Origin of the sequence: Rhizobium sp. SL86 (assembly GCF_026672545.1) — a bacterium.
Taxonomy (GTDB): domain Bacteria; phylum Pseudomonadota; class Alphaproteobacteria; order Rhizobiales; family Rhizobiaceae; genus Neorhizobium.
This window is the reverse complement of the sequence record NZ_JAPPRJ010000001.1, coordinates 1,541,659-1,598,096: the sequence shown is the minus strand read 5'-3', so window position 1 is coordinate 1,598,096 and position 56,438 is coordinate 1,541,659. Positions and strand designations below refer to the sequence as shown.

Here is a 56,438-nt window from a genome sequence, read left to right as displayed (position 1 = left end):
CCGGCTTCATGCTTTTATTCAAGGCACCAGAAGCGCGGACCCGATAAGCTGCCCTGCCTCGAGATCCGCATGGGCGACAGCGGCCTGATCCAGCGCATACCGCCGTGACGGCCCGTCGAGAATGCCGCGCTGCATCATCGAAAAAACCGTCTCCACAGCCGGCCGATAGGCCTCGCGATCCGTCGAAAAGGCCATCACGCTCGGGCGTGCAAAAGCATTGGAGCGAAGCGACGACAGCGGAACGGGAGGCGCAATACCGCCCACCTGCCCAACGCAGGCCGTCATGCCGAACGGCCGGACACATGCGATCGATTTTTCCAGCATCGGCCCACCAATGCCGTCGATGGCCAGATGCACGCCTTTGCCATCGGTCAGTTCCTCGATGCGGCGCACCAGATCGACGTTACGGCCGACGATGACATGATCGGCACCGTGGCTGCGGGAAATTTCGGCCTTTTCCTCCGAACTGACGGTGGCAATCACCTCTGCGCCGAGCAGCTTTGCCCACCGTGTCACCACCGACCCCAGCCCTCCGGCACCGGCGTGGACGAGCACGCTCATGCCGGCCGACACCGGATAGAGTTTCTGGAGAAGCATGTAGGCCGTCATTCCCCGCAGCAGGCAGGATCCGGCCGTCTCGATCGCCAGCGCATCGGGAAGCGGAACCGCGCGCCAGGCGGGCAAGATCCGCTGGTCGGCATAGGCGCCCACAACACCGGCATAAGCGACCCTCTGGCCAAGCCTGAGATCAATCACATCCGGACCGACCGCCTCGATCACGCCGGCCCCCTCCACGCCGGGGACTGCGGGCAGTGCGAGGGGATAAACACCGGTGCGGTGATAGACATCGACGAAGTTGAGGCCGACCGCCTCCTGCCGGATCCGCACCTCACCGGGGCCGGGCTCTGGCCGCTGAACCTCTCGTTTCTGCAGCACATCGGGCGCGCCGGTGGTCGAAAATTGCATCTGGTAAGGCATGGAAATCTCCTTTCGGCGGCGACTGTACGCGTCGGGCCCGATGTGCGAAAATTCGGAAAACTCTCCCAACTGATGGGAATAAATGAACAATGAACTGGGATGACCTTCGCCACCTGTCGGCCTTTGCCGAAGAGGGGAGCCTGCTGCGTGCAGCCCGCAGATTGGGTGTGGAACATGCCACCGTTGCCCGCCGTATCGAATCGCTCGAGCAGGCCCTGTCGCTGAAGCTGGTGGATCGTCGCGGCCGGCGCCTGAGCCTGACGGCGGAGGGGGAGCGGATCGCCACGATCGCCCGGCGCATGAGTGGCGAGGCGGAGGCGATCGCGCGGATCGTCGACATCTCGCTCAGCAGCATCCGCGGCGAGGTCACGATCTCCGTTCCACCGGCCTTCGGCGCGGCCGTGGTGGCACCCCATATCGCAGTCCTCACCCGGCATTATCCGCAACTCACGGTCCGGCTGACCGGGGAAGCACGGCAGGCCTCTCTGGACAGGCGCGAGGCCGATATCGCGATCCGCCTCAGCCGCCCGGTAGAGGGCGACCTGACGCTCCTGAAGCTGACGGAGATCGCCTTCCGGGCCTATGCCAGCCCCGACCATCTGTCGGCCCGCCAGCGCAACGATTGGCAGTTCATCGGGTCCGACGGCGAGACCGGCCATTCACCGCAACAGGAGGAGCTGCATCGTCTTGCGGGGGCCAACCGCTTCAGTGCCAGAACCGGCGAAGTCCTCATGCAACTGGCGCTGGCTCGAAGCGGCGCAGGCATCGCCATGCTGCCGGACTTTCTGAAGCCGGAGGAAAACGGGCTGGTGGCCGTTTTTCCGGACCAAGCACCGCTGATCCGAGAGGTCTGGCTTGTCGTTCACAACGATCTGCGCCGGTCGCCTCCGGTGCGCGCGGTCATCGATCATCTGAAGCGAAGCTTTCGGCAGGCAGCACAGGGCGCTCTGCCGGATCCGGTATCGTGACTGGCCTCAGCCCCTTGTGCCGGCGAGATGGGCAAATTCCGCCACCACCTGTTCATAGGCCGCCCGCTTGAACGGCACGATAAGTGAGGGGAGGTCCTGCATCGGCTTCCAGGCCCAGGCATCAAACTCCTGGTGCTGCCCACTCGGCGGGTTTTCGATGTTGATCTCGCTCTCCTCGCCCTCGAAGCGGAAGGCGAACCAGCGCTGCGTCTGGCCGCGATATTTGCCCTTGAGGCCGATGCCAATCAGATGGTCCGGCAGATCATAATTGATCCAATCCTTCGCCTCGGCGATCAGCGAGACGGACTTGATGCCGGTCTCCTCGAACAGCTCGCGGTAAGCGGCGTCGCGCGGGTCCTCGCCCTTGTCGATGCCGCCCTGCGGCATCTGCCAGAGCTGCGGCGAACCATCCGATTCGGAGTTGCCTTCGGAAAGCCGCCGGCCGACCCAGACCAGGCCTTGTGCGTTCAGCACCATCACGCCGACGCAGGCACGGTAGGGAAGATCGGCAGCGTTCGGTTTCGGCTTCTTGCTCACGAAAAACTCCTCATTGTTCGGCAGGTTGCGATACGAGACTGGCCACGCCGACGATTTCAATCCCGCGGCGCTCCGCCTCCTCGATCCAGTCGGCCACCGCTTCCACCGTTTCATCGAAGGCGGAACCCATGCCGATCGCCACGCCCTTGCGCTGGGCAATACGTTCCAGGTCATCGAGTTTCTTCAGGATCTGCGTACGATCCAGCTGGCTGTCCACCGTCAGGTCACCAAAACCGATCGGCGCGCCAATCGCCTTGCCGATCTTGCCCGTCAGCGATTGCGCGGAGGAGCCATCGTCGAGAAACAGCAATCCCCGGTCGGCAACATCGCGCATCACCGGTTCCAGAGCATCGGCATCCGCCATGTAGCGGCCGCCGAGATAACTGACGATGCCGGTGTAATTGGTGATGCGCCCCAGTGCCTCATGCAGTTTCTTGAGATTTTCCGCCGCGGATGCATCCACCTTCAAGGTCAGCGGACCCGGGTTGTTAGCTGGATAATCGAACGGCTCCATGGGAACCTGCACGAGAATTTCATGCCCGTTCCGCCGCGCTTCCTGCATCCAGCGCTGCAGGCTGTTGCCGCTTGCGGCAAAGGCAAGCGTCACGCTCTCCGGCAGCCTCTGGATCGCCTTCTGCGTGCCGGTCTGGCTGAGGCCCAGCCCGCCGATGACGATGGCAATGCGGGTTCCCCGCGCACCGGACCAGGGACGCGCATATTGATCCATCGGCCGCAGACCATCCGGGCCACGCACAGGCAGCCGGCCATAGGGGGAATCCTCGAGAAGGTCCTCATTCGGTGTTGCGGCCATACGAGGATCCTGGCCGACCCTCTGCGCATCAATGATCAGAGGTCCGTCGCCGTCTCGCTGTTTTGGCGAAAACTTGGTGACGACCGACCCGTCTCCCATCTGCACACGCTCGACATTGGCGCCGTCCTGGCCACTGGACCGGGACACAGAGGGCGGGGGAGCGGTCGGGCTGTTGGCGGTCGCAGGCGGTGTCTCCTGTGCCGGCACTGGTGGCACGGCAAGCGTCACCTCGGCGGTGGAGGCCTGTTCCACCTGGCCGGCGCGGATAATGTAGAATGACAGTCCAAGGATGGCGCCGCCACCCAGAAGCGCGAACAGAAGACCGGCGGAAGGGCGCCGCGGAGGATGCCCCTTTTTCCTTTTCACCGGTACGAGAGGCGCGCGAAGATCAGTCCCCAATGGATCGTCCGCTCTTCCACATCAACGAGAAAGCCCATCCTGCCGTCGGACAGAATGGGCGCAACATGCCTTAAGGCTTGGTGTTGGCCGCAGCCTTTTCCGGCTGTGGCGGGAAGGACGGATCGCTCTTGCGGCCATTCAGAAGGTCGAGTGCATAATTCAGCTGCACGTCATCCTTGGCTTCCGGCGGCACATAGGCGCTGGAGCCGGAGCCTTCTTCCGTCTCGCTCTGGCCCTGGATGTGACCCGGAAGGCTCGATTCACCTTCAGACCGGACCTTGCCCTGCAGTTCTGCCGGCAGCGGCTGTTCGACCTTGATGTCCGGCGCGATACCGGTGCCCTGGATCGACTTGCCCGACGGCGTGTAATAGAGCGCGGTCGTGAGGCGCAGAGCGCCGGCTTCGCCGAGCGGAATGATGGTCTGCACGGAGCCCTTGCCGAAGGAACGGGTTCCGACAACAGTTGCCCGCTTCAGATCCTGCAATGCGCCAGCAACGATTTCAGAGGCCGAAGCCGAACCACCGTTGACGAGCACGATCACCGGTTTGCCATCCGTCAGGTCGCCCGGTCCGGCATTAAAGCGGCGTGTCTCTTCAGGATTGCGGCCGCGGGTGGAAACCACCTCGCCACGCTCCAGGAAGGCATCGGAGACATTGATTGCCTGGTCGAGCAGACCGCCCGGGTTAAGGCGCAGGTCGAGCACATAACCCTTCAGCTTGTCGGCCGGCACTTCGGCCTTGATCTTCTTGATCGCCTTTTCCAGGTCGTCATAGGTCTTTTCCGTGAAGGAAATGACGCGCAGATAACCGACATCACCCTGTTCGACACGCGACTTGACGGCGCGAACCGCGATGATGTCACGCACAACGGTGATATCGATCGGCTTGTCGGCACCCTTGCGCAGAATGGTCAGCTTGATCGGCGTGTTGACGGCACCGCGCATCTTTTCGACCGCGTCTTCCAGCTTCAGGCCGCGCACCGGCTTGCCGTCGATTTCCGAGATGAAGTCGCCAGCGAGAACACCGGCCCGGGCGGCAGGCGTATCATCGATCGGCGTGATGACCTTCACCAACTCGTTTTCCATCGTGACTTCGATGCCGAGTCCGCCGAACTCACCCTTTGTCTGGGTGCGCATATCGGCCGCATCCTTGGCATTCATGTAGCTGGAATGCGGATCAAGCGAGGAGAGCATGCCGTTGATGGCGTTTTCGACCAGCTTCTGTTCGTCCGGCGGCGTCACATATTGCGCGCGCACACGTTCGAAGACATCGCCGAAGATCGACAGTTCGCGATAGGTCGATGAACCGGCCGCCTGGGCGGGCACGCCCGCGGAGTAGACGACGCTCATGGCGGTTGCCCCGAGCAGCGCCCCAACGATGACAAGAGAAGCCCTACGAATCATTTCGTGCCCTTCCAGTTTCTTTTGACGTCCACCACGGTTTCGAATCGACCGGGGTCCCGTCCTTTCTGAATTCAATGTAAAGCGTCGGGCGATCGGTTTCCAGCGCCAAGGCCGCAGCACTCGCCACTCTTTTCTCACCCATGGCAGCGATCGGTTCACCCGAGAAGACGAACTTACCCTGCCGAACATTCACCTTATCCATCCCCGTCAGGACGACATGGTAGCCGTCACCGACATTGAGGATCACCATCTGGCCGTAGCTGCGGAATGCTCCGGCAAAAACCACCAGTCCATCGGCCGGCGCCGTCACCACCGCGTCGGGGCCTGTCGCAAGCGTCACACCGCGCGCCGGATGCCCCGTCCCGTCGGGATCGCCCCAGGCCCGCAGGATATCTCCCGCGGCCGGCAAGCCGAGTTTGCCCTTCAGACTGGAAAACGCATATGCGGGGGCAATGCGGTTTTTGTCGGGCACTCCACTTTCGGCAAGCTCGCGCGCCTTTTCCCGTTCCTCCGCGGTAAGCTGTTGCCGGCGTTCCTCTTCTTCCTTCGCACGTTGCATCGCATCGCGCACGGAAGCAATCTCACTTTCCAGTGAGCGGATCAGGTTTTCGAGAGTGGTGGAGCGGCTGGCGAGTTGCTCGGAGCGCTTGCGCTCGGCCTGAAGCTCTGCCGCACTGCTGGCGTTCTGCCTGTTGTTTTCGGCCAGAAGAAGATCCATGCGCCGGTCTTCCTCAAGGCTTGCGGTCATGGCGGCAGAGGCTTTTTCCCGCTCTGCCAGAACATCCCGCTGGGTCTCGCCAAGCGATTTCAGATCCGTCACCAGCCGGTCGGCTTCGGCGCGCATGCCGGGAACGACGGCGCCGAGAAGAATGGCGCTGCGCACCGAAGCCAGCGCATCCTCCGGCGAAACAAGCAAAGCCGGGGGGCGGGTTGCGCCCCATGCGCTGCAGCGCGGCCAGCACCTCGGCGAGAACGCCACGCCGGTCATGAAGGGACTTGCGGATCCCCTCTTCCTTAAGCTTCAGCCCTGCAAGCGTCTTCTCGCTCGTCTGGATCTGCTCTTCCAGTGCCTTTCTACGGGCAGCCGATTCGATCAGCGCCTGGCGAAGACTGGCACTGCTCTTGTCGAGGGCGGCAATCGATTGCTCGATCGATGTCGCCTTTTCGCTCGACACGCTCAACGTCTTAGACAGTTGCTCAAGCTCGTTGCGTGTTTCGTCGCGTTTTCTCTGCAGCGCTTCGACGGGATCGGCCGCCGGTGTTTGCACGGTCTCCGATGCCGGGGGTAGGGTACCGGTCACCTGCGCTTTCGGCACACCGAAGGGAACCGCGCTCATCAGCACAGCCGCCAGCAATGGCCGCCAGTCAACCCTTTGCCTGCTTGTCTTCAGCATTCCGCCCTTGAGATCCGTTCCAGCCGCTGACCCTAAGCTGATTTGCCGGCGAAGGCCAGAAACAACGCGCGGGAGGGCGAGCCGGCCCTCTTCCTCAAACACGATGATAGGGATGACCGGACAGGATGGTCACGGCACGGTACAGCTGTTCGGCAATCAGGATACGCACCAGCTGGTGCGGCCAGGTCATCGAGCCGAGATTGATCACCGCGTCGGCACGGTCGTAAAGGGCGGGATCGAGGCCATCGGCGCCGCCGATTGCGATCATCATCTCGCGTTTGCCCTGGTCACGGAACTTGCCGATGAGATTGGCAAAGGCCGGGCTGTCGAGCGCCTTGCCACGCTCGTCGAGCAGGATCAGCACGGAACCTTCCGGCAGGCTCTTGTCGAGGAGGCCTGCTTCCTCGCGTTTGCGCGTGTCCGCGGCCGAAGCGCGGCTTTCGTTGACTTCCGTCACACGCGAAAACTCGAGGCTCACCGCCGGGCCGGCCTTGGCAAAGCGGTCGAGATACCGTGACGCAAGTTCTTTCTCAGGTCCGGCTTTGAGCCGTCCCACGGCAAAAAGGCCAATCCGCATTTCTGCCACCGCATGTTCGTTACCGCGAAAGGGATATCCGGCTGAGCGCGACGCCCAGCCGTCCGATGCGGCTCTTGGCACTGCGGCGTCAGGACTGCCTGATCGGGCCGCTAGTGCAGCGTTCCTTCCTCGTCGGGAGCCGCCCACATCTTTTCGATGTTGTAGAACTCCCGCACTTCCGGGCGGAACACATGGATGATGATGTCACCGGTGTCAATCAGCACCCAGTCACCCGTGTCCAGACCCTCGACACGGGCGCTTCCGAACCCTTCGTCCTTCAGATCGGTCAACAGGTGTTCCGAGATCGCCGACACATGCCGGTTCGATCGCCCGGAGACCACAACCATGTAGTCGCCCAGCGCGGATTTCCCAGCAATGTTGATGGTGACGATGTCTTCGGCTTTGGAGTCCTCAAGGCTTGCGAGGACCACTTCGAGAGCGCGGGCGGCAGCATCGGCGCCACGTTCCAGGCTCTTCGGGATTACGCTGAGCGTTCTCCCCTTGGCGTGTACTGTTGTCAGAGTTGTTCCTTTCGTCACGAACAGAACAGGCACGACGCGAATCCGATCGTCTGGATCCGCCCCATGAAGGTGGCATTGAATGGTTAATGTTTCAAGTGCTCGTCTTAGCGCGTACACCAAGCCGGATCGCCGTCGAACTCAGTGTCGAACGCGGACCATGGATGAAGGTCCAGGCAGGCGGCGGCCTGAGCCCCAGCGAGCGGGCGGCATTTTCATCCACCCTTGCAAAGGATAGCGCCCGCGCGGCCGGCGAGGAGAGGAAGGAAAGGGTGGCGCCCGGGCGATCCACCACGGCGATCGGCACCAGATCGGCGATTTCACGCCACTTCTGCCAACGATGGAAGGTCTTCAAGCTGTCGGCGCCCATGATCCAGACAAACCGGACACCTGGATTGCGCGCCACGACATGGGCAAGCGTATGGGCCGTGTAACTGGTCTTCAGCCGCTCCTCAAACGCGGTGATCTTGATGCGGGGATCGCGCGCCAGATCGTGGCTGAGTGTTATGCGCTCGGACAGCGGCAGCAGCACGGAGCGGCTTTTCAACGGGTTTCCCGGCGTCACCATCCACCACAGCTGGTCGAGCCCCAGCCGCTTCAACGCAATTTCGGCGACCAGCAGATGCCCCGGATGCGGCGGGTTGAAGGACCCGCCGAAGAGACCGACCACCATGCCACGTTCCACATGCGGCATGGCGAGATAAGGTGTCAGGCGCTCCCCCTCCGCCACGTGTCAGGGCCGCGTCTGGCCGGTGCCATGCACCCGGTACTTGAAGGAGGTCAACTGCTCGACGCCAACAGGCCCGCGTGCATGCATCTTGCCGGTCGAGATGCCGATCTCGCCGCCCATGCCGAATTCGCCGCCATCGGCAAACTGGGTGGAGGCATTGTGCAGGAGGATTGCCGAATCGATCTCGTTGAAGAAACGCGACACCACGACCGGATCTTCCGCCAGAACCGCTTCGGTATGGCTGGAGGAATAGGTGTTGATGTGGGCGATCGCGCCGTCGATGCCGTCCACGAGCCTGACCGAGATGATGGCTTCCAGATATTCGGTGCGCCAATCCTCTTCCGTCGCAGGGGTGAAGCCGGGGACCAGTGCCAGCACCTCGCCCGAAGCGCGGATTTCGCAGCCCTTCGCCGCAAGCGCTTCCAGGATCGGCTTCAGGTGAGTGGCCGCAGCCGCCTTGTCGATGAGCAACGTTTCCGCCGCGCCGCAAATGCCGGTGCGGCGCATCTTGGCGTTGACGACAACCTGGACGGCCATGTCGAGATCAGCGGACTTGTCGACGTAGATGTGGCAGAGACCTTCCAGATGGGCAAAGACCGGCACACGCGCTTCCGACTGGACACGCGCGACAAGGCTTTTGCCGCCACGCGGCACAATCACGTCGATCGCGCCATTGAGGCCGGAGAGCAGGGCGCCGACAGCGGCACGATCGGCCACCGGCACGATCTGGATCGCCTCCTCCGGCAGACCGGCCGCCGCAAGACCCTTGCACAGGCAGCGATGGATCGCCTGCGATGAGAACAGTGAATCCGAGCCGCCGCGCAGGATGACGGCATTGCCGGCCTTGAGGCACAGCGCACCGGCATCGGCGGTGACATTCGGGCGGCTTTCATAAATGACGCCGATGACGCCGAGCGGCGTGCGCACCCGCTCGATCTTCAGTCCGTTCGGCCGCTCCCAGGCGGCGATCACATCACCGACCGGATCGGGCAGGGCGGCAATGGCGCGAAGCCCGTCTGCCATTTCGGCGATGCGCTTTTCCGTCAGGGTCAGGCGATCGATGAAGGAGGGCTGCAGGCCCTTGTCCGCCACCGCCGCCAGATCCTTCGCGTTGGCGCTCAGAATATCGGCCGTTGCGGCGTCGATGGCATCTGCCGCGGCATTCAGCGCCGCGTTCTTGGCATCCGTCGTTGCAGTTGCAAGGAGACGCGCGGCAGCCTTGGCCTTGTCGCCGAGGGCCTGCATCATCTGAACGATATCGGGGGTTGCGACCTTATCCAGCATGCGCGGCATCCTCCTCTTGCACCTCGTCCCTGTCGGCCACAAGCAAGCCGGTGATCACCAGGTCATCCCGGTGCACCATGGCGGCGCGCCCGGCATAACCCAGAATGGTTTCGATCTCGCCGGACTTGCGCCCGGCAATCGCCCGCGCCTCGTCTGCATCATAGCCCACCAAGCCGCGGGCAATCTCGCGTCCCTGCGTGCCGATGATGGCGACCGTATCGCCGCGGCTGAACGGGCCAATGACGGCGCGCACACCGGCCGGCAGAAGGCTCTTGCCGGAGGCGAGCGCCCGTTCCGCGCCGGCATCCACCGTCAGCGTGCCCGCCGGCTGCAACTGGCCGGCAATCCAGGTCTTGCGCGCCGTGACCGGTGTGCCGGAGGGCGCAAACCAGGAGGAGCGCGCCCCCTGTTCGATCGCCTGCAGGGGATGATGGGGCTTGCCCGACGCGATGATCATGCCGCAGCCGGCACTCGTCGCAATCTTGCCGGCATCGATCTTCGTGCGCATGCCGCCGCGCGACAGCTCCGAGGCCGCGCCGCCGGCCATGGCTTCGATCTCCGGCGTGATCGACGGGATCGTCTCCAGAAACTTGGCGCCCGGATCGAGATGCGGCGGGGCCGTATAAAGTCCATCGATATCCGACAGCAACACCAGCAGGTCGGCACCGGTCATGGTGGCCACCCGCGCCGCCAGCCGGTCATTGTCGCCATAGCGGATTTCCGTTGTCGCCACCGTGTCGTTTTCGTTGATGATCGGCACGGCGCCGAGCTTCAGCAGCTGGTTGATCGTCGCACGGCCGTTCAGATACCGGCGACGTTCTTCCGTATCCCCCAGAGTCAGAAGAATCTGGCCGGCGACAATGCCGTCCCGCGACAGGCTTTCCGACCAGGCACGCGCGAGCGCGATCTGCCCGACGGCTGCCGCCGCCTGGCTTTCTTCCAGCTTCAGCGCGCCCGGTGCCAGCCCGAGAACGGTGCGTCCGAGCGCGATCGCCCCGGAAGAAACGACCAGCACTTCGACATTCTGGGCCCGGAGTGCCGCGATATCGGCACAAACCGAATGCAGCCACGCCGATTTCAACCCCGTGCTGCGGTCCACCAGAAGCGCCGAGCCGATCTTGATGACGATCCGGCGATGCGCGTTCAAAGCCTTGCGGGACATGGATCAGCCCTCATCCTCGGCGTCGGTATCAGTGTCTTCGGTGGGCGCAAAACGGCTGCGGTCGGGCAGGGCCGTCTCCTCGCTCGATTCGACGATGACATCACGCAGCGCACGCAACGCCTCCGTCACGCCCATATGGGCGGCCGCCGATAGAAGAAGCGGCGGCTTGCCGCAGGCCTTCTGCAACTCCTTGGCCTTCTTTTTCACCTCGGCCGGCTCAAGCACGTCGATCTGCGAGAGCGCAACGATTTCCGGTTTGTCTTCCAGACCGCCGCCATAGGCTTCCAGCTCGTGTTTGACCGTCTTATAGGCCTTGCCGACATGTTCTTCCTGGGCGGAGACCAGATGCAGCAGCACCCGCGTGCGTTCCACATGGCCAAGGAACCGGTCGCCGATGCCGACACCTTCATGCGCGCCTTCGATCAGCCCCGGAATATCGGCGAGCACGAATTCGCGCCCGTCGATGGTGGCAACGCCCAGATTGGGATGCAGCGTCGTGAAGGGATAATTGGCGATCTTCGGCCGCGCACGGGTGACCGTGGCAAGGAACGTGGATTTGCCGGCATTCGGGAGACCGACGAGGCCAGCATCGGCAATCAGCTTCAGCCGCAGCCAGATCGTTTTTTCGACACCCGGCAGGCCGGGATTGGCCCAATCGGGCGCCTGATTGGTGGAGGTCTTGAAATAGGCATTGCCGAAACCGCCATTGCCGCCGGCGGCCAGACGAAACCGCTGGCCTTCCTTCGTCAGGTCGCAGATCAGCGTCTCATTGTCTTCTTCGAAGATCTGGGTGCCGACAGGCACCTTCATGGTGATGCTGGCGCCATTGGCACCCGTGCGGTTGCGGCCCATGCCGTGAATGCCGGTGCCCGCCTTGTAATGCTGCTGGAAGCGGTAGTCGATCAGCGTGTTGAGGCCATTCACCGCCTCGACCCACACATCGCCGCCGCGTCCGCCATCGCCGCCATCCGGGCCACCGAACTCGATGAACTTCTCGCGGCGGAAGGAGACGGCGCCTGCGCCACCATCTCCGGAGCGAATGAATACTTTTGCCTCGTCGAGGAATTTCATGGGTTCTGCCCGTTCGTCATGCGGTTGATCGAGACGATAACCAGATTGCTTTTCAGGGTTTTCGTTATCGTCGCTTTGCTGTCACGTCAAAGCCTATCGTCGGCGCCGGTGCCTTCGACGCAAGATCATACGGTCCGGATGGCAGGATCTGCCATCCGGAGAGGTCAGGACAACCTCATGGTCGGCGAAGATATTCCGCCGTCAATCGCGTTTCCAGATGCGGCACCATGGCATTGCGGGCCATGCTGAAGACGTCCGAGCACTTCAGGATCTGGAAACCGAGCTTTTCCTGGATCCGCAGCGAACCGGCATTATCGGCAAAGGCGCCGGAAAACAGCGTCTCTTGCGGCATGCGGCGGAAGAAGCGGTCCATGACCGCGCCCACCGCCTCGGTCATCACCCCCTGGCCCCAGTAGAACCGGTTCAGCCAGTAACCGAGATGCCATTCGCCCCGCTGCAGCTCCACCGAGATGCAGCCGATATGCACTCCGTCCCCCTCGGTGATGGCGAAATACCAGTCACCGGTGGCATGGATGCAGTTGAGCCAGTCCACCGCATCGCTGTGGCTGTAGGGCACCGGCACGCGTGCCAGCATGCGCGTGACCTGCCAGTCGCTGAGCGACGTGGTGATGGCATCCGCATCGCTCATCTGGTGCGATCTCAGCACCAGACGCCTTGTCTCGATGATCGGGCAGGGGCCGAGCGTGCCGCTTGTCGCGCGGGGGCGGTTCATCTGCGAAGCAGTCATCGCATGTCCCCCCAGCTCTTCAAGGACATCCATGTCTTGCGGTCGAGCCGGAACCATTCGACCGGCACCATGCCGCCAAGCGCCAGAGACCCGACCATGCCGGACCCCTGGAACTGGAAACCGCACTTCTGGATGACCCGCCGCGAGGCGATGTTGGTGACCCGGCAGCGTGCATCGATCTGATCGATGTCGCGGGTGCGGAACGCCATGTCGATCAGCGCATGCGCCGCTTCCGTGGCATAACCCTTGTTCCAGTGAGGTTCGCCCAGCCAGTAGCCGATCTCGAGCGTGAGGTCGTCATTGGCATGCGGCTCCAGCGCGCAGCAACCGAGAAAGGCGCCGTTATCGGCTCGGGTAATGGCATAGACGCACTTGCCAATCTCGCCGGCTTTCGTACGTCGTACGAAATCGGCGGCGTCTTTTGCCGTGTAGGGATGCGGCATACGCGACACCATGGTCGCGATATTGGCGTTGTTGGCGAGATGGGAAAGGGCGTCGATGTCTTCTTCGTGGGGGGCGCGCAGAACCAGTCTCTGCGACAATAAGACGGGGCAATCGCTCCTTAACCGTTGCGGTCTCAACCGCTCTTCGGGCGACCGGCTCTGGCCGCTCCGTAACATTTCGCCTTGCATGGTTCAGTCCTCCTTTTGGACAAAGAAAAAGGGAAGGTGGGTGGCGCCCCATCTCCCCTGTTTTCTTGACTGAACCTTTTGCGGGTATTCAGCCGGGTCGATGAGACGCCGGCTGTTTTAACGCGCTACCGGCTTTTATTCCGCGGCTTCCGCTTTCGGCATCACAGACACGTACACGCGGCCATTGGCCTTGGTACGGTAGTCGACGTTACCGGCGGTGAGCGCAAAAATGGTGTAGTCCTTGCCGAGGCCAACATTGGCGCCCGGATGCCACTGCGTGCCGCGCTGGCGCACGATGATGTTGCCGGCAACGACCGATTCGCCGCCGAACTTCTTCACGCCAAGGCGCTTGGAATTGGAATCGCGACCGTTGCGCGAGGAACCGCCAGCTTTTTTATGTGCCATGGGAGTTCTCCTTTAAATCTCTCGAAAATCCTAAAAGACCGATCAGGCGCTGATCGCGGTGATGCGAACGACCGTGTGATGCTGGCGATGGCCGCGAATCCGCTTGGAATTCTGGCGACGACGCTTCTTGAAGGAGAGAACCTTCTTGCCACGGTTATGCTCGACCACTTCAGCCTTGACGACGGCGCCAACCACGAAGGGCGCGCCGATCTTGGCATCGGCGCCTTCGCCGATGATCAGGACTTCGTTGAATTCGACGACTTCGCCTGCAGCAACGTCGAGCTTCTCGATCGTCACAACATCGTCAGCCGCTACGCGGTACTGCTTACCGCCGGTCTTGATGACTGCGAACATTTTTTATCCTTTCATGTTCGATCCGGCTCTTTCCGCACGGGCGGAAGGCCGTCTTTTTATCAGTCCACGTTTGAGCAGGATTACAAAAGAAGAACTCTTTTGAACCGGTCTGCCGGTGAAACCGAAGCCTCGCCGGCTCCGGACAATCTGCGCCGGACGGATTACCCCATACCGGAACGTGCGGGGGATAATTCAGCCCCTCCTTGCTGTCAAGGAAAAAGACTGGAAAGACTGCGATTTCTCCCTTGCCACCCGCCCCGTTCATCGCTATGTAGCGCTCCGCACCGCCTGGTGCCGACCAGATTACCCGGAGAGGTGGCTGAGTGGTCGAAAGCACCGCACTCGAAATGCGGCATACGGGCAACCGTATCGTGGGTTCGAATCCCACCCTCTCCGCCATCATGGACCCTTGGGGTGCAAGGGTTTTTCAGCTATGAGTGTGTTCCTTCTGCTTTGACTGTAGGTGCCGAAATTGTCTCAGGCCACGCTTGAGGCACTTCAGAGTTTGAGTCGTTGCGAAGGCCGTGAGCTTCTTTTGTATAAAGACGATTCGACTCGAAGATTCTTGACAGCGGACCGATGATTCGCTAAATGTCAAGGGCTGCGAAAGCAGTTCCTCCGAGCCTTAATGGCTTTGGATATGGCTTCTGGCCCCGTGAGCCCGTTAATCACGGGGCAAACTTTCTCAAGGTATCGATTTAAATCCGTGAGTGGTTCTCTTGAACTCGCTTACTGGTAGTGGATATGCTGAAGAGAACTTCCACCCTGAAGGTCGTCCTTCGACTAACTTTAGTGGTTCCAGCCAGACAACGTAGCAATGCTTGTAGCAGTAGTATGCTCTCTTCCATCTAGGCGGTGGTGTCTTTTCTTTGCAAACGAACTGTGCATCGCTTTTGAGTAACAGCTCTTTTATCCAGTAAATTCGCTCGATGCGTTCGATCGCAACTTTGCTTTTGTCATAAGCAAGTCGTGCCCTGTCGGGCGAAGTTCTGAAGGCGTGCTCATATCTGTCAGCATAGAATACAACATCTAAGCCATCATGCGTTTTTAAGGACCCGCGCTCCTTTCCGCCCAAATATTCATTGGCATAGATCGTTTTGCCAAATTCGTAGCACGCTTCACTGTCCATACTTGCCAGATCAAGAAGTGCAGGGAGGGTCATCCGTCAAGCCTATGGCCGCCCAGGGCGATTCGGAAGATGTTGAATTTTGAAAAGGCAGGAGAACGAGAGGGTGCTGAAAGCGGAGCCACGTTCCTAGATTGAACCAGGTGTCGGATCATATCGGCTTTTGGGGTTCCGACCTCTGTTCCATTGGCGTCTGCCGCAACTGCACCGGTGAGGATGTCACACAGCTGAGCGATACTGGATTGCGATGAATCTATACTCGTCAAATTGCTAATCGAGATCGCTCGGGGCTGACCGAAATTTCTAAGGACGCTATGTAGTTTCGGAAGTCTCTTCATGTCTGAGTTGTTTTTGAAGTCGAGTAAAATATTATAATCGTTGTCAGGATGTAGCCACTTCTCAATCATTTCGTAATAAAATTTATAAAATCCCAGCTCCCTGTCGCCGTCGTGAAACTTACTGTAGTCTACAGATCTTTGATCAACAATAATTGCGCGGTAGTTAATATGTGGGTTATTCCAGAAGTAGTCTGAAATTTGTTTATAAGCTTCGAGTTTCTTAAGGCTGACGCGCGACCACTTGAGCTCCGCGCCCACGCCTGCTTTTTTTTTGAGAGCACTCAGGTCCTTGCTGATAGCATCACGGAACTCTCTCTGGATCCAGAGGCCGCCTATCACTGCAAACTGGCAGCCAATACCTCCGGAGTGCCGACTTTCATCGCAATATACTGTATAATTCACTTCCAGCGCTTCCAAGTTTGCAGGCGAGTCGATCTATGTCTATTGCTCTCATATAGCACCACGAGTATTGAATGCACCTTAAATTCTAGTTCAGCAACCTCCGATAGTCAGCTCGCTTGCTTCCGTGAGTTTAGTCGTATTCTGCTTCAACTGCTGTCCAGGGACGAAACAGTCCGCAAAGGGCCAGCCGCGGCAGGCATTTTCGGAATGTGAGCTCTATAGTCCATCAGCGTCAGTGCCGGGATAACCCTTGGCTCCCCTCCAGGGGCGTCCTACGCGTGACCCTCAACATCGTTTGGAGGTCACCATGGCGACGATCCGGAAGCTCAGAGGACGCTGGCAAGCTCAGGTGCGTCGGCGTGGTATGAAGCCCCGCTGCAAGTCCTTTGACAGCAAGCAGGAAGCCGAGAAGTGGGCGCGTGATCTGGAAGCTCAGGTCGATCGCTTCGGTGCTGCTCCAGATACCAAGATTCTCGAAAGCACGACACTCGGGCAGCTCCTGGAGCGCTACCAGCGCGAGATCTCGCCCACCAAGCGCGGGTCCGTTCAGGAGATCCAGCGGATCGACGTGCTGCGTCGTCATCATCTCGCTTACCGGACGCTGATCGGACTGAGCCAACAGGATATCGCGTCTTTCCGCGATGAGCGGCTCCAGTCGGTGGCTCCATCTACGACCGTCCGCGAGCTTGCGATCCTGAGCCACGTCCTTGAGGTGGCGATCCGCGATTGGGGTCTGCCGCTCGCAAAGAATGTGGTGAAGCTGGTTCGTCGTCCGGTGATCCGCAATGAGCGCAGCCGCAGACTGTCCGGCGACGAAGAGCAACGGCTTCTCGATGGATGCGACGGCGGACAGATACCATACCTCAAGACGCTGCTGATCCTCGCCATTGAGACAGGGATGCGTCGAGGGGAGATCCTTGGTCTGCGCTGGTCCGACATCTCGCACAATCGACGGGTGATCACGCTTACCTTGACCAAAAACGGCTCGGGTCGCGAGGTGCCATTGTCTCAGCGGGCATTCGACGCGCTGATGGATTGGAAGGAACGAGCGCCGGCAGACCAATCGACGGTCTTTCCCATGACACCGGGAGCTTTGGAGCAGGCGTGGCGTCGATTACTCATCAGGGTGGGCATAAAGCAGTTGCGCTTTCATGACTTGCGCCACGAGGGGGTTAGCCGCATCTCCATCTCGGCCGGAGAGGAAGACGCTGACGCTGAGCTTGTTGCCCAAGATGCGTGAACCCGAAGTCATTAACGCTGTGGCACCTGTCGACAGTCAGAGTGCGATCATCGAGGATGCCCGGCGGCGGGTCGCCGAGGGCGATACGATTTTGCTCCGCTTTACCGACGGCGGCACTGGTCGCTTCATCCGCTACACCATTCGAGGGCTCGAAAACGATCCTTCTAAGGGCGTCATCGCAACGACCGACCCACGCGCCGCCTGCCTCATCGGCAAGGGCGTCGGTGACGCCGTTGACCTTGAGCTGCCGACTGCCCGTCGCCAGGCAGTCATTGAGAAGATCTGGCAAGACGAGGAGCGACAACCCCTCGCGCCCGCGAAGCCCAAGACGGCGCAAGCCAGACAAATCATCGACGTGGCGAGCCGACAGGTCGAGCCAGGCGATCTTTTGCTGCTCTACTCGAAGGATGGTGGGAAGAGGTTGTCTTTCTATCATCGCGTGCCTCCCGACTTGGAGAGGGCACAGGGGCCATCACCAGCGACAGCAGACAAGCGGGTGGAAAACTTGCTCGGCAAGCGCGTGGGGGACGAGTTTGTTATGCGCCTGGGTTCCGCCGACAAGCTTGTAAAGATACACCGGATCATGAAGCCATAGCTGCGGCCCTGCCGCGCTGGCACCATTATGCAGAAGACGGAAAGACCGATGTCGAAGAAGACCAAGCTGGAACTGACCTGGATCGGCAAGGACGAGCGGCCGAAGCTCGAGCCGCGCATCCTCATCGAGGACCCGGCTAAAAGCTATCACGCTGCCGCGCGCCGAAACTGTTCAAAACCGAAGCTAAGTCGGGGATGTCGTCGCCGACCATATGGGACGACGTTGGCCTAAACCAGCATGCCGCTCGAGAGCTGGAAGTGATCTTCGGCTCGAAAGCAAGTTTTGAGACGCCGAAGCCCGAGTTTCTTATGCGTCGAATTATTCAGATTGCATCGAACCCAGGAGACATAGTGCTCGACTCCTTCGCCGGTTCGGGCACGACAGGCGCCGTGGCCCATAAAATGGGTCGTCGCTGGATCATGGTGGAGCTTGGCGAGCATTGCGAAACGCACATCCTGCCGCGAATGAAGAAGGTGATTAATGGTGAAGATAAGGGTGGCGTGACCGAGGCCGCCGGCTGGAAGGGAGGCGGTGGCTTCCGCTACTTCAATCTCGCACCGTCTCTCCTGGAGCAGGACAAATACGGCAACTGGGTGATCAGCAAGGACTACAATCCCGCCATGCTGGCCGAGGCCATGTGCAAGCACATGGGATACACCTATGCGCCGAGCCTGCTCGCCGAGGAATATTGGAACCACGGCTACGCCACTGAAAAATCCTTCATCTACGTCACCACGCAACAGCTAACCCATGATGCCTGCCGCAAGATTTCCGAGGATGTTGGACCTGAGCGGTCGCTCGTCGTCTGCTGCAAGGCCTTTAGTGCAAATCCAGACAGCTTCGAGAACCTGATCCTGGTCAAGATACCCTCGGCCATCCTCACGCAATGCGAATGGGGGCGTGACGATTATTCTCTGAACATCGCCAAGCTTCCGTTGGCGGACGATGACGGCGACGAGGAGCTCGATCCCGCATCGAAGGAGGAGTTAGCGGCGCCGAAACGCAAGAAGAAGATTGCTGCCAAGGACCGGTTCGGTGATCTGAGCGGCCTCGATCTCTTCGATGACCTCGGCACTGATGCTGACAAGAGCGAGGGCTGAGCCATGATCCATCCGGAACGCATCCGCCGGCAGATCGCCCAGCGTCTCTCGCTCAGAAAACCGCAGGAACAGGCCCTGAACATTCTGGCCGAGGTCCTCGAGGTCGTCCCGCTCGGCAAGGAGCAGGATCTGGTCGAAACTCTCCAGGCCGTGCAGAAACAATGGCCGAGCGTCGAGGAATTCGAACGCGATTTTCCCTCCCTCTGCTTTGCGCTCGCTACAGGCGTCGGCAAGACACGGCTGATGGGTGCGTTCATCAGCTACCTCTATCTGACCGGCCGCTCGAAGAACTTCTTCGTGCTCGCACCGAACACGACCATCTACGACAAGCTGGTGGCCGATTTCTCGCGACAGTCGTCGCCGAAATACGTATTTCGCGGCATTGCCGAGTTTGCCCAGCGTCCGCCGATCATCGTCACAGGCGACACCTGGGAGGAAGGGCGGGGCATTCGCGGCTCCGACCTCTTCGGCAATGAGGTCGTCATCAACATTTTCAATGTCGACAAGATCAACAAGGACAAGGGTCGTATCCGCACCATGCGGGAATACCTTGGACAGACTTATTTTGACTATCTGGCCGAGCTGCCGGACCTCGTGATGCTGATGGATGAGGCGCACCGATACCGCGCCAATGCCGGCATGAAGGCCATCAGCGAGCTGAAGCCGGTGCTGGGCCTGGAGCTGACGGCAACACCAAAATCCGTCGGCACGAAGTCCAAGGCTTTCAGCAATGTGATCTACCAATACGGTCTGGGCGACGCCATGGCCGACGGCTATGTCAAAGAGCCGGCCGTTGCTACCCGCGTCGATTTCCGCCCGCAGGATTACGCCCAGGATGACCTCGAGATGATCATGCTCGAGGACGGCATTCACTACCACGAGGAAGTGAAGACGCAGCTGGATCTCTATGCCCGTCAGACAGGTCGCAAGCGCGTCCATCCCTTCATCCTTGTCGTGGCACAGGACACGAGACACGCCAGCGAGATCCGGATGCGGATCGAGGACGATAAGTTCCTTAAAGGTGCCTATAAGGGCCGCGTGATCGAGATCCACTCCAACCTCAAGGGAGAGGAGAGTGACGAAGCGGTATCGCGCCTGGTGAGCCTCGAGAGTGACGACAAGACTGAGATCGTCATCCACGTCAACAAGCTCAAAGAAGGCTGGGACGTAACCAACCTCTATACGATCGTGCCGCTCCGAGCCTCGGCGTCAGACATATTGACGGAACAGACGCTTGGTCGCGGTCTGCGTCTTCCCTACGGCGAGCGGACCGGCAACGAGTTCGTCGACACCTTGACCGTTATTGCCCATGACCGCTTCGACGAGGTTATCCGCAAGGCAAAGGAGTCGGACTCGCTTGTCCAGATGCGTGCCATCACCATCGGGCCCTCCGGCGATGTGAAGCCGGAGACCTCATACGTCGTCGAGATCCCGACCGCGATGGAAGCCATGCTGACCGGCCAACGCAAAGGTATGGACGACGACGGACAGGCTTTCGTCTTCGACCATCCGGATGATCGTGAGGTTGCCGCATCGGCAATCGATTTCATCACCAAGAAATATGAGCGCACGCTCACGGGCGGCGTGCAGGATCTTACCAAACCGGAAGTTCAGGCAGAACTCGTTGCCGACATCCGGCGAGCGCACCGGGACCAGGTGCAGGGCCAGTTGGAAGGTGTGCTCGTCGAACCCGACTTCCAGAAGATCGTCGGCATCGTGACCGCCAGCATTGCGGAGAATACGATCGAAATACCGGAGATCGTGGTGATCCCGAGCCGAGAAGTGAACTTCTGGTTTGAGGACTTCGACCTCAGCAATCTTTCGAGCGTGCGGCACCAGCCCATTTCCGATCGGATCCGGATCCGCAATCTGCGGGACCAATCTCAACGTGAGTTGGCGCGATCCGTCAGCGCGCCTAAAGAGGCGCGAGTCGAAAACTACATCGTCAAGCACCTCATCGACATAGATCAGGTGGACTATGACAGCCAGGCGGACCTGCTCTACAAGCTTGCCGGCCAGATGGTCACGCACTTGCGGAGCTATCTGGAAACCGAGGACGACGTGGAGAACGTGGCCCTTGCACATGGTCGCACGTTGGCGCAGGTGATCTTCGATCAGATGAAGGCGCACTACCGTGAGACCCCGACAGACTATCGTGCAAAGATGGTCCGCTCGTTCCGAATGCTGCGGCCGCAATCCTATGCCGTCTATTCGACTGCGAAGCGACTGCCGATCGACCAGGCGGCCAAGCCCTTATCCGATACGGGAAGCCACGTTTTCTATGGGACCAAGAAGAGTCCCTATTTGCAGCACAAGTTCGACTCAGATGCTGAACGCCGTTTCGCCGCGCTGATTGATCACGAAGCAGAGAAGGACGTGAAGCGCTGGCTGAAACCCGCAGCTGGCCAGTTCCAGATCGAATATCGTTCCGGTAAGGCCTACGAGCCGGATTTCGTCGTGGAAACGCCGACGGAGAAACTGATCGTCGAGGTGAAGTCTGACCGCGACATGCAGGATCCCATTGTGGAAGAGAAGGCACGCGCTGCGGTTAAATGGGTGCAGTATGCGACTGACCTCGCCAAGGAGACTGGCGGGAAGCCGTGGGGATATGCTCTGGTGGCGGATAGTGACATTCGGGAGAATGCGAGCTTTGCGGGATTGATGGCACGGTCGCGGCGGGGGTGAAGAGCCACGACCCAGCCACACTTGGTAATGCCACCCGCCCCGTTCATCGCTATGTAGCGCTCCGCACCGCCTGGTGCCGACCAGATTACCCGGAGAGGTGGCTGAGTGGTCGAAAGCACCGCACTCGAAATGCGGCATACGGGCAACCGTATCGTGGGTTCGAATCCCACCCTCTCCGCCATCATGAACCCTTCGGGTGCAAGGGTTTTCCCATTAATCATCGCGCGAAATCAAGCAGTCGTCTGTCGCAGGCGATGGATCGCATTCGCATTGCCTCTCACCGCATAAGCGCTACAATCATTGTGCGTGACGACGGAGAGCTTTGGGAGGAGCGATACGTGAGACGGATGTGGCCAGACGACTATGCCGTTCTGCTGGACGGCGCGGAAGAGGTAGACCTTCACATTCAGCCGGTAGTGCAGGGCGATGGTTCCCCTGGGAAGGCAACGACCCGCAAGGGCTTGAAGGCACGCATCACCCAGCAGGACTTCGAGAAGATATGGCCTCTGGCCGAGGCGCGTTATCGGCTTGGCGGACGGCTGGCCGGCAAAGCGATCACCCTTGATCACCAACAATCCGCATTATCGGAACTGGCATCCCTCCGACGGCGGCAGTGTCGAAAGCATCTCCGACAGCGGGAAACAATACACAACACGTTATGTGATCGTGCATTTCCTGCTGGATGACGTGCGGGAAACCGTCGAGGCGTGAGATCCACTCCGGCGGCTCTTTTCTGTCGACCGGCCAACCTTGACGCTGACCGGTCGACCTGCGCACCCTCTGACAGGCGCAAGGCGCTGCGGATTAGAAGGCAGCCCGTTTGTCGCGTTGCGCGAGCCGCGCAAGCAGGTAGTCCACCTCTGAGCGCGCGGTCTCCGAGAGGGCAAGCCCGGGTTTGCGCTGGGCGTCGGAGGTGATCACACCGCGCCGCATCAGCACGTATTTGCGCACCGCAAGGCCGATGCCGAGCTGCTGTTCGTAGCGGATCAACGGCAGATGCGCGTCGAACAGGTCGTGCGCGGCGTCGCGTTGTCCGGCGGCGAAGAGATCGACGAGTTCGGTCAGCATGTCCGGGAAACCGTAACCGGTCATGGCGCCATCGGCACCGCGTTCCGGTTCGAAATCGAGGAACATGCCGCCATTGCCGCACAGGATCGAGAAGGGTCTGAGATCACCGGCCTTCTGCATCGTCCTCAGCCTGGAAATCTTTTCGAGACCCGGCCAGTCCTCGTGCTTCAGCATCAGGCAGGAGGGGTGGTTCGAGATGATCTTGGCCACGACACCCGCCGACATCACCACATTCAGCGTCAGCGGATAATCCTGCAGCACCCAGGGCACGTCGTCGCCCACCGCCTCGATCGCCTGGGCGAAATAGGTGACGATCTGATCGTCGGTGCGCAACGAGGGTGTCGGCGCGATCATCACCCCGGCAGCCCCCAGATCCATCGCATCGCGGGCGAGCGAGCGCATGGCGGCAAAGCCCGGCGCCGACACGCCGACGATGACCGGGATCCTGGCGCGGCCGACGACCTGTTTGATGATTGCCCGGCTTTCGGACGGTTCGAGCTTCGGCGCTTCACCCATGATGCCGAGGATGGTGATGCCGCTGCAGCCGCTGTCCTGGTAGAAATCGGTCAGCCGGTCGATGGAGGGAACGTCGAGCGAACCGTCCGGCAGGAAGGGGGTGGTGGCGATCGCGTAAACGCCCCTGGAACTGGTGGAGAATGTCATGGTGTGTTGTCCTCACGAGCCTTTTGTTGGTGTCGACGCCTGACGCCGCCGGTAATCGTCAACCGTCTGTGTCCGGATCTCGAACTGGTCCTGGGTTTTGGTATAGAGCGCACCGCCCAGGCGGCCAACGGCATCCATCAGCCTCTGGTCCACATGAAGGGTCTTTTCATCGACCGCATCGCTGCGCACGAAGGCACCGACGACCTCGCCGATGACGATGTCGCGTGCCGGGCTGACCTTCAGCACCGTATGGAGCCGGCATTCCAGCGCTGCCGGTGCCGCCAGAATACGCGGACTGGCCACCATCCGGCCCGGAACAGTCGCCAGACCGGCTTCCTGCAACTCGTCGACCTCTGGCCCGAACTTGATGGCGCAGATCTCCATCTGCTGCATCAGCGGCATATCGACGATATGCACGGTGAAGTCGCCGGTCTCGGCAATGTTGCGGGCGGTATCCTTCGGCCGGCCATCCGGATGGTGTTCGATGCCGATCGCCAGCAGCGCCGGCTCATGGGTCAGCACGTTGAAGAAGCTGAAGGGTCCGGCATTCGCCTGGCCGTTCCGGCTGACGGTCGTCACAAGCGCGATCGGTCGGGGAATGACGGTGCCGATCAGGAGCTTGTAGCGCTCCCGTTCGGACAGTCTCTGGAAATCGAAATGGGTATGGGCGTCTGTCATGGTCCTACCGGGTGCCAAAGATCGTCTGCATGCCGCCGGCGGCAAAATCCGTCAGGGCCTTGCGCATTTCTGAGATAAACGCGTGCTGCAGCCTCGAGCGCGGAACGCCCTTGCGGGTGATCAGCACCGCCGCAACTTCGATCGGTGGCAGGAATCCACGTTCGATGACACCGAGCCCGGCATTAAACGCCGCCGTATAGGGATCGATGACGGCGGAACCGATGCCGGCACTGGCAAGAACCGCAGCCGTTGCGCAATAACGAACCTCGACCCGCGGTTTGTAGGGCACGCCGTCACGTTCGAAGGCCGCGCGCACCTTCTGGCCAAGGTTCGATTCGATTTCCAGTCCGACGAAATCTCCCTTCGCCAGCGTCTCGGCGCTCACCGTGCTGGCGGAAACCTTTTCCGCCTTTGGCAGAACGGCAACCATGTGGGTGCGCGCCAGAATCTCGACATTGACGGCAGGATGACGTTCCAGTGCGAGTGCCAGACCGAGATCGGCATGGCCGCTCTGCACGGCTACCACCACATGTTCCAGACGCCGGACATCATAGGCGACGGACACATCCTTGCGTTCCTTCAGGAAACGCCGCATGGCAAGCGGAGCAACGGTGTGCCCAAGCGGCGGCGTCGAGATCACCCGAAGCCGTCCAGACACACCCTGGCGCATGTCCTGGGCCCGGGAGGCGAACCCCCTCAGAAGACCGAAAACCGGCTTGATGTCATCATGCAGGGCAACGGCCTCTTCCGTCGGCTGCAGGCGGCGGTGGAGGCGCTCGAACAGCGTGACCCCGGTCTGGGCCTCCAGTTGGCGGATGCCGTTGGAAACGGCCGGCTGCGAGATGCCAAGCTGCTCGGCGGCCTCCACGGTCGTTCCGCACCGCATGATCGCATCGAAGATTTCCAGGAGGCGAAGCGAAACGTCGGGCTTGGTGGGTGAGCCGTTCATGCCGTTCCCGTCACCAGATTGCCGAAAGCCATGGCAACCGCCGCCTGGGTCGGGTCGATGACGGCGCAGCCGACCTCGTCCTCAAGCCGCTTGCGGTGTCCGGACATGCCCGCACATCCAAGCACGATGGCGCCGGCACCGAGCCCCTTCAGTTTGCGTGCCGCAGCCAGCAGGAGGCCATAACTCTCCTCACCGTGGCCGCTCTCGGCAACACTGACGGAACCTTCGAGAGCCACCTCACCCGCAAGCCGCTGATCGACCCCGAGACGGCGCAGATTGCGCAGATGCCGCGGAATGGAAGCTTCCGCCACGGCAATGACGCCGAACATATCTGCGAGCGCCAGCGCCGAGAGCACGCCGGCGTCCTGGATGCCGTAGACCGGCCGCGTCGTGATCGACCGGGCAAGGTCAAGGCCCGGCTGGGAATAACAGGCGAGCACATAGGCCGCCGCATCCGGGCGTGATTCGATCACTGCGGCTGTATGCAGCGCCGCCTCATCGACATGCCGTTGTGTCACGACGCCGGGTGGCCCCTCTTTGATGGTGAGGCATTCGATGATCGGCCCGCCGGGAAAGGAAAAGCCGGAGAGCGCCGTCCGCAGCCCTTCGGTCACGATTTCGGAACTGTTCGGATTGATCACCAGGATCGTCGGGGAGGGGGATTGCATCAGGGTGCCACCTCCTGGCCGAACTGGGCTGCGATCTCGAACTCAACAGCCCGATAGCCCGGCATGGCACCGGTATCGACAGGTTTTCTGGCAACGAACCGCCCATCGCCCGCGTTCGCTTTGAGCATGCCCTTCTCCACCACGATCCGGCCGCGGTTCATCACCAGCTCCGGCCATCCGTTGATCTCCATGCCCTCGAAGGGCGTGTAGTCCATGTTGTCGTGCTGCATGTCGAGCGTGACCGTCCGGGTCTCTTCCGGGTTCCAGATCGCGATATCCGCGTCGAAACCGGGCGCGATCGCCCCCTTGCGGTCCAGTCCGAACACCCGTGCGGCGTTGGAGCTGGAGAGCCTGACGAAATCACCAAGCGTGATCCGGCCTTTTGCGACGCCTTCGGAAAACAGATAGGGAAGCCGCATGGCAATGCCCGGCATGCCGTTGGCGATTTTCGGGTAAGGCGCGTCACGCCCGTTCAGGAATTTGCCGGTGGCATCCGCCCGGTAAGGAGCATGGTCGGAGGAGACGCTTTCAAAGGTGCCCGACCGGATATGCTGCCACAAGACCTCCTGCGTCGCATGGTCGCGAAGGGGAGGGGAGCAGATGTATTTGGCACCCTCCATGCCCGGTCGATCGAGATCGGCACGGGTCAGCGCCAGGTATTGCGGGCAGGTCTCGGCAAACAGCTTGGTTCCGGCCAGTTTCTCGCGCCGCACGATCTCGGCACCGCCGCGGGTCGAGACATGCACGATGAAGAGGGCTGCATCGACAAGCTTAGCCAGCGAAACGGCGCGGTTGATCGCCTCCTCCTCCGCCAGCTCCGGACGGCTGAGGGCATGATATTTGGGAGCGGTCAGACCGGTCGCCGCAAAACGCCGGTTCATCCACTTCACCATCTCGTTGTTTTCCGCATGCACCATGGTCAAAGCACCATGGCTCTTCGCCACGGTGAGGATATCCAGCATACCGCCGTCGCCGATGTTCATCAGGTCGTAGGTCATGAAGACCTTGAACGAGGTGATGCCGCGTTGAAAGACGCCAGGCAGTTCTTCAAGCACGGCCGGTGTGGGGTCCGAGATGATGAGGTGATAGGAATAGTCGATGACGGAATTCGGTGCGGCCCGTCCGTCATAGGTGGCGATCACGTCGGCAATCGACTGGCCACGATGCTGGGCGGCGAAGGGGACGAAACAGGAGTTGCCGCCGAAGGCTGCCGAGACCGAACCAGAATAATAGTCGTCTGCCGTCATCACACCCGACGAACTTTCCTGGGCGATATGGCAATGGGCTTCGATGCCACCCGGCAGGACAAGCCGGCCACCGGCATCGATCCGCCGCTCACCGCCGGGCAGATGTTCGGCAAGCGCAACAATCCGGCCGTCGGAAATGCCGACATCCGCTTTGAAGGTCTCATGGGGCGTGACAACCGTGCCGCCGTGGATGACCGTATCGTACTGCATCGGGATTTCCTGCGAATTAGACGTCAATGATCGCGCCGGTCTGTGACGTGATGCGGCCATAGTGCTCTATCCGGCGATGGCGCGCAAAGTCGAAGATCGTCGATTTGCCGAAGGCGCACTTGTCGAAATCGCAATCGGCGAGGATCAGTTCGTCCTCTTCCGTTTCGGCGCGTGCGAGCACGAAACCGTCCGGATCGACGATGATCGAACCACCGATCAGCGGATGCCCATCCTCCACGCCCGCCTTGGCGACACCAACGACATAGGTCGCATTCTGATAGGCGCCCGACTGGAGCGACAGATCGGAGTGAAACAGGCGCTTCTCCAGCCCCTCGGCGCTCATCTGGCTGTTCACGGCCGGCGTGTTATAACCGATGGTGATCAGTTCCACGCCCTGCAGGCCCATGCAACGATAGGTCTCCGGCCAGCGGCGGTCGTTGCAGATCGCCATGCCCATGATAACACCTTCGTTGCGCCAGACGTTGAAACCGAGATCGCCCGGTTCGAAATAACGCTTTTCCAGGTGCTGGAAGGCGCGTGTCGTATCGTATTCGTCATGGCCCGGCAGATGCACCTTGCGGTATTTGCCGACGATCTCTCCCTTGCGGTTCGTCAGGATCGAAGTGTTGAAATGACGCCCCTCGGGCGTCAGTTCCGCATATCCGAAGGTCATGGCAACGCCGAGCTCGCGGGCACGATCAAAGAGCGGCTGAGTTGCGCCGTTCGGCATTTCCCGTTCGAACCAGGTATCGACCTCGTTCCAGTCCGGCATGTACCAGCGCGGGAAGAAGGTCGTCAGCGCCAGTTCCGGATAGACGATCATCTCCGCCCCTCGCGCAGCCGCCTGTTCCATGAGGTCGATCATGCGAGCGACCACGGCTTGCCGGCTGTCGGCTTTCTGGATGGCACCGAGCTGCGCGCCGGCAATGATCATTCTGGTCATGGGAGTATCCTTCCGTTTTTTCGTGCGTCACGCCGCAAGCCGACGCTGGAAACGGCTGACCAGCCGCACCACGGGCCACAGGATGACGAGATAGATGAGTGCCGCCAGAACCAGCGGCGAGGCGTTGTAGGTGATCGAACGCGCCATGTTGGCGGCGTAAAGCAGTTCGGAGAGCGACACGACCGAGGCAAGCGAGGTGAGCTTCACCACCTCGACCGTGTTCGACAACAGGTCCGGCAGCACGTTGCGGATGGCCTGCGGCAGGACGACGCTGATCAGCGTTTGCGTCTGGCTGAGGCCGGTCGATCGCGCCGCCTCCCATTGGCCCTTGCCGACAGACAGGATGCCCGCCCGGTAAACTTCCGCATAATAGGCGGAATTGTTCAGCAGGAAAGCGAGCGCGACGGCGGCAAAAGGAGAGATTTCGATGCCGGCGAAAGGCAGGCCGGAATAGATGAAGATCAAGAGCACCAGCGGCGGCAGGGCCCGGAAGATATCCGTGAAGACGATGGACGGCAGCCTGAGCCACCGGCGCGGGCTGAGATTGGCGAGCGCCACCAGCAAACCGCCGGCAAGGCCAAGCAGGATCACGGCGGCGCAGAGCCTGGCCGTCATCCATAGGCCCGATAACATCAGCGGAAGCGATTTCGCCATGATCGAGAGGTTGAAGAACTGATCGATGAGGTTCTGCATGATCAGCGGCCCTGGTTTTGATCGCGGCGACGTTCGAAAAGCCGCGCAGCAAACACCAGCGGCATGAACAGGACGAGATAGGCGATCGCCGCAAGTGAGAGCGGCGTGGCACTGCCGGAGAAGCTCTGGGCTGTCGTCGCCGCCGACAGGATTTCCGACACGCCGATGACGGAGCCCAGCGCCGTCATTTTGGTGATGGCCAGAACCCGGTTGACGAGCGGCGGAATGGCAAGCCGCACAGCCTGGGGCAGGGCGACATAAAGCAGCGTGCCGCCAAAGCCGAGGCCGGTGGAAATGCCGGCTTCCCACTGCCCGCGATCGACGGAAAGAAAGCCCGCCCAGAAGATTTCCTCGGCAAAGGCGGCAAGCGTCAACGACAACACGATAAACAGGACCATCGGCCCGGAGAGCCGCACGCCGACCCCTGGCAGGCCGAAATAGAGCAGCAGGATCAGCACGAGCGGCGGCAAGGCACGAAAGATATCGGCAAAGCAGACGATCAGGATGTTGCAGATCCAGATGCGATAGGTGCGCAGGCAGGCGAGAGCGAGCCCTGTCAGGACACCGGCGACGACCACCGCAAGCCCGATCCAGACGGCGACCAACATGCCGGACAGCACGTCGGGGAGATACCGTGCCATCACATCCGGATTAAAGAAGGTGGTGAGGAAATTCGCCATCCCGGTCACCGCGTGACGCGAGACAGGAAGGCACGCGTACGATCGGCCTTCGGAGCACCAAAGATCTCCTCCGGCGAACCTTCCTCCACGACGAGGCCACCATCCATGAAAACGACACGATCGGCCGTCTCGCGGGCAAATCCCATCTCGTGGCTGACGACCAACATCGTCATGCCCTTGGCCTTCAGGTCCTTCATGACCGACAGGACCGACCCCACCAGTTCGGGATCGAGCGCCGACGTCGGTTCGTCGAACAGCATCACGAGCGGATCAAGCGCAAGCGCCCGGGCGATAGCGACACGCTGCTGCTGACCGCCGGAAAGCTCCGCAGGCATGGCGCTTGCCTTGTGCGCAAGGCCGACCCGATCCAGCATGTCCATGGCCCGAGCCCTGGCCTCTTCGGCCGAACGTCCGAGCGCCTTGCACTGCGCCAGCATGACGTTCTTCACCACGCTCATGTGCGGATACAGGTGGAAGCCCTGAAACACCATGCCGACCTTCAATCGCATGCGATCGAGATCCCGGCTGGTGCCGCTCATGATGTTGCGTCCATCGACGATGATGTCGCCGCCGGACGGTTCCTCAAGGCGATTGCAGCACCGCAGCATGGTGCTTTTGCCGGACCCGGAAGGGCCGATGATAAAAACGAGGTCGCCTTGCGCGACCTTGAGATTGATGTCGCGCAGAACAACGGTATCGCCGAACCGCTTCTGTAACGAAACGATTTCGAGCATCGGACGGTTGGTCATCGGCGGCTCCCGCATGCATGGAACGACAGGGGACGGCAGGTCACCCTGCCGTCCGCCACGCTCATTTCAGATCGCACGACGGCTTGTGATCATCCTCGGCATACCCCTCGAAACCGGGGACACCATAACCCTTGGTCGGGGTCACGATGGTCGTTCCCGCCGTCGGCGTCACGCCGAACCACTTCTCGGAAAGCTTGGCCATGGAACCGTCAATCTTCAGGCATTCGATCGCCTTGTCGACCAGGTTGCGGCCGGCCACATCGTCCTTACGGAAGGCGAGCCCCCAGACGAGACCGGTCGGATATTCGTAGGAAAGCTTGACCTGCGGATTTTGCTTGGCAGCCCAGGCGGCAACCGTTGCGCCGGCAAGGTTCGCATCCGCACGACCCGCGACGACTGCGGCGACGGCATCCGTGTTCGTGCCGTAACTTTCGACCTTCCAGCCGAACTCCGCTTCGCGCTCGCGCAGGAAGCTGTCATAGGCAGAACCCTTGTTGACGGCGATGGTCTTGCCCTTGAAATCGGCAAGGGATTTGTAGTCCGGGCCCTTGGCCGGGACCACGAAGGCGAAGTTGGTATCCATAAAGCCTTCGGTGAACAGCAGGTTGGCGGACCGCTCCTTGTTCACCGTCACCGGGGCTGCGAGAAAATCATAGGTCTTGGCCTGGAGGGCGGGAATGAGGCCGGAAAACTGCGCGGATGTCAGATCGACCGTCTTGCCGAGACGTTCGCCGATCAGTTTGACGAGGTCGACGTTAAAACCTTCCACCTTGCCGTCAAGCGTCGGCATGGCGTGAGGCGCGAAGGTTCCATCAAGCGCGGTCTTGATCGTGCCTTCGGCATGTGCATGGGATAAGGCAAGCAGAAGCGTTAACCCGGCAAGGCCGGATTTCTGGAAGGTTTTCATCACTGTTCTCCACTGGAAGTGCCGTTTTCGGCTTGTTCTGGCAGCGATGATTTCACGCTGTTCACTGCACCGCAATATAATTCAATATTATTATCTGAATTGAATTATTCGATTATCGAATACGAGAACGCAGCGGCCTTCGGTCCTGGAACGACATTCTGAAAGAGAATTCAGGCGGTTGGAAAAACGACGCCCCACCGCAATACGGCAGATCCGCGTCTACCTTCACGCCGGATGGACCTTGCACCCGGATTGTCGCAATGCGAGACAGTCAGAATTCCCAAACGGCATAGACAGACAGAGGCAGCATCATGACCAGGACCGTTTATCTCAATGGCGAATGGATCGCCGAAACCGAGGCGAAGGTATCGATCTTCGATCGCGGCTTCCTGTTCGCTGACGCCATCTATGAGGTCACCGCGGTGATCGACGGCAAACTCATCGATTTTCCAGGCCATGCGGCTCGGCTGCGCCGCTCGCTTGATGCCTTAGGTATTGCCATGCCCGTCGAAGAGACCGAACTGCTGGCGCTGCACAAGGAGATCGCGCAGCGCAACGGTATCACCGAAGGCCTCATCTATCTGCAGATCTCGCGTGGCGTGCAGGACCGCGACTTCCTGTTTCCGAAAGCCATGGAGCCAACCTTCGTGATGTTCACCCAGGCAAAACGGGTGCTGGACAATCCGAAATGGAAGACCGGTCTTTCCCTGAAGACGGTACCGGAAGGCCGCTGGTCGGAGCGCCAGATCAAGACGGTACAGCTTCTCTATTCGTCGCTGCGCAAGACGGAAGCCAACCGCAACGGCTTTGATGACGTGCTCTTCGTCGAGAACGGCTTGATCACCGAGGCAAGCTCCGCCAATTTCCACATCGTCACAGCAGCGGGAGAGCTGATCACGCGCGATCTTTCGAATGCGCTGCTGCACGGCATTACCCGCGGCTCCATCGTCGATCTGGCCAGGCAGGCAGGCATCACGGCCCATGAACGCGCCTTCACGGTCGAGGAAGTCACATCCGCATCGGAGGCCTTCCTGACCTCGGCGACGAGCTTCGTGACACCGGTCGTCCGGCTGGATGGCGAGACCATCGGCAATGGCAAGGTCGGCCCGGTCAGCGAGCGCCTTCTCGACATCTACATCCAGGACCAGCTGTCACGCGGCGTGCCGATTGCCGATTGAGGACAAACTGGAGACGAGCAGGCGTCAGGTGATCAGGCTCCAGAAGCCAGACTTCTTGCCGTGTTTGTTCTTCAGGTTCAGAACGTAATCGTCATGGGGTGGCAGATCGGCGAAATCCGTGATCCGCGCCGCAAGACCACAGCATTCCACGAAGTGCCGAGCCGCGTGTTTGTAGCGGCTCGAGCGCGCGTGATCGAGGGTGAAGTCGATCATGGCACGCAGCAAGATCGTCGCCGCCAGCGGCTGTTTGTCCGATAATCTTTCGGCAGCGGGCGTCAGCAGCTCGTAGAGGTCGCCGTCGATTTCCGCCCGCCTCTTGACGCACAGCTTGGCGGCTTCTGCGGGCGCCGGCCACTCGATGAAAAAATCCAGCGCATGGTGCACGTCCGCGAACCGATGCACATGCGCAAAAGCCTTCTCTTCCGCTTCCAGATCATCGAAATCGGGCAGGCGACGCAGATGGGCGCGCAGATGGTGCGGATTAAGGTTCGCTTCGAAGCAGGACCAGCGAAAATCCTGCGCATCCTCCCCCCGTTCCAACGCCTCAAGCGCCTCCACCCGAGCCTCCTCCCATTCGAACGGCCAGCCCATGCGACCCATTTCAGCGGCATCCAGCGTGGACAGCGCCTCGGCGGCACGGCCAGCAGACAGGAGACGGATGGCGATCTCCGCGGCAATCATCGGCACCTTGCGGGTCTTTTCCGGCTGTTGGGCGATGAAGGCATCCACATCGCCCGTCAGATCGGCAATCATCTGAAGCGCGATCTTGGCCATGGAATCGGTTCGTCTGCTCTCGATCTCGTCGCGATAGATCGGGCCACGAGTGCTCCAGCCGATCACCTGGCGTTCGCTGTCCTCAAGCTTGGCTTTGGGGGCCTGCAGGGCATCCGTCATCAGCGCCTTCAGCCGCTCCAGCCCCTTTGGACCAAGCGCCGGTGCCATCTCGACGATCAGTGGATCGAACTGGCCATAATCATTGCCGTTCAAGGCGGTGAAGACTTTTTCCGCCAGGACATCTCCGGAATGCTCGGCGCCTTTGGCCAGCCTGCCGGCATCCGCGCAGGCCTGGTGGAAGATCGCAACGAGCGTCCCGCTGCCGTCATCGCTGCGCTCGAAGATCGATTCGGCCAGACCCAGAAACTGCCAGATCAGATCGAAAGCTTCGCGCGCATCCTCCGGCGCCACCTTCTCCAGGATCGCGATGCGCTGGGTTTCAAGGTCCTTCTTCGCCGCCTTGACCTTGCGCCAGTCGATGAAGGTTTTTGCCCGCTGCAGGCTGATGAGCCGCTTGCGGATTTCTCTCGCCACATCGGCAATACTCTGGCTGCCGGCCAGTTCGAGCCTGAGACGCTGTTTGTGCGCCGCACTGCCCGTGCTGATCTCGATCAGAAGTTCCGCAAGCCTTGGCGCACCCAGCGCTTCCAGGTTCTTTGCGTTCAGCGTTTTGGCGGCCATGGTTCCTCTTTCCGTGTTTGCAGCAGCGCACGTTCCGGCACTTTGCGCCAGGTCAGTCCAGAGCCACAAGGCTCCGTCAAGACGTGACCTCCGCCCGACCACTGGTCAGGTCGCGGATCAGGCCAAGGATAACATCCACATCGGCGGCGGGGATGAGAAGATCGAGAACGGCGCCCGTCTCGGTGAAGGTTTCACGTGCAACAGTGACATCGTGAAGACCGGAGAGCCGTGCCTTGACGAGAGCAAGATCGCTGAAGGAGAGCGTGGTGCGAAATTCCTGGCGGAGAACGAACCTTCGCTTCTCCGCTGCTGCAAGGCAGAGCGCCGCCGTGCCGCCATAGGCGCGCATCAAACCGCCGCTGCCGAGCAGCGTTCCGCCGAACCAGCGAGTGACAAGCACCACCACCTGATCGAGCTCCTGCCCGTCGATCGCCTGGAGGATGGGTTTGCCCGCGGTTCCGCTCGGCTCGCCGTCATCGCTGAAACGATAGGTCTGGCCGATGCGCCAGGCCCAGCAATTGTGGTTGGCATCGGGCACACTCTGAGCGGCGAGAAAGGCACGCGCAGCCTCTTCATCACTGACCGGTGCCGCGACGGCAAGAAACCGGCTGCGCTTGATCTCCTGGGATTGCGTGGCGGGGGCGGCCAAGATGAACATACGGTCGTGATAGCGACGAATTTGCCACCACTCAAGGCTGGCTTTTTGCCGGAATAGGCGACGAACCCGGCGCTTTCTCCGGCGGACGGGAGACAAGCGCTCCGGAGCATGCCATAAGGGCGCCGATTTTCCCTCCCGGCACAAGACCGCGTCACAAGACCCATGATCCGTATCGAAAACGTCTCCAAGCAGAACAGCCACCGGCTTCTCTACATCGAAGCCTCCGCCGCGCTCAACAAGGGCGAAAAGATCGGTCTCGTGGGCCCGAACGGTGCCGGCAAGACAACGCTTTTCCGCATGATCACCGGCGAGGAACAACCGGACGAGGGGCAGATCGCCGTCGAGAAGGGCGTCACCATCGGGTATTTCAACCAGGATGTCGGCGAAATGGCCGGTCGTTCCGCGGTGGCCGAGGTGATGGACGGTGCAGGTCCCGTCAGCGTCGTGGCCGCCGAGCTGCACGAGCTGGAAGCCGCGATGTCCGATCCCGATCGCATGGACGAGATGGACACGATCATCGAGCGTTATGGCGAGGTGCAGGCACGTTACGAGGAACTGGACGGCTACGGGCTGGAGGGCCGGGCGCGCGAGGTGCTGGCCGGTCTCTCCTTCAGCCAGGAAATGATGGATGGCGATGTCGGCAAATTGTCCGGCGGCTGGAAGATGCGCGTGGCGCTCGCCCGTATTCTGCTGATGCGGCCGGATGTGATGCTGCTCGATGAGCCGAGCAACCATCTCGATCTCGAAAGCCTGATCTGGCTGGAAAACTTCCTGAAGACCTATGACGGCGCATTGCTGATGACCTCGCACGACCGTGAGTTCATGAACCGCATCGTCAACAAGATCATCGAGATAGATGCCGGCTCGCTCAACAGCTATTCCGGCGATTACGGGTTTTACGAGCGCCAGCGCGAACAGAATGAAAAACAGCAGCAGGCGCAGTTCGAACGCCAGCAAGCGATGCTGGCGAAGGAAATCAAGTTCATCGAGCGCTTCAAGGCACGCGCCTCGCATGCCGCCCAGGTGCAGAGCCGAGTGAAGAAACTCGACAAGATCGACCGGGTGGAGCCGCCGCGCCGACGCCAGACGGTGGCCTTCGATTTCCTGCCGGCACCGCGTTCCGGCGAAGACGTCGTGAGCCTCAAGGGTGTGCACAAGGCCTATGGCTCGCGCACAATCTATGAAGGGCTCGATTTCATGATCCGCCGGCGCGAGCGCTGGTGCATCATGGGTGTCAACGGCGCGGGCAAATCGACACTGCTGAAGCTCGTTACAGGCACGACGGAACCGGATCAGGGCGTCGTTAATCTCGGCGCCAGCGTCAAGCTCGGTTATTTCGCCCAGCATGCCATGGATGTTCTGGATGGCGACAGCACCATCCTGCAATGGCTGGAAGAGCGTTTTCCAAAGGCCGGCCAGGCGCCGCTTCGGGCACTCAGCGGCTGCTTCGGTTTTTCCGGCGATGACGTGGAAAAGCGCTGCCGGGTTCTGTCCGGCGGTGAAAAGGCACGGCTGGTCATGGCGGCCATGCTGTTCGACCCGCCGAACTTCCTGGTGCTCGACGAGCCGACCAACCACCTTGACCTCGACACGAAGGAAATGCTGATCAAGGCACTCTCGAGCTTCGAGGGCACCATGCTGTTCGTCAGCCACGACCGTCATTTCCTGGCAGCCCTCTCCAACCGCGTGCTGGAACTGACGCCGGACGGGATCCACCAGTATGGCGGCGGTTATCTCGAATATGTCGAACGGACCGGTTACGAGGCGCCCGGACTTCACGCCTGAAGGCACGCTTGCCAAACACCGTTGAGTTGCGTCTCCTGTTCCGGCGACAACGGAGGGGCGTTGATGGTGGGACAGCGGATCTTTGTACCGAGCCGGGGCGCGGCCGACTGGCAGCGCCTGCTGGCGGAACCGGACAAGCAATGGCGCACCGGTTATTCCGCCCGCACGCTGGCAGAATGCTGGCAGGACCATAACGGCCTGCCCCCGGAGATCGCCGTATTCTTTCCGCAAGGACCGGCGCTTCTCCTCGCCATCCCGGAATACAAGGTGCCCCTGCCGGGCGGCCGCCGCGAAAGCCAAAGCGACGTCTTCGCGCTTGTCCGATTTGGCGAAAAGGTCAGCGCCGTGATGGTGGAAGGCAAGGTGGACGAACCCTTTGGCCCGACGCTTGGTGAATGGTTGGACAAGGCATCCGACGGAAAGAAGATCCGCCTGACCTATATTTGCGAGCGCCTGGGGCTGAAGGCGCCACCCGACCCGTCGATCCGTTACCAGCTCCTGCACCGGACGGCAGCCGCCGTGATCGAGGCGGAACGGTTCAACACGGCGGAAGCCGCAATGATCGTCCATTCCTTTTCGCGCACCCGCGCCTGGAATGCGGATTTCGACGCTTTCTGTTCGCTGTTTGCCGCGACAATGGAAGGTGCAGCAAAGCTTGTGACGCTGCCCGATGGGCGAAAACTTCGCCTGGGATGGGCTCAGGGCGAGGAGCGCTATCTCCACATGTGAGAGAAGGAAATAGGTGAGTATTCCTATTGACGACTGCTCAGAACAAGGAATATCTTCTTATTCATGACAGTCCTTCGATCTCTTCTGAGCGCCGCCTTTCTTTTCCTTCCGTCCGCCGCCGGTGCGGAAACGGTTGTGGAAGGGCCTGTCTCAGCCGAGGTCGTGCGGGTGATCGATGGCGATACGCTGCTGGTGCTGGCGCGGCCCTGGCCGCAGCAGACCATCGAGGTTTATGTGCGCCTCAGAGGCATCGATACGCCGGAGCTTAGGTCGAAATGTGCGGAGGGTCGGCAGGCCGCCGATCAGGCACGGCATCTGCTGGAGGAAATGGCGAGTGCCTCGCCCAAGGTCTCGCTGACAAAAATTGCTGCGGACAAATATTTCGGCCGCATCGTTGCCGATGTCGCTCTGGCCGACGGGCGTAATCCGGCGACGGAGATGATGGCCGCCGGTCTCGCCAAAAGCTATTCAGGCAATGGGCACAAGAATGATCTGTGCCCCCTGAATTGATGCGCACTCGTGCGGCGGAAGCCTGAACCTCCGCCGCAGCGACGATCAGGCGGCAGCCGGCGCCTTGTTCTGACGGTTGGCGATCAGATCATCGACGACGGCGGGATCGGCGAGTGTCGAGGTATCACCGAGTGCCCCGAAATCATCCTCGGCGATCTTGCGCAGGATGCGGCGCATGATCTTGCCGGACCGTGTTTTGGGCAGGCCCGGCGCGAACTGGATCTTGTCCGGTGTCGCAATCGGCCCGATTTCCTGGCGCACGTGTTTCACCAGTTCCTGGCGCAAGGCATCAGTACCTTCGTTGCCTTCCATCAGGGTGACATAGCAGTAGATGCCCTGGCCCTTGACGTTGTGCGGGTAACCGACAACGGCGGCTTCCGACACCAGGTTGTGCGAGACCAGTGCCGATTCCACTTCCGCGGTGCCAAGACGATGGCCGGAAACGTTCAGAACGTCATCCACGCGGCCGGTGATCCAGTAATAGCCGTCCTCATCCCGCCGGCAGCCATCGCCGGTGAAATACTTGCCCTTGTAGGTGGAGAAGTAGGTCTGGATGAAACGTTCGTGGTCACCATAGACGGTGCGCATCTGCCCCGGCCAACTGTCGGTGATGCAGAGATTGCCGTCGGCCGGCCCCTCCAGCACATTGCCTTCATTATCGACCAGTTGCGGCTTGATGCCGAAGAAGGGCAGGGTGGCCGAACCCGGCTTCAGATCCGTTGCACCCGGCAACGGCGTGATCATGTGGCCACCGGTTTCCGTCTGCCACCAAGTATCGACGACGGCGCAGCGCTTGTCGCCGACGACGTTGTAATACCATTCCCAGGCTTCCGGGTTGATCGGTTCGCCGACCGTGCCGAGCAGCCGCAGGCTGGAGCGCGAGGATCGCGTCACGAATTCGTTGCCAGCGCCCATCAGCGAACGGATGGCGGTCGGCGCGGTGTAGAAGATATTGACCTTGTGTTTGTCGACGACTTCCCAGAAGCGTCCCTGATCCGGGAAGTTCGGCACGCCCTCGAACATCAGCGAGGTCGCGCAGTTCGCCAGCGGCCCGTAGACGATGTAGGAATGGCCGGTCACCCAGCCGACATCGGCCGTGCACCAGTAAATGTCCCCGTCATGATAATCGAAGACATATTCATGCGTCATCGCGGCATAAACGAGGTAGCCGCCGGTGGTGTGCAGCACGCCCTTCGGCTTGCCGGTGGAACCGGAGGTATAGAGGATGAACAGCGGGTCTTCCGCCTTCATCTTCACCGGCTCGCAGTGGCCCTTCACGCTGGCAATTTCCTGGTGGTACCAGTGGTCACGGCCCGGCGCCCAGTTGACCTTGCCGCCGGTCCGGCGCACTACAAGCACATTGTTGACGGTGACATACTGGCGCGCCGCGATATGGATCGCCTTGTCGGTGTTTTCCTTGAGCGGCACCGGTTTTCCGCCGCGCACGCCCTCATCGCAGGTGATCACGAAGGTCGAGCCGCAATCGACGATACGGCCGGCCAACGCCTCCGGTGAAAAACCGGCAAAGACCACGGAATGCACGGCGCCGATGCGGGCACAGGCCAGCATGGCATAGGCTGCTTCCGGGATCATCGGCATATAGATGGTGACGCGATCGCCCTTCTTGACGCCGTGCTTTTTCAGCACGTTGGCCAGCCGGCAAACCTGATCGTAAAGCTGGTTATAGGTGATCTTCTTGTCGATATAGGGGTTGTCGCCTTCCCAGATGATGGCGGTGCGTTCACCATGCGTCTTCAGGTGACGGTCGATGCAGTTGTAGGAGACATTGGTCAGGCCGTCCTCGAACCACTTGATCGAGACCTTGCCCTTGAAGGAGGTGTTCTTCACCTTGGTATAGGGCTTGAACCAGTCGATGCGCTTGCCATGCTTGCCCCAGAACTTGTCCGGGTTCTCGACGCTTTCCTCGTACCACTTGAGGTATTTGTCCCGATCGATCAGCGCGCGTGCCTTGACCTGTTTCTGGACCGGGTAGACTTTCTCCGACATCAAATCCTCCTCATTCCTCCACGACCTTCGCGTGAACCGCGCGGCCACCTTGGTATCTAGTTTTATCAGTTGGTTCGATGGCGGCAATTAGACAAAGGGTCATGCCGCTTGAACAATTGCAATTTCTAACGATTGCAGTTATAGAGCCGATCAATTCCCGGAACATTGTGGTACAGCCCACGGCCCGCGACACCGGCGCGGACGATAGAAGGATCATATCCATGGCTCAACAATTGCTCATGCCAAAGGCGACGGCGGTCTGGCTCGTCGACAACACCGCCCTGTCCTTCGATCAGATTGCCCAGTTCTGCAAACTGCATCCGCTCGAAGTGAAGGCGATTGCCGATGGCGAAGCCGCACAGGGCATCAAGGGCCTCGATCCGATCGCAACCGGCCAGTTGTCGCGCGATGAAATCGCCCGCGGCGAGAAGGATGTGAACTACAAGCTGAAGCTCTCCGACCCGAAGGTGCGGGTGCCGGAATCCAAGCGCCGCGGCCCGCGCTACACGCCGGTCTCCAAGCGTCAGGACCGCCCGAACGCCATTCTCTGGCTGGTGCGCAACCATCCGGAACTGAAGGATACGCAGATCTCGCGTCTCGTCGGCACGACCAAGTCGACGATCGAGCAGATCCGCGACCGCACCCACTGGAATTCCGCCAACCTGACGCCGATGGACCCGGTCACGCTCGGCCTCTGCAGCCAGATCGACCTCGATCTCGAAGTCGAACGCGCGTCCAAGAACCGCCCGCTGCCGACGGCAGCCGAACTTGGCGCGACGCTGCAGGCTGCGGCCGAGACGGAAAACCTCGGCTATCGCTACGAGCGTGAGGAAGAGAAGGAAATCGACGCCAACGCCGTTTTCGCAAAACTCTCCTCGCTGAAATCCACCCGTCGTGACGAGGACGAAGACGACAACTTCTGAGGTTCGCTCTTCTTCGACAGTCTTCTGAAAAGCCGGGCCACGCGCCCGGCTTTTTCGTATCCGTCGCTCCCGTCAGGCGCTGAGCGCCTGACGATTGCAGCTGTAGCCGTGGCTTGCGAGTATTTCGCCGATCTCGTCCAGGATGACCGGGTCGTCGATCGTGGCCGGCATCTTCCAGGGCAGGCCATCGGCCATTTTCTGCATCGTGCCGCGCAGGATTTTTCCCGAACGCGTCTTCGGCAGCCGGTTGACGATCATCACCGTTCGGAACGCAGCCACCGGCCCGATCTCGTTGCGCACCAGATCAACGATTTCGCGGGTGATGAGGGACGGGTCCCGCTGCACGCGGTTCTTCAGCACCAGGAAACCGCAGGGGATCTGGCCCTTCAGCGCATCCGCCACACCGATCACCGCGCATTCCGCCACATCCGGATGCATGGCGCAGACCTCTTCCATCGCCCCAGTCGAAAGGCGATGGCCGGCGCAGTTGATGATGTCATCCGTGCGGGCCATGACGAAGACATAACCATCCTCATCCACCATGCCGGCATCGGCGGTTTTGTAGTAACCTGGAAACTCGTCCAGGCAGGCATTGCGAAACCGCTCGTCGGCCTTCCAGAAGCTGACGAGGCAACCGGGCGGCAGCGGCAGCTTGATGACGATGTTGCCGAGCGTTCCGGCCGGCACCGGATGACCGGCATCATCCACCACCTCGATTGCGTGACCGGGCATGGGAAGGGTCGGCGAACCGTGCTTGACCGGCAAAAGGCCGAGCCCCAGCGGATTGGCGGCAATCGGCCAGCCGGTCTCCGTCTGCCACCAGTGATCCACCACCGGCACCTTCAGCACCCGTTCCGCCCATTTCAGCGTTTCCGGATCGGCCCGCTCTCCAGCCAGGAAGAGTGCACGCATGCCGGAAAGATCATATTTCGCCACGAGGTCGCCATCCGGATCGTCCCGGCGAATGGCACGAAACGCCGTCGGCGCGGTGAACAGCACCTTGACGTCATACTCCTGCACGATGCGCCAGAAGGCGCCGGCATCCGGCGTGCCGACCGGTTTGCCCTCATAGACAACGGTCGGGTTGCCGGCGAGCAGCGGGGCATAAACGATATAGGAATGGCCTACGACCCAGCCGATATCAGAAGCCGCCCAGAAGGCCTCTCCCCGTTCCACGCCATAAAGATTGCGCATGGTCCAGTTGAGGGCCACCATGTGCCCGCCATTGTCACGCACCACGCCCTTGGGTTGTCCGGTCGTGCCGGATGTGTAAAGCACATAGAGCGGATCCGTGGCCGCAACCGGCTCACAGGCGACAACCGTTCCCTTCACCTTTTCGGCTTCCACCGCCTGGGCAAAATCCATATCGCCATGTTCATAACGCAGCACCGCATGCATCTGGTCGCGCTGCAGGATCAGGCAGCATTGCGGCTTCACCTTCGCCATGTCGACGGCCTGATCCAGCAACGGCTTGTAGGCGACGACACGGCCCGGCTCCAGGCCGCAGCTGGCGCTGATCACCACCTTGGCTTCCGAATCATCCAGTCGCGTTGCCAGTTCATGCGCGGCAAAACCGCCAAAGACCACCGAATGGATGGCACCGAGGCGGGCACAGGCCAGCATGGAGAAGATCGCTTCCGGCACCATCGGCATGTAGATGATGACGCGATCCCCCTTGCCGACACCGAGCCCCTTGAGCACAGCCGCCACCGCCTGCACTTCGGTCAGCAGATCGTCATAGGTGAAGATGCGCTTTTCACCGCTCATCGCGCTGTCGAAGATCAGAGCGCGGTCGGCACCCCGTCCGGCCGCCACGTGGCGGTCGATGCAATTGTAGCAGGTATTCGTTTCGCCGCCGACGAACCAGCGGCCGTAGACACCCTGGTCCTTGTCGAAGATCTTGTCCGGCGGCGTGAACCAGTGAATGTCCTTGGCGGCCTCCGCCCAGAAGCCTTCCGGATCCTGGCGCCAGCCCTCATAGACCGAATGATATCGGCTCTTCATGTTTTCCTCCCTTGATCCGCCACAGTCCTCCGGCGGTAGTTTAGGGAGGGATCAGAGAAGGGTGAAGCCCGACGAAAGGGGCACGCCCTGCGTCGAAAGCTTGGCTTTTATCAACGATGGCCGAAAATGGCGGAGCCGACGCGCACGCTGGTGGCGCCAAAGGCAATCGCCGTTTCGAAATCGCCGGACATGCCCATCGACAACCGCTCCACACCACATTCCGCCGCAAGTTTGGCGAGAAGCGCGAAATAGGGGCCGGGATTGCCTTCGGCCGGCGGAATGCACATCAATCCTTCGATGGTAAGCCCCAGGTCCTCGCGGCAGAACCGGACAAAGGCGACCGTCTCCTTCGGTTCGATGCCGGCCTTCTGCGGTTCCATGCCGATATTGACCTGCACATAGAGACGAACAGCACGGTCCTGCCGCTTCATCTCGTCCGCGACAGCGCGTGCGATCTTCTCACGGTCGATCGTCTCGATCACGTCGAAGAGCGCAACAGCATTGGCCGCCTTGTTGGATTGCAGAGGGCCGATGAGATGCAGTTCGATATCCGGCGTCTCGGCCTTCAGCGCCGGCCATTTGCCCTCGCTCTCCTGGACACGGTTTTCACCGAACACCCGCTGACCACTGAGGATCACCGGCCGGATGGCATCAGCGTCGAAGGTCTTGGAGACGGCCACCAGCGTGACGCTGCCGGACGTGCGGCCTGCCTCGTCTTCAGCCGCTGCAATCTTGCGGCGGACATCCGCCAGTCGTTCCTCGACACTCATTGCGCACACTCCCTGATACCGGTCCTTGGCGATTAGCCGCATGTCCCCCACATGCCAAGGGCGTGATGCGGAAATTTGCCGGAAACGCCGCCAAAACTTGACGCTTCCTGCCATTCGTGGTGAAGGTCACCCATCTTATTCGTACCCGGAATTTCATTGAAATGGCGACCGAACGTTACAATCCGCGGGATGCCGAACCCCGTTGGCAAAAGAAGTGGGCCGAAGCGAAAACCTTCGAGACCGACAATGGCGACCCGCGCGACAAATATTACGTGCTCGAGATGTTTCCCTATCCGTCGGGACGCATTCACATGGGCCACGTGCGCAATTATGCGATGGGCGATGTGGTGGCGCGCTACAAGCGTGCCCGCGGCTTCAACGTTCTTCACCCGATGGGTTGGGATGCCTTCGGCATGCCGGCGGAAAATGCCGCCATGCAGAACAAGGTGCATCCCAAGGAATGGACCTACCAGAACATCGCCACCATGCGGGCCCAGCTGAAATCCATGGGGCTGTCGCTGGACTGGTCGCGCGAGTTTGCGACCTGCGACGTAGAATACTACCATCGTCAGCAGCACCTCTTCCTCGACATGATGGAAAAGGGACTTGTCTATCGCAAGCAGTCCAAGGTGAACTGGGACCCGGTCGACCAGACGGTTCTCGCCAACGAGCAGGTCATCGACGGACGCGGCTGGCGTTCCGGTGCGCTGGTGGAACAGCGCGAGCTAACCCAGTGGTTCTTCAAGATTACCGATTTTGCCCAGGATCTGCTGGACGCGCTCGACACACTCGATCAGTGGCCGGACAAAGTCCGCCTGATGCAGAAGAACTGGATCGGCCGCTCCGAGGGTCTCACGATCCGCTGGGAACTGGCGGACCAGAGCCGTGCGGCCGCCGATTGCAGCGAGATCGAGGTCTACACCACGCGGCCGGACACGCTGTTTGGTGCCTCCTTCCTGGCCATCTCCGCCGATCATCCTGTGGCGAAGGCGCTGTCTGCCTCCCGCGCCGACGTGAACGAATTCTGCGAGGAATGCCGCCGCCAGGGAACGTCGCTTGCAGCACTCGAAACCGCAGAAAAGAAGGGCCTGGATACCGGGCTGACCGTCAAGCATCCGCTCGATCCTTCCTGGGAACTGCCGGTCTATATCGCCAACTTCGTGCTGATGGATTACGGCACGGGCGCCATCTTCGGCTGCCCCTCCGGCGACCAGCGCGACCTGGATTTTGCCCGCAAATATGACCTGCCGGTCGTTCCCGTGGTCATGCCGGCCGATGGTGATGCGGCAAGTTTCGAGATCGGCGCGGAAGCCTATGACGGCGACGGCGTGATGATCAATTCGCGCTTCCTCAATGGCCTGCCGACGGATGAGGCCTTCCAGAAGGTGGCCGACATGCTGACCGGGCAGACGCTCGGCAACGCACCGCAGGCGGCCCGCAAGGTGAACTTCCGTCTGCGCGACTGGGGCATTTCCCGTCAGCGTTATTGGGGTTGCCCGATCCCGGTCATCCACTGCGATGACTGCGGCGTTGTTCCGGTACCGAAACAGGATCTGCCGGTGAAACTGCCGGACGACGTGACCTTCGACGTGCCCGGCAATCCGCTGGACCGGCATCCGACCTGGCGCAACGTGGCCTGCCCGCATTGCGGCAAAGCGGCACGCCGCGAGACGGACACGATGGATACCTTCGTTGATTCCAGCTGGTATTTCACCCGCTTCACCGCGCCTTGGGAAAACAACCCAACGGATCCGAAAGTGGCGGATCACTGGTTGCCGGTGGATCAGTATATCGGCGGGATCGAACACGCGATTCTGCATCTTCTCTATTCGCGCTTCTTCACCCGCGCCATGCGCGAGACCGGCCATGTGGGGCTGAACGAACCCTTCAAGGGCCTGTTTACCCAGGGCATGGTGGTGCACGAAACCTATCGCCTGGGCGAAGGCCAGAACGGCCAGTGGGTGGCACCGGCGGAAATCCGCATTGAGGAAGTGGATGGCGCTCGTAAGGCCTATCTCATCGCCTCTGGTGAAGAGGTCAGCATCGGCTCGATCGAGAAGATGTCGAAGTCGAAGAAGAACGTCGTCGATCCGGACGATATCATCGCGTCTTACGGCGCCGATACGGCTCGCTTTTTCGTTCTCTCCGACTCGCCGCCGGACCGCGACGTGATCTGGTCGGAAGCCGGTGTCGAGGGTGCCCACCGTTTTGTCCAGCGCGTCTGGCGCCTGATCTCAGAAGCAGCACCGTTTCTGAGGTCGGTCTCCGGGAATCCGGCTAAAGAAGGTCCTGCGCTCGCCATTTCTCAGGCGGCCCACAAGACCTTGCAGGCGGTGCAGGGGGATTACGACAAGCTGGCCTTCAACAAGGCCGTGGCGCGCATCTATGAGCTGGTCAATACGCTGGCCGCTCCGCTCACCAAGGTGGCGGCTGGCGGCGAGGATGCCGCCTATGTCGCAGCCCTTCGCAACGCGACCGAAATCCTGGTTCAGCTTGTCGCCCCGATGACCCCGCACCTGGCAGAGGAATGCTGGACGGTTCTCGGTCGCGATGGTTACGTCGCCGAAACGCCGTGGCCGGCTTTCGATCCGGAACTCGTTGCCGACGACCAGGTGCTGATGCCGGTGCAGATCAACGGTAAGAAGCGCGCGGAATTGACAATCGCCCGCGACGCGGATCAGAATACCGTGCAGCAGGCAGCGCTGCAATTGGAGGCCGTTCAGGCAGCCCTGGCTGGCGGACAGCCGAAGAAGATCATCGTCGTCCCACAGAGGATCATCAACATTGTTGTTTGAGCTTTCGCCCGTCCTTCGGCGCGCTGGTCGCGTTACCCTGTTCCTGGCGGCCGCCGGTTTGATTGCCGGCTGCCAGGTTCGCCCTCTGTATTCGACAAGCAGCGCCGTTCCGCAGAAGCTGGCGGCGATCAAGATTTCGCCCGCCGATGACCGGGTGGAACAGGTGGTTCGCAACCGGCTCATCTTCCTGATGACCGGCGGGGCAGGGGAACCGGCAGCCTCCGATTACCAGTTGCAGATGAACGTCACCTCTGCGCGCGCCAACATTCTGGATGACGAAATTTCCACCGCGCTGACGCCCGGCCGCGTCACGGTGACCGCAACCTACAGCCTGAGTTCGACGAAGGACTCCAAGGTGCTGAAGCAGGGGACGCGGTCCGTGACGGCGCTTGTCGACATCGGCAACCAGGAATTCGCCAAACTTCGTGCCTATCGTGATGCCGAGGATCGCGCTGGCCGCGAACTCGCTGAATTCATCCGTGCGGATCTTGCGTCCGTTCTTGGCCGCCAGGACTGATGGCAGACATCAAGGCACACGAATTCGATCGCTTTCTACCGAAAGCGATCGATCTTTACCGGATCTTCCTGGTCTATGGACCGGACCGGGGCCTCATTTCCGAGCGTGCGGCGGAACTTGCCGCCAAGGCCGGCGCCAAGCCGGATGATCCGTTTTCCTTTACCAGGATGGACCTTTCTGACCTTCAGGGCGATCCTGGCAGGCTGGTGGACGAGGTGAATGCACTTGGCCTGTTTGGCGGTGCCAAGGTGATCTGGGTCAAAGGAACCGGCTCCGACAAGGCACTGACCGACGGCTTGCAGGTGCTGCTCTCTGGCGCTATGCCGGAGAACCTGCTGATCATCGAGGGCGGCGACCTGAAAAAGACCAGTGCGCTCCGCAAGCTCTGCGAAACGGGCAAAATTTCTGTTGCCATTCCCTGTTATGCCGATGACATCAAAGCGCTGAACCAGCTGGTCGATCAGGAACTGTCGGCTGAAAATCTGAAGATCACCTCCGACGCGCGTGAACGGCTTCTCGAAGTGCTGGGGGGCGATCGTGTTGCCTCCCGAAACGAAATCCGCAAACTCGCTCTCTATTGCCGCGGGGCGGGAACGGTGACCGAAGAGCATGTGCTGGATATCATCGGCGATGCCAGCGCGATATCAACCGACGATGCCGTCGATTGCGTGCTGAAGGGTGACGTGGCCGGTCTGCATCGTGCGGTACAGAAGATCACCGCATCCAAGACGCCGATCTTCCTGGTGCTCCAGTCCTGCCTCAAGCAGTTCCAGCTTCTTGACCTGATGCGGACGGAGATGGAGGAAAAACGCACGCCAATCGCCCAGGTGATGCAGACGACCGGGCGCCATATCCACTTCAAACGAAAGCCGCTGTTCGAGACTGCATTGCGCAACTGGGGGCCGGACGCCCTCGCGCGCGAGGCCAATCGCCTACAGAATGCCGTGCTGCAATCGCGCCAGAAGGCGGTGCTGGAAGATACGATCGCCTTCCAGACACTGCTTACCACGGCGCTTCAATCCGCCCGCTCAGCCGGACGTTAACGCGTCAGCGAAACAAGACCCAAGGGGCGTTCCGGTCAGCGGCGCTCGAGAAGCCGGCAAATCTCTTCCAGCTGTTCCAGCGTGCGATAGCTGATCTTGATCTGCCCGCCGGTTCCCTTGTGGTTGATCTTGATATCGAGACCGAGCGAATCCGACAGGCTGCGTTCGAGTGCAAGCGTATCGGAATCCTTTTCCTTGCTGCGATTGACGTTTTGCGGTTCCGACTGTGCCTTGATGTCGTTCTGGGCAAGGCGCTCGGCATCCCGGACGGACATGCCCTTCGTGACGATCGTCCGCGCTAACGAGACCGGATCAGAGGTGGAGACCAGCGCCCTTGCATGACCGGCCGACAGATCCCCCGACGCCAGCATGTCTCGGACGGGGTCCGGCAGTTTCAGAAGTCGCAGGCTGTTGGCGACGTGGCTTCGGCTTTTTCCGATGATTTCGCCGAGATCATTCTGCGTGTAGCCATGTTCGGCAATCAACTGCTCGTAGCCCAATGCTTCTTCGAGCGGGTTGAGGTCGGAGCGCTGAACATTTTCCACGATCGCGATTTCGAGCGCTGTCCGGTCGTCCACGTCACGGACGATGACCGGGATCTCGATCAGCCCCGCAAGTTGAGCCGCACGCCAGCGTCTTTCACCGGCGATAATCTCGAAATTCGAGCCGCGCGGACGAACCACAACCGGCTGAACGATGCCGTGCTGACGGATCGAACTCGAAAGATCCTGAAGCTCCGCTTCATCAAACATGCGCCGCGGATTGCGAGGGTTGCGGCTGATATGTTCGATGGGCACCATCCGGTCGGGACTGATCGCCTTTGCCGAGGGTTCTCCGAGGGGAACCGTCTGGTCAATTTCGCCAATCAGTGCAGCCAGGCCGCGGCCAAGTCGCCGCTTGGATGGATCATCACTCATGCTTCATTACCTTCGAAGGACTTCAAGCCGCCTTACGGCGCCGTTCACGCTGGATGACCTCCGATGCCAGCTGCAGATAGGCCTGACTGCCGGCACATTTGAGATCATAGAGGATAGCCGGCTTACCATAAGAAGGCGCTTCTGACACCCGCACATTGCGCGGAATGAGCGTGTGGTAAACCTTTTCCCCGAGATAGGTACGAACATCACTGACAACCTGTTGCGCCAGATTGTTGCGCGCGTCGAACATCGTCAACACGACACCTTGAATGTCAAGCCGCGGATTGACCGTTTGGCGTACCTGGTTGACCGTTTCCAGGAGCTGGCTGAGGCCTTCCAGCGCAAAAAACTCGCATTGCAGTGGCACGAGAACGGAATGTGCCGCAGCCATGGCGTTGATCGTCAGCAGATTAAACGAGGGAGGGCAGTCCAACAGGATATAGCTGTAGGCACCGGCTTCCTCACTCGTCAGCGCTCGACGGAGACGGAATGCACGGTCCGACTGCTGTGCGATCTCCATTTCAAGGCCCAACAGATCCATCGTCGATGGAATGATCGAAAGGTTGGGAACGGCAGTCGCAACCGCGGCCTCTTGCAGGGTGCAATTGCCCATCATCACGTCGAAGGACGAAATCTTCCGGTCGCGACGATCGATGCCCAATCCGGTGCTGGCATTGCCCTGCGGATCGAGATCAACGATCAGAACCTGCTCCCCGATAGCGGCGAGCGCGGTGGCCAGATTGATCGCCGTCGTGGTTTTGCCGACGCCGCCCTTCTGGTTGGCGATCGTGATGATGCGATTAAGCTCGGTCATTGGGACACCTGCGGATGAGGTCAAACCTGATGCTGCAGATTGGAGATTTCCAGAACGACGGAATCGTCTTCAATCGCGCTGAAGTGTTGTACCAAATCAAAGGACCAACGACCATTGGCTTTGTTAACTTCGTTGGCGTAATCCCGCCCTTTATGCAGAAAAGCCTTGACGTTTTCCTTGCCGGCCATCCACGGGGCGCAGTAATCGAGCAATAAAGGCAGTTCGGCCAGCGCCCGGGCAGAAATCCGGTCACATTGGGGGATCAAGCGCGGTGCCTGTTCGATCCGGACGGGGTGAACACTGCCGCGCCCGCCGGTCTCCAACAGGGCCGTGCGCAGGAAGGAGGCCTTCTTCTGATTGCTTTCAACCAGGTGAACCCAACCGCCGTTTAATTCTGCCAAGAAGATCGCGGTGATGATCCCAGGGAACCCGCCACCAGATCCCAGGTCGACCCAGACCTGTGGTCCCGGGGAGAGCTGGAAAATCTGCGCACTGTCCGCCACATGCCTTTGCCAAAAGTCAGCTTTGGTCGATGGCGCAACGAGATTGATCGATTTTGCCCACCGCTGAAACAAAGCCTCAAAGCGCGAGAGACGCTGCTCTGTTTCACGTGAAACATCCCTACCGTTCAGTTGCATCAAGAGACTCGCATTTCGCGAGAAGAGATATCCCGCTTCTTCACCAGAGAGATCAGCAGCGCCAAGGCAGCCGGGGTCATGCCATCAACTTTGGCGGCCTGGGCGATGTTGCGTGGTTTCATCCGCTCCAGTTTCAGCCTCAATTCATTCGAGAGACCTGAAATGCCGGTAAAATCGAACTCCTCAGGGATTTTGCGATCCTCATCGCGCTGGACGGCCTGAATGTCCGCATTCTGTCGATCCAGATAGACCGCATAACCGGCTTCGATCTCCAGTGCCTCGGCGACTTTTGGCGCCAGGCTGCGCAGTTCAGGCCAAACGGCGGAGACAACGGACATGGTGATATCCGGATAGGAAAGGAGGTCATAACCGCGCCGTCTTTGCCCATCCTCGTTCAAGCGAATATTGTGGGCACGTGCTTCCTTGGGCGTGAGCGACACACCCTGCAAGATCGTACGGCCTCGATCCATTTCGGAAACATAGTGATCGAACCGCGCGCGGCGCGCATCCCCCACAAGACCAAGGTTGATCCCTGTCGGCGTCAGCCGAATATCCGCGTTATCGGCCCGCAAGGAGAGGCGGTATTCGGCCCTTGAGGTGAACATGCGATACGGCTCCGTCACGCCCCGCGACGTTAGATCATCCACCATCACCCCGATATAGGAATCTGTCCGGCTAAACATATGACTTGCCAGACCGGCGGCATGCCGCGCGGCATTCAAACCCGCAACCAGCCCCTGCGCAGCGGCTTCTTCGTAGCCCGTGGTGCCGTTGATCTGCCCGGCCAGAAACAGTCCGGGCATCTTCTTCAATTGAAGATCGGGCGTCAGCTCCCGCGGGTCGACATGGTCATATTCGATGGCATAACCCGGCTGCAGAATGGATACCTTTTCCAAGCCGGGGATTGTGCGGATGAACAGTTCCTGCACATCGGCCGGAAGCGAGGTCGAGATCCCGTTCGGATAAACCGTGTGGTCGTCCAGGCCTTCCGGCTCCAGGAAAATCTGATGGCCGTCCCGTTCTCCGAACCGAACGATCTTGTCTTCAATCGACGGGCAATAACGAGGGCCGACTCCGGTGATCTGGCCCGAATACATGGCCGACTTGGTGATGTTGTCAGCGATGATACGATGCGTTGCATCAACAGTGCGCGTAACACCACACGCGATCTGCGGCGTGTTGATGAGGTCGGTCATGAAGGAGAACGGTACGGGCTCCTCATCAGCCTCCTGCCGCCCAACGGCATCCCAGTCGATCGTGCGGCCGTCCAATCGTGCCGGCGTGCCGGTCTTGAGGCGCCCGAGGGTCAAGCCGAGTGAGGTGAGGGTCGCCGACAATCCGACAGACGGAGCCTCGCCGACACGCCCGGCCTCAACTGTATCGGAACCGATATGAATAACGCCCCTCAGGAAGGTGCCTGTTGTCAGAACCACGGCCTGTGTCGGCAGGATTCGTCCATCGGACATGACCACGCCGGTGATCACGGTTCCATCGCGCTGCAGATCAAAGGCGTCGCCCTCGATGACCTCGAGATTGGCCTGTGCCGCAATCGCAGCCTGCATGGCCTCCCGGTAGAGTTTGCGATCCGCCTGGGTTCGGGGCCCCCGGACGGCAGGACCCTTTTTCCGATTCAACAAGCGAAACTGGATGCCGGCGACGTCCGCGATCCGTCCCATCAGACCGTCCAGCGCGTCGATTTCCCGCACCAGATGTCCCTTGCCGAGACCCCCGATGGCCGGGTTACAGGACATGACGCCAATCGTCTCCCGCCGATGGGTGACGAGTGCCGTCTTTGCGCCCAACCGCGCTGACGCAGATGCAGCTTCACATCCGGCGTGTCCACCGCCGATCACAATCACATCAAACTTGGTCATGGTCGTTACCAACTGCCCGGGCAGTGTTTCACGTGAGTCATTTCCCGATGCAGAATTCGGAAAAAATGACGTCGAGCATATCTTCAACGTCAACGCGCCCCGTAATGCGGCCGAGGGAATCCGCCGCCAATCGCAGGCTTTCTGCGCGAAGATCGAGTTGGGTTCCCTTTAGCGCTTCCTGCAGGAAATTGGAAGCCTTCTGAAGATGGCCGACGTGCCGAAGCCGACCGGCACCCAGACTGGCAATTGATGACCAGTTCTCCCGCGCGCGTTCGATAATAGCCTGCCGGATACGATCCAGCCCTTCTCCGCTGGTGACAGAGAGACAGAAGTCGAAGCGATTGTCAGAAGGGGCGTATTTGTCTGCCTTGGTGCCGATGCGAAGAAGTGGGCGATCGGGCCCGATCTCAGGAAATTGTTGCGGAGACGAATCGATTTCTTCGAGAAGCAAAACAAGGTCCGCTTGATCCGCGGCCTTGCGCGCCCGGCGGATGCCTTCCTGTTCAACAAGATCTGCCGTCTCGCGAAGACCTGCCGTATCCGAAAAACGGACCAGGAAACCATCCAAGTCGAGATCGACCTCAATCACATCACGCGTCGTGCCGGCGATCTCCGTGACAATGGCGACATCGCGCTCGACCAACGCATTCAGAAAGCTTGACTTGCCGGCATTCGGTGGGCCGAGAATGACGACTTTAAACGCGTCGCGAACAGAACCTGCCTTTTCCGTCGCTATGATCTGACGATCAATTTCCTCTGCGATACGCGCCACATCGGCCCAAACCTGATCGGAAACGGAGCCGGGAACGTCATCCTCATCGGCGAAATCGAGTTCCGCTTCAATCAGAGCGCGGGCTCGCGTCAGTGCCGTTGCCCATTCATGGTAACGCCGGGAAAGCCCGCCGGCACTCTGTTCAATCGCAAGGCGCCGCTGCATCTCGGTTTCTGCCGAAATCAGGTCACCCAGCCCTTCCACTTCCACAAGATCGAGCTTGCCGTTGTTGAAGGCCCTTTGGGTGAATTCGCCTGGTTCCGCCGGACGAAGTCCGAGTTCTCTCAATTCGGCAAAGATCGCATTAACAACGGCGCGGCTGCCGTGAACCTGAAGTTCGAGACAATCTTCACCGGTAAAAGAGGCTGGTCCGGGAAAAACAAGGACAAGACCCGAATCAATCAGGTCTTTGTTTCGGCGGCGAATCGAACGCAGAACCATTGCACGTTTGCGTGGAAGGTTCTCAACGAGAAAACCGGCCGCGTGAAACGCAGCCGGTCCGCTGATCCTGATGACGGCAACGCCGGAAGGGTTCGCTCCGCTCGAAAGCGCGAAGATCGTATCGTGATCCGTCATCATACCAAACCAACGAATGAAGCCGGATAGCCAAACAAGAGGCGATTGGAATCCGGCTATCCGTTACGTGTTCATCGAGTCGAAGAAGTCGCCGTTGTTCTTGGTCTGCTTGAGCTTGTCGATGAGGAACTCGATCGCATCGGTCGTTCCCATCGGCGCCAGGATACGGCGCAGGACAAAGATCTTTTGCAGATCCTGGCGCGGCACCAGCAGGTCTTCCTTACGAGTGCCGGACTTTAGGATATCCATCGCCGGGAAGATACGTTTGTCGGCGACCTTGCGGTCCAGCACGATTTCCGAGTTGCCGGTGCCCTTGAATTCTTCGAAGATAACTTCGTCCATACGGCTGCCGGTATCGATCAGCGCCGTCGCGATGATCGTCAGCGAGCCGCCTTCTTCGATGTTGCGCGCCGCACCGAAGAAACGCTTCGGGCGCTGCAGGGCGTTCGCATCCACACCGCCGGTCAGAACCTTGCCGGACGAGGGAACCACGGTGTTATAGGCGCGGCCGAGGCGGGTGATGGAATCGAGCAGGATGACAACGTCGCGTCCGTGCTCCACCAGGCGCTTGGCCTTTTCGATGACCATTTCGGCCACCTGGACGTGGCGTACGGCGGGTTCATCGAAGGTCGACGAGACCACTTCACCGCGCACGGAACGCTGCATGTCGGTGACTTCTTCCGGACGTTCGTCGATCAAAAGCACGATCAGATAACATTCCGGATGATTGGCCGTGATGGAATGGGCAATGTTCTGCAGCAGAACGGTCTTACCGGTGCGCGGCGGCGCGACGATCAGGCCACGTTGACCCTTGCCGAGCGGCGCAACCAGATCAATAACTCGGGCGGACAAATCCTTTGAGGTCGGGACATCGAGTTCCATCTTGAACCGCTCGTTCGGATAGAGCGGCGTCAGGTTATCGAAGTGGACCTTGTGGCGGATCTTCTCCGGATCATCGAAGTTGATCGTGTTGACCTTCAGAAGCGCAAAATACCGTTCACCTTCCTTCGGACCGCGAATCGGACCCTCAACCGTATCGCCGGTCTTCAGCGAAAAACGGCGGATCTGCGAAGGAGAAATATAGATATCGTCCGGGCCGGGCAGGTAATTGGCATTGGCCGAACGCAGGAAACCGAAACCATCCTGCAAGACTTCGACCACGCCTTCGCCGATGATTTCCACATCCTGGCTGGCAAGAACCTTCAGGATCGCGAACATCAATTCCTGCTTGCGCATGGTGCTCGCGTTTTCGACCTCCAGGGATTCTGCGAAGGTCAGCAGGTCGGTGGGCGACTTGCTCTTGAGTTCTTGAAGCTTCATTTCAGCCATGAAGAAGGACCGCTTTGGACTTTTGAGGGAAATGGCGTGTTTGTGAAGATGCTTCCGCGGCCTGCCGCGGATGTCTGATATGCACACAAACTACGAGAGAGAAGTGCGGCGAAAATAGCCGTTCGGACTCCGCATCGCAAGGGGGGATGAAAACAATTCTCCGAATGTCAGAACGGCTTCACGATCACGAGAATGACGATCAACATCATCAGAACGGTCGGAACCTCGTTCATCATCCGCCAGTACCGTGCCGACCGACGGGGGCCATCCGCGGCAAACTGCCGGACGGCGCGGCTCTGGTGCATGTGGGCAATCGTCAACAGGACCACCAGCAGGATCTTGGCATGCAGCCAGCCGCCCTGGAACCGGAAACCATCAAAGGCGAGGTAAAGGCCGAGCACCCAGGTGATCATCATCGCCGGGTTCATGATCACCTTCAACAGCCGCCGTTCCATCACCTTGAAGGTTTCAGACTGGTCAGAGCCAGGCGGGGCATCCGTGTGGTAGATGAACAGGCGCGGCAGGTAAAAAAGCCCTGCCATCCAGGCAATCACCGCAATCACGTGAAAGGCCTTCAGCCACAGATAAAGATCATCCGGGCGGGCAAGGTAGATGCCGCCGAGCAGGCCAACGAAGACGGCAAGCGCTACTGCGGCCCGCAGACCGGCCTTGCGTCCGGGTATGGCATCGGTCTGTTTCTGCATCGCTCAGCCCCTGATCCGCTTTACCAGTTGCGAGACGTGCTCCGGTTTAGCCTCCGGTGTGATGCCATGCCCGAGATTGAAGACGAGGGGCCCATCTCCGAGCGCGGACAGGATCCGGTCGATGCCTTCGTCCAGAGCCTGGCCGCCGGCCACCACCCGCATCGGATCGAGATTGCCCTGCACCGGGCCATCCTTCTGCAGCTCGGCGGCAAAGCTCAGCGGCACCGACCAGTCGAGCCCGATCATGTCGGCGCCAGTCTGCTGGCGATAGTGTTTCAGGTTCATGCCGGCACCCTTGGCAAAGGCGATGACCTTCGCCTGAGGCCGGCGCGACTTGACGGAACGGATGACGCGGGCGACCGGCTCCACCGCATAGGCGGCAAATTCGGTCTCGCCCAAAACACCTGCCCAGCTGTCAAAAATCTGCACCGCATCAGCGCCGGCATCGATCTGCGTCACCAGATAATCCGCCGAAAGCTCGGCGAGCAGTGACAGAAGCTGTTCCAAGGCCTTCGGATGACGATAACCGAACAGCCGGGCAGGGGCCTGATCGGGCGTCCCGTGACCGGCGATCATGTAGGTGGCGACCGTCCAGGGCGCGCCGCAGAAACCGAGAAGCGTCGTTTCCGCCGGCAGTGCCGAACGGATCTGGCCGACCGCCTGGATCACCGGTTTCAGGTGGTCCAGAACGCCATCTGCCGTCAAAGCCGTGATGCCGGCCTCGTCGATCGGGTCCATACGCGGGCCGGAGCCTTCCACGAAATGCACGTTCCGCTTCAGCGCATCGGGAATGACCAGGATATCGGAAAACAGGATCGCCGCATCGAAACCGTAACGCCGGATCGGCTGAAGGGTTACCTCCGTTGCCAGATCCGGCGAATAACAGAGATCGAGGAAGCTCCCGGCTTCCGCCCGTGTCCTGCGATATTCGGGAAGGTAACGACCTGCCTGTCTCATCAGCCAGATGGGGGGTGGCGAAACGGTCGATCCGTTCAGGACCTCCATCACCTTGCGGCGTACTGCAGCCAAGAGGGTGTCCTCCAAAACAAAGAAATCTAGAATCTCTTGATTTGATGATTCTTAGAGTCGGTGACTATCAAGGATCATTCTCTTTGCACAGTCCAGCATGCGCCAGTGCGACAACACGGCCCAGCCGGGAGAAGATCCGGCATGTTCGGGATAAGTACGAAGGTCTTCGGATTTTACTACGTAGAATCAGTGTCTTCGAGAAAGCCGCGCTCTTCAGGGCGCTGTGGATAACCTGTGACCCATCTTCGCCTTGACGTTCTCTCTCCCAGTTACCCACAGCCGTGGAAAAAGCCTCGCCACAGAAGGGTCGAATGTGGATAAAATGCCACTTATCCTTCCGCCTCCGCTCCCGGGCCGGCGGAGCCCGACCTTTTCCCAAGTTATGAACAGAGGATGAAGATTAACGTGGAGAACCGCAAAAGCTTCTTCCATCTGCACCTCATATCTGACTCAACCGGCGAAACACTGATCTCTGCCGGTCGTGCTGCATCGGCGCAGTT

General features: G+C 60.5%; 53 protein-coding genes, 2 tRNA genes and 3 pseudogenes (1 of these 58 running past the window's edge). 18 read left to right on the top strand and 40 right to left on the bottom strand.

What is annotated here, in order from left to right:
• Positions 1-18 precede the first annotated feature (18 nt).
• Positions 19-978 carry a quinone oxidoreductase family protein gene (locus OU993_RS08025; protein WP_268156013.1) on the bottom strand — a complete coding sequence of 320 codons (960 nt, stop codon included), beginning with the start codon at positions 976-978 and terminating at the stop codon, positions 19-21.
• A gap of 89 nt (positions 979-1,067) precedes the next feature.
• Here OU993_RS08025 and OU993_RS08020 point away from each other — a divergent pair, with 89 nt between their 5' ends.
• Positions 1,068-1,946: a LysR family transcriptional regulator gene (locus OU993_RS08020; protein WP_268156011.1), complete on the top strand. Its 879-nt coding sequence runs from the start codon at positions 1,068-1,070 to the stop codon at positions 1,944-1,946.
• A gap of 6 nt (positions 1,947-1,952) precedes the next feature.
• Here the strand turns inward: OU993_RS08020 and OU993_RS08015 are convergent, their stop codons facing one another.
• The 14 genes and pseudogenes from OU993_RS08015 to rplU form a co-directional block, all read right to left on the bottom strand.
• Positions 1,953-2,483, bottom strand: coding sequence for an RNA pyrophosphohydrolase (locus OU993_RS08015; protein ID WP_268156009.1), 531 nt, complete (start codon positions 2,481-2,483; stop codon positions 1,953-1,955).
• A gap of 10 nt (positions 2,484-2,493) precedes the next feature.
• On the bottom strand, positions 2,494-3,693 hold the full coding sequence (locus tag OU993_RS08010; protein WP_268156007.1) for a divergent polysaccharide deacetylase family protein: 1,200 nt from the start codon (positions 3,691-3,693) through the stop codon (positions 2,494-2,496).
• Positions 3,694-3,763: 70 nt separating this feature from the next.
• Complete coding sequence (locus OU993_RS08005) at positions 3,764-5,095, bottom strand: S41 family peptidase (protein ID WP_268156005.1); 1,332 nt, start codon at positions 5,093-5,095, stop codon at positions 3,764-3,766.
• Positions 5,085-6,489, bottom strand: a pseudogene (locus OU993_RS08000) (murein hydrolase activator EnvC family protein). Before OU993_RS08000 ends, OU993_RS08005 begins: the two are co-directional and overlap by 11 nt.
• A 94-nt stretch (positions 6,490-6,583) precedes the next feature.
• A complete protein-coding gene (rlmH, locus tag OU993_RS07995; protein ID WP_268156003.1) occupies positions 6,584-7,066 on the bottom strand; it encodes a 23S rRNA (pseudouridine(1915)-N(3))-methyltransferase RlmH in 483 nt (160 codons plus the stop codon).
• A gap of 110 nt (positions 7,067-7,176) precedes the next feature.
• Positions 7,177-7,620, bottom strand: a complete 444-nt coding sequence (gene rsfS, locus OU993_RS07990) for a ribosome silencing factor (RefSeq protein WP_268156000.1) — start codon at positions 7,618-7,620, stop codon at positions 7,177-7,179.
• Between the two features lie 58 nt (positions 7,621-7,678).
• Positions 7,679-8,343 (bottom strand): annotated as a pseudogene (locus OU993_RS07985) (nicotinate-nucleotide adenylyltransferase).
• The gene (locus OU993_RS07980) at positions 8,318-9,598 is read right to left on the bottom strand and encodes a glutamate-5-semialdehyde dehydrogenase (protein ID WP_268155994.1); all 1,281 of its coding nucleotides are present in this window, start codon (positions 9,596-9,598) and stop codon (positions 8,318-8,320) included. The pseudogene OU993_RS07985 and the gene OU993_RS07980 overlap by 26 nt, the downstream one beginning before the upstream one ends.
• Positions 9,588-10,760: a glutamate 5-kinase gene (gene proB / locus OU993_RS07975; protein ID WP_268155993.1), complete on the bottom strand. Its 1,173-nt coding sequence runs from the start codon at positions 10,758-10,760 to the stop codon at positions 9,588-9,590. Before proB ends, OU993_RS07980 begins: the two co-directional genes overlap by 11 nt.
• 3 nt (positions 10,761-10,763) lie before the next feature.
• Positions 10,764-11,831, bottom strand: coding sequence for a GTPase ObgE (gene obgE / locus OU993_RS07970; RefSeq protein ID WP_268155992.1), 1,068 nt, complete (start codon positions 11,829-11,831; stop codon positions 10,764-10,766).
• Between the two features lie 175 nt (positions 11,832-12,006).
• On the bottom strand, positions 12,007-12,579 hold the full coding sequence (locus OU993_RS07965; protein WP_268155990.1) for a GNAT family N-acetyltransferase: 573 nt from the start codon (positions 12,577-12,579) through the stop codon (positions 12,007-12,009).
• Positions 12,576-13,211 (bottom strand): GNAT family N-acetyltransferase, encoded by a 636-nt coding sequence (locus OU993_RS07960; protein WP_268155989.1) that lies wholly within the window; start codon positions 13,209-13,211, stop codon positions 12,576-12,578. Before OU993_RS07960 ends, OU993_RS07965 begins: the two co-directional genes overlap by 4 nt.
• A gap of 135 nt (positions 13,212-13,346) precedes the next feature.
• Complete coding sequence (rpmA, locus tag OU993_RS07955; protein WP_143127507.1) at positions 13,347-13,616, bottom strand: 50S ribosomal protein L27; 270 nt, start codon at positions 13,614-13,616, stop codon at positions 13,347-13,349.
• 42 nt (positions 13,617-13,658) lie between these two features.
• Positions 13,659-13,970 carry a 50S ribosomal protein L21 gene (gene rplU, locus OU993_RS07950; RefSeq protein WP_268155982.1) on the bottom strand — a complete coding sequence of 104 codons (312 nt, stop codon included), beginning with the start codon at positions 13,968-13,970 and terminating at the stop codon, positions 13,659-13,661.
• Positions 13,971-14,279: 309 nt separating this feature from the next.
• Here rplU and OU993_RS07945 point away from each other — a divergent pair.
• Positions 14,280-14,369, top strand: a tRNA-Ser gene (locus OU993_RS07945).
• 759 nt (positions 14,370-15,128) lie between these two features.
• Here OU993_RS07945 and OU993_RS07940 read toward each other — a convergent pair.
• On the bottom strand, positions 15,129-15,836 hold the full coding sequence (locus OU993_RS07940) for a DUF3800 domain-containing protein (protein ID WP_268155981.1): 708 nt from the start codon (positions 15,834-15,836) through the stop codon (positions 15,129-15,131).
• 307 nt (positions 15,837-16,143) lie between these two features.
• Here OU993_RS07940 and OU993_RS07935 point away from each other — a divergent pair, with 307 nt between their 5' ends.
• The 7 genes and pseudogenes from OU993_RS07935 (at position 16,144) to OU993_RS07905 (ending at position 22,167) form a co-directional block, all read left to right on the top strand.
• The gene (locus tag OU993_RS07935; protein ID WP_268155980.1) at positions 16,144-17,076 is read left to right on the top strand and encodes a tyrosine-type recombinase/integrase; all 933 of its coding nucleotides are present in this window, start codon (positions 16,144-16,146) and stop codon (positions 17,074-17,076) included.
• Positions 17,069-17,671, top strand: a complete 603-nt coding sequence (locus tag OU993_RS07930) for a hypothetical protein (protein WP_268155979.1) — start codon at positions 17,069-17,071, stop codon at positions 17,669-17,671. Before OU993_RS07935 ends, OU993_RS07930 begins: the two co-directional genes overlap by 8 nt.
• A gap of 48 nt (positions 17,672-17,719) precedes the next feature.
• Positions 17,720-17,902 (top strand): hypothetical protein, encoded by a 183-nt coding sequence (locus OU993_RS07925; protein ID WP_268155978.1) that lies wholly within the window; start codon positions 17,720-17,722, stop codon positions 17,900-17,902.
• Complete coding sequence (locus OU993_RS07920) at positions 17,866-18,771, top strand: DNA methyltransferase (protein ID WP_442792887.1); 906 nt, start codon at positions 17,866-17,868, stop codon at positions 18,769-18,771. Before OU993_RS07925 ends, OU993_RS07920 begins: the two co-directional genes overlap by 37 nt.
• Positions 18,772-18,774: 3 nt before the next feature.
• Entirely contained in the window at positions 18,775-21,456 is a 2,682-nt protein-coding gene (locus OU993_RS07915; RefSeq protein WP_268155977.1) for a DEAD/DEAH box helicase family protein, read from the top strand.
• A gap of 91 nt (positions 21,457-21,547) precedes the next feature.
• Positions 21,548-21,637, top strand: a tRNA-Ser gene (locus OU993_RS07910).
• A 166-nt stretch (positions 21,638-21,803) separates the two neighbouring features.
• Positions 21,804-22,167 (top strand): annotated as a pseudogene (locus tag OU993_RS07905) (hypothetical protein).
• 93 nt (positions 22,168-22,260) lie between these two features.
• Here OU993_RS07905 and OU993_RS07900 read toward each other — a convergent pair.
• The 10 genes from OU993_RS07900 to OU993_RS07855 form a co-directional block, all read right to left on the bottom strand.
• Positions 22,261-23,187 carry a dihydrodipicolinate synthase family protein gene (locus tag OU993_RS07900; protein ID WP_268155975.1) on the bottom strand — a complete coding sequence of 309 codons (927 nt, stop codon included), beginning with the start codon at positions 23,185-23,187 and terminating at the stop codon, positions 22,261-22,263.
• Positions 23,188-23,199: 12 nt separating this feature from the next.
• Entirely contained in the window at positions 23,200-23,865 is a 666-nt protein-coding gene (locus tag OU993_RS07895; RefSeq protein ID WP_268155973.1) for a flavin reductase family protein, read from the bottom strand.
• A gap of 4 nt (positions 23,866-23,869) precedes the next feature.
• Positions 23,870-24,814: a LysR family transcriptional regulator gene (locus OU993_RS07890; protein ID WP_268155971.1), complete on the bottom strand. Its 945-nt coding sequence runs from the start codon at positions 24,812-24,814 to the stop codon at positions 23,870-23,872.
• Positions 24,811-25,482 carry an aspartate/glutamate racemase family protein gene (locus OU993_RS07885; RefSeq protein ID WP_268155969.1) on the bottom strand — a complete coding sequence of 224 codons (672 nt, stop codon included), beginning with the start codon at positions 25,480-25,482 and terminating at the stop codon, positions 24,811-24,813. Before OU993_RS07885 ends, OU993_RS07890 begins: the two co-directional genes overlap by 4 nt.
• On the bottom strand, positions 25,482-26,939 hold the full coding sequence (hydA, locus tag OU993_RS07880) for a dihydropyrimidinase (RefSeq protein ID WP_268155967.1): 1,458 nt from the start codon (positions 26,937-26,939) through the stop codon (positions 25,482-25,484). The genes OU993_RS07885 and hydA overlap by 1 nt, the downstream gene beginning before the upstream one ends.
• A gap of 16 nt (positions 26,940-26,955) precedes the next feature.
• Entirely contained in the window at positions 26,956-27,882 is a 927-nt protein-coding gene (locus OU993_RS07875) for an N-carbamoyl-D-amino-acid hydrolase (RefSeq protein ID WP_268155965.1), read from the bottom strand.
• Positions 27,883-27,909: 27 nt separating this feature from the next.
• Positions 27,910-28,575, bottom strand: a complete 666-nt coding sequence (locus OU993_RS07870; RefSeq protein ID WP_268155961.1) for an amino acid ABC transporter permease — start codon at positions 28,573-28,575, stop codon at positions 27,910-27,912.
• A 2-nt stretch (positions 28,576-28,577) separates the two neighbouring features.
• Positions 28,578-29,255 (bottom strand): amino acid ABC transporter permease, encoded by a 678-nt coding sequence (locus OU993_RS07865; protein WP_268155959.1) that lies wholly within the window; start codon positions 29,253-29,255, stop codon positions 28,578-28,580.
• Between the two features lie 5 nt (positions 29,256-29,260).
• Positions 29,261-30,004, bottom strand: coding sequence for an amino acid ABC transporter ATP-binding protein (locus OU993_RS07860; RefSeq protein WP_326493828.1), 744 nt, complete (start codon positions 30,002-30,004; stop codon positions 29,261-29,263).
• Positions 30,005-30,065: 61 nt separating this feature from the next.
• Entirely contained in the window at positions 30,066-30,911 is an 846-nt protein-coding gene (locus OU993_RS07855) for a transporter substrate-binding domain-containing protein (RefSeq protein WP_268155957.1), read from the bottom strand.
• A gap of 311 nt (positions 30,912-31,222) precedes the next feature.
• Between OU993_RS07855 and OU993_RS07850 the strand changes: the two genes are divergently transcribed.
• On the top strand, positions 31,223-32,089 hold the full coding sequence (locus OU993_RS07850; RefSeq protein WP_268155955.1) for a D-amino-acid transaminase: 867 nt from the start codon (positions 31,223-31,225) through the stop codon (positions 32,087-32,089).
• Positions 32,090-32,113: 24 nt separating this feature from the next.
• Here the strand turns inward: OU993_RS07850 and OU993_RS07845 are convergent, their stop codons facing one another.
• Both OU993_RS07845 and OU993_RS07840 read right to left on the bottom strand, forming a co-directional pair.
• Positions 32,114-33,544: a DUF6880 family protein gene (locus OU993_RS07845; RefSeq protein WP_268155953.1), complete on the bottom strand. Its 1,431-nt coding sequence runs from the start codon at positions 33,542-33,544 to the stop codon at positions 32,114-32,116.
• A 76-nt stretch (positions 33,545-33,620) separates the two neighbouring features.
• The gene (locus OU993_RS07840; protein ID WP_268155951.1) at positions 33,621-34,202 is read right to left on the bottom strand and encodes an IMPACT family protein; all 582 of its coding nucleotides are present in this window, start codon (positions 34,200-34,202) and stop codon (positions 33,621-33,623) included.
• A 162-nt stretch (positions 34,203-34,364) separates the two neighbouring features.
• On the opposite strand from OU993_RS07840, the gene OU993_RS07835 reads away from it, so the two are divergent.
• From OU993_RS07835 to OU993_RS07825, 3 genes are all read left to right on the top strand, one after another.
• Complete coding sequence (locus tag OU993_RS07835) at positions 34,365-35,987, top strand: ABC-F family ATP-binding cassette domain-containing protein (protein ID WP_268155949.1); 1,623 nt, start codon at positions 34,365-34,367, stop codon at positions 35,985-35,987.
• Positions 35,988-36,050: 63 nt separating this feature from the next.
• Complete coding sequence (locus OU993_RS07830) at positions 36,051-36,716, top strand: DUF6946 family protein (RefSeq protein ID WP_268155947.1); 666 nt, start codon at positions 36,051-36,053, stop codon at positions 36,714-36,716.
• 63 nt (positions 36,717-36,779) lie between these two features.
• Complete coding sequence (locus tag OU993_RS07825) at positions 36,780-37,226, top strand: thermonuclease family protein (protein WP_268155945.1); 447 nt, start codon at positions 36,780-36,782, stop codon at positions 37,224-37,226.
• 45 nt (positions 37,227-37,271) lie between these two features.
• Here the strand turns inward: OU993_RS07825 and acs are convergent, their stop codons facing one another.
• The gene (gene acs, locus OU993_RS07820; RefSeq protein ID WP_268155943.1) at positions 37,272-39,233 is read right to left on the bottom strand and encodes an acetate--CoA ligase; all 1,962 of its coding nucleotides are present in this window, start codon (positions 39,231-39,233) and stop codon (positions 37,272-37,274) included.
• Positions 39,234-39,454: 221 nt separating this feature from the next.
• Between acs and OU993_RS07815 the strand changes: the two genes are divergently transcribed.
• On the top strand, positions 39,455-40,156 hold the full coding sequence (locus OU993_RS07815; RefSeq protein WP_268155941.1) for a DUF1013 domain-containing protein: 702 nt from the start codon (positions 39,455-39,457) through the stop codon (positions 40,154-40,156).
• Between the two features lie 72 nt (positions 40,157-40,228).
• Here OU993_RS07815 and OU993_RS07810 read toward each other — a convergent pair whose 3' ends face one another.
• Positions 40,229-42,160, bottom strand: a complete 1,932-nt coding sequence (locus OU993_RS07810) for a propionyl-CoA synthetase (protein WP_268155940.1) — start codon at positions 42,158-42,160, stop codon at positions 40,229-40,231.
• Positions 42,161-42,270: 110 nt separating this feature from the next.
• The gene (locus OU993_RS07805; protein ID WP_268155938.1) at positions 42,271-42,930 is read right to left on the bottom strand and encodes a YggS family pyridoxal phosphate-dependent enzyme; all 660 of its coding nucleotides are present in this window, start codon (positions 42,928-42,930) and stop codon (positions 42,271-42,273) included.
• 161 nt (positions 42,931-43,091) lie between these two features.
• Here OU993_RS07805 and leuS point away from each other — a divergent pair, with 161 nt between their 5' ends.
• From leuS to holA, 3 genes are read left to right on the top strand one after another with little or no spacing between them, the layout of a single operon-like run.
• Positions 43,092-45,725: a leucine--tRNA ligase gene (gene leuS / locus OU993_RS07800; RefSeq protein WP_268155936.1), complete on the top strand. Its 2,634-nt coding sequence runs from the start codon at positions 43,092-43,094 to the stop codon at positions 45,723-45,725.
• The gene (locus OU993_RS07795) at positions 45,715-46,242 is read left to right on the top strand and encodes a hypothetical protein (protein WP_442792886.1); all 528 of its coding nucleotides are present in this window, start codon (positions 45,715-45,717) and stop codon (positions 46,240-46,242) included. The genes leuS and OU993_RS07795 overlap by 11 nt, the downstream gene beginning before the upstream one ends.
• Positions 46,242-47,285, top strand: coding sequence for a DNA polymerase III subunit delta (gene holA, locus OU993_RS07790; protein WP_268155935.1), 1,044 nt, complete (start codon positions 46,242-46,244; stop codon positions 47,283-47,285). Before OU993_RS07795 ends, holA begins: the two co-directional genes overlap by 1 nt.
• 35 nt (positions 47,286-47,320) lie before the next feature.
• Here holA and OU993_RS07785 read toward each other — a convergent pair whose 3' ends face one another.
• The 9 genes from OU993_RS07785 to OU993_RS28855 all read right to left on the bottom strand — a co-directional run bounded on the left by OU993_RS07785 (position 47,321) and on the right by OU993_RS28855 (position 56,009).
• Positions 47,321-48,202 (bottom strand): ParB/RepB/Spo0J family partition protein, encoded by an 882-nt coding sequence (locus OU993_RS07785; protein WP_268155933.1) that lies wholly within the window; start codon positions 48,200-48,202, stop codon positions 47,321-47,323.
• 22 nt (positions 48,203-48,224) lie between these two features.
• Positions 48,225-49,016 (bottom strand): ParA family protein, encoded by a 792-nt coding sequence (locus OU993_RS07780; protein ID WP_268155931.1) that lies wholly within the window; start codon positions 49,014-49,016, stop codon positions 48,225-48,227.
• Positions 49,017-49,036: 20 nt separating this feature from the next.
• The gene (gene rsmG / locus OU993_RS07775) at positions 49,037-49,654 is read right to left on the bottom strand and encodes a 16S rRNA (guanine(527)-N(7))-methyltransferase RsmG (protein WP_268155929.1); all 618 of its coding nucleotides are present in this window, start codon (positions 49,652-49,654) and stop codon (positions 49,037-49,039) included.
• Entirely contained in the window at positions 49,654-51,528 is a 1,875-nt protein-coding gene (gene mnmG, locus OU993_RS07770; protein ID WP_268157570.1) for a tRNA uridine-5-carboxymethylaminomethyl(34) synthesis enzyme MnmG, read from the bottom strand. Before mnmG ends, rsmG begins: the two co-directional genes overlap by 1 nt.
• Positions 51,529-51,565: 37 nt before the next feature.
• Positions 51,566-52,876 carry a tRNA uridine-5-carboxymethylaminomethyl(34) synthesis GTPase MnmE gene (gene mnmE / locus OU993_RS07765; RefSeq protein WP_268155927.1) on the bottom strand — a complete coding sequence of 437 codons (1,311 nt, stop codon included), beginning with the start codon at positions 52,874-52,876 and terminating at the stop codon, positions 51,566-51,568.
• Positions 52,877-52,939: 63 nt separating this feature from the next.
• Positions 52,940-54,205, bottom strand: coding sequence for a transcription termination factor Rho (gene rho, locus OU993_RS07760; RefSeq protein ID WP_139346276.1), 1,266 nt, complete (start codon positions 54,203-54,205; stop codon positions 52,940-52,942).
• A 167-nt stretch (positions 54,206-54,372) separates the two neighbouring features.
• On the bottom strand, positions 54,373-54,909 hold the full coding sequence (gene hemJ / locus OU993_RS07755; protein WP_268155921.1) for a protoporphyrinogen oxidase HemJ: 537 nt from the start codon (positions 54,907-54,909) through the stop codon (positions 54,373-54,375).
• 3 nt (positions 54,910-54,912) lie between these two features.
• Positions 54,913-55,938 carry a uroporphyrinogen decarboxylase gene (hemE, locus tag OU993_RS07750; protein ID WP_268155920.1) on the bottom strand — a complete coding sequence of 342 codons (1,026 nt, stop codon included), beginning with the start codon at positions 55,936-55,938 and terminating at the stop codon, positions 54,913-54,915.
• A 26-nt stretch (positions 55,939-55,964) separates the two neighbouring features.
• On the bottom strand, positions 55,965-56,009 hold the full coding sequence (locus OU993_RS28855) for a hypothetical protein (protein WP_442792939.1): 45 nt from the start codon (positions 56,007-56,009) through the stop codon (positions 55,965-55,967).
• Positions 56,010-56,343: 334 nt separating this feature from the next.
• Between OU993_RS28855 and OU993_RS07745 the strand changes: the two genes are divergently transcribed.
• On the top strand, positions 56,344-56,438 hold the beginning of the coding sequence (locus OU993_RS07745; RefSeq protein WP_268157569.1) for a pyruvate, water dikinase regulatory protein. Its footprint extends 727 nt past the window's final position; the window shows 95 of its 822 coding nt (coding positions 1-95); the start codon lies at positions 56,344-56,346; its stop codon lies off the right edge, out of view.

What these genes read in the sequence shown, in the direction of transcription:
- OU993_RS08025 (WP_268156013.1), bottom strand. Translation starts at nt 978, where the DNA reads ATGCCTTACCAGATGCAATTTTCGACCACCGGCGCGCCCGATGTGCTG.
- OU993_RS08020 (WP_268156011.1), top strand. Translation starts at nt 1,068, where the DNA reads ATGAACTGGGATGACCTTCGCCACCTGTCGGCCTTTGCCGAAGAGGGG.
- OU993_RS08005 (WP_268156005.1), bottom strand. Translation starts at nt 5,095, where the DNA reads ATGATTCGTAGGGCTTCTCTTGTCATCGTTGGGGCGCTGCTCGGGGCA.
- rlmH (WP_268156003.1), bottom strand. Translation starts at nt 7,066, where the DNA reads ATGCGGATTGGCCTTTTTGCCGTGGGACGGCTCAAAGCCGGACCTGAG.
- OU993_RS07980 (WP_268155994.1), bottom strand. Translation starts at nt 9,598, where the DNA reads ATGCTGGATAAGGTCGCAACCCCCGATATCGTTCAGATGATGCAGGCC.
- proB (WP_268155993.1), bottom strand. Translation starts at nt 10,760, where the DNA reads ATGTCCCGCAAGGCTTTGAACGCGCATCGCCGGATCGTCATCAAGATC.
- obgE (WP_268155992.1), bottom strand. Translation starts at nt 11,831, where the DNA reads ATGAAATTCCTCGACGAGGCAAAAGTATTCATTCGCTCCGGAGATGGT.
- OU993_RS07965 (WP_268155990.1), bottom strand. Translation starts at nt 12,579, where the DNA reads ATGACTGCTTCGCAGATGAACCGCCCCCGCGCGACAAGCGGCACGCTC.
- OU993_RS07960 (WP_268155989.1), bottom strand. Translation starts at nt 13,211, where the DNA reads ATGCAAGGCGAAATGTTACGGAGCGGCCAGAGCCGGTCGCCCGAAGAG.
- rpmA (WP_143127507.1), bottom strand. Translation starts at nt 13,616, where the DNA reads ATGGCACATAAAAAAGCTGGCGGTTCCTCGCGCAACGGTCGCGATTCC.
- rplU (WP_268155982.1), bottom strand. Translation starts at nt 13,970, where the DNA reads ATGTTCGCAGTCATCAAGACCGGCGGTAAGCAGTACCGCGTAGCGGCT.
- OU993_RS07935 (WP_268155980.1), top strand. Translation starts at nt 16,144, where the DNA reads ATGGCGACGATCCGGAAGCTCAGAGGACGCTGGCAAGCTCAGGTGCGT.
- OU993_RS07930 (WP_268155979.1), top strand. Translation starts at nt 17,069, where the DNA reads ATGCGTGAACCCGAAGTCATTAACGCTGTGGCACCTGTCGACAGTCAG.
- OU993_RS07925 (WP_268155978.1), top strand. Translation starts at nt 17,720, where the DNA reads ATGTCGAAGAAGACCAAGCTGGAACTGACCTGGATCGGCAAGGACGAG.
- OU993_RS07920 (WP_442792887.1), top strand. Translation starts at nt 17,866, where the DNA reads ATGTCGTCGCCGACCATATGGGACGACGTTGGCCTAAACCAGCATGCC.
- OU993_RS07915 (WP_268155977.1), top strand. Translation starts at nt 18,775, where the DNA reads ATGATCCATCCGGAACGCATCCGCCGGCAGATCGCCCAGCGTCTCTCG.
- OU993_RS07900 (WP_268155975.1), bottom strand. Translation starts at nt 23,187, where the DNA reads ATGACATTCTCCACCAGTTCCAGGGGCGTTTACGCGATCGCCACCACC.
- OU993_RS07895 (WP_268155973.1), bottom strand. Translation starts at nt 23,865, where the DNA reads ATGACAGACGCCCATACCCATTTCGATTTCCAGAGACTGTCCGAACGG.
- OU993_RS07890 (WP_268155971.1), bottom strand. Translation starts at nt 24,814, where the DNA reads ATGAACGGCTCACCCACCAAGCCCGACGTTTCGCTTCGCCTCCTGGAA.
- OU993_RS07885 (WP_268155969.1), bottom strand. Translation starts at nt 25,482, where the DNA reads ATGCAATCCCCCTCCCCGACGATCCTGGTGATCAATCCGAACAGTTCC.
- hydA (WP_268155967.1), bottom strand. Translation starts at nt 26,939, where the DNA reads ATGCAGTACGATACGGTCATCCACGGCGGCACGGTTGTCACGCCCCAT.
- OU993_RS07875 (WP_268155965.1), bottom strand. Translation starts at nt 27,882, where the DNA reads ATGACCAGAATGATCATTGCCGGCGCGCAGCTCGGTGCCATCCAGAAA.
- OU993_RS07870 (WP_268155961.1), bottom strand. Translation starts at nt 28,575, where the DNA reads ATGCAGAACCTCATCGATCAGTTCTTCAACCTCTCGATCATGGCGAAA.
- OU993_RS07865 (WP_268155959.1), bottom strand. Translation starts at nt 29,255, where the DNA reads ATGGCGAATTTCCTCACCACCTTCTTTAATCCGGATGTGATGGCACGG.
- OU993_RS07860 (WP_326493828.1), bottom strand. Translation starts at nt 30,004, where the DNA reads ATGACCAACCGTCCGATGCTCGAAATCGTTTCGTTACAGAAGCGGTTC.
- OU993_RS07855 (WP_268155957.1), bottom strand. Translation starts at nt 30,911, where the DNA reads ATGAAAACCTTCCAGAAATCCGGCCTTGCCGGGTTAACGCTTCTGCTT.
- OU993_RS07850 (WP_268155955.1), top strand. Translation starts at nt 31,223, where the DNA reads ATGACCAGGACCGTTTATCTCAATGGCGAATGGATCGCCGAAACCGAG.
- OU993_RS07845 (WP_268155953.1), bottom strand. Translation starts at nt 33,544, where the DNA reads ATGGCCGCCAAAACGCTGAACGCAAAGAACCTGGAAGCGCTGGGTGCG.
- OU993_RS07840 (WP_268155951.1), bottom strand. Translation starts at nt 34,202, where the DNA reads ATGTTCATCTTGGCCGCCCCCGCCACGCAATCCCAGGAGATCAAGCGC.
- OU993_RS07835 (WP_268155949.1), top strand. Translation starts at nt 34,365, where the DNA reads ATGATCCGTATCGAAAACGTCTCCAAGCAGAACAGCCACCGGCTTCTC.
- OU993_RS07830 (WP_268155947.1), top strand. Translation starts at nt 36,051, where the DNA reads ATGGTGGGACAGCGGATCTTTGTACCGAGCCGGGGCGCGGCCGACTGG.
- OU993_RS07825 (WP_268155945.1), top strand. Translation starts at nt 36,780, where the DNA reads ATGACAGTCCTTCGATCTCTTCTGAGCGCCGCCTTTCTTTTCCTTCCG.
- acs (WP_268155943.1), bottom strand. Translation starts at nt 39,233, where the DNA reads ATGTCGGAGAAAGTCTACCCGGTCCAGAAACAGGTCAAGGCACGCGCG.
- OU993_RS07815 (WP_268155941.1), top strand. Translation starts at nt 39,455, where the DNA reads ATGGCTCAACAATTGCTCATGCCAAAGGCGACGGCGGTCTGGCTCGTC.
- OU993_RS07810 (WP_268155940.1), bottom strand. Translation starts at nt 42,160, where the DNA reads ATGAAGAGCCGATATCATTCGGTCTATGAGGGCTGGCGCCAGGATCCG.
- OU993_RS07805 (WP_268155938.1), bottom strand. Translation starts at nt 42,930, where the DNA reads ATGAGTGTCGAGGAACGACTGGCGGATGTCCGCCGCAAGATTGCAGCG.
- leuS (WP_268155936.1), top strand. Translation starts at nt 43,092, where the DNA reads ATGGCGACCGAACGTTACAATCCGCGGGATGCCGAACCCCGTTGGCAA.
- holA (WP_268155935.1), top strand. Translation starts at nt 46,242, where the DNA reads ATGGCAGACATCAAGGCACACGAATTCGATCGCTTTCTACCGAAAGCG.
- OU993_RS07785 (WP_268155933.1), bottom strand. Translation starts at nt 48,202, where the DNA reads ATGAGTGATGATCCATCCAAGCGGCGACTTGGCCGCGGCCTGGCTGCA.
- OU993_RS07780 (WP_268155931.1), bottom strand. Translation starts at nt 49,016, where the DNA reads ATGACCGAGCTTAATCGCATCATCACGATCGCCAACCAGAAGGGCGGC.
- rsmG (WP_268155929.1), bottom strand. Translation starts at nt 49,654, where the DNA reads ATGCAACTGAACGGTAGGGATGTTTCACGTGAAACAGAGCAGCGTCTC.
- mnmG (WP_268157570.1), bottom strand. Translation starts at nt 51,528, where the DNA reads ATGACCAAGTTTGATGTGATTGTGATCGGCGGTGGACACGCCGGATGT.
- mnmE (WP_268155927.1), bottom strand. Translation starts at nt 52,876, where the DNA reads ATGACGGATCACGATACGATCTTCGCGCTTTCGAGCGGAGCGAACCCT.
- rho (WP_139346276.1), bottom strand. Translation starts at nt 54,205, where the DNA reads ATGGCTGAAATGAAGCTTCAAGAACTCAAGAGCAAGTCGCCCACCGAC.
- hemJ (WP_268155921.1), bottom strand. Translation starts at nt 54,909, where the DNA reads ATGCAGAAACAGACCGATGCCATACCCGGACGCAAGGCCGGTCTGCGG.